Genomic DNA, 49,026 nt, shown 5'->3' with positions numbered 1-49,026 from the left:
TAATCATAGTTTTTTGTACGTGATTTCTGGACACAAAACAACAAAAAATTGCAGGTTTTCGTACGAAGGGGCTAGGCCTCCAACAAACGACCGTTTGTTGATGGTTTAGTCCGCGGGTTTAGAAAGATTGATTTGGGTGTGGGCAAAGTCCTGGCCATGTCGAGGTTTCTGCTGCAATGAGCACTCTATGAAGGGAGGTTTTCGGTGCCCGAGTAGGGTTAGAGGAGGGCAGTGCAAAGGTCAGAATGTTAGGAGCTGATCCTGTCGCCGTAAATTTTAGGGCACTGTTAGGGCACCGTTTGGGCACAGACCAAAAAAAAGGACTGGCGTTCTCACGCAAGTCCTTGATATTTATGGCGCGCCCGAGAGGATTCGAACCTCTGACCTCTGCCTCCGGAGGGCAGCGCTCTATCCAGCTGAGCTACGGGCGCTTGAAATCGCTGCTGTTGCGTCAATTTCGAGTGCGCAATCTTACGTGCGCAGCGGGTGTCTGTCCAGCCCCGTCACAGGTTGTTTTCAGGCCGGGTGCAGCGGTTCCGGCGTGATGCTGACCAGTGAGTCCTCGTTACCGATGCTGACCTCGCCGTCCTGGATGGAACATTGCAGGCTCATGGTACGTTCGACCATGGCAGCCAGGGCTTCGATCGGTGCGGTGGGCAGGTTGATGATGGTGAGATTGTTGAATCGCGTCAGCTTGTTATGGTGTTTTTCCCACCACAGCGGTACCGCGCGTCCTCCGTAGGTGTACAGGATAACCTGGCGTGAGCGGTTGCAGGCTTTGCGCAGGCGGCTTTCGTCCGGCAGCCCCAGTTCGATCCAGAGTTCAATCTCATCGCTTAGGGATTTCCGCCATAACTCGGGTTCATCGTCCGTGCTCAGCCCCTTGGTAAACTCAAGATCCTCACTGGCATTGAGCACGAACGCCAGCAGCCGGCTCATCATGCGTTCGTCGTTCTCGGAGGGGTGGCGCGCCAGGGTGATGTGGTGGTCCGCATAGTAGTGACGGTCCATGTCGGCAATGTTCAACGTGGCTTTGAAGATGGTGGCCTTGAGCGCCATAAGGCTTCCTTGCGTTGGTCGATGGATCTGAATGATGACCGCCAGTGTAATGCAATCTCGCGTAGTTTTTAATCAAAGGGCTTGCAATTCTGCATGCAAATAACAATAATTATCACTATCTTTCATTGGGCAGTGAGTGATTCGTATGTATGTATGCCTTTGCCATGGCGTAACCGACCGTGAAATCCGTGAAGCCGCCGATAACGGCATCAGTTCCATGCGCCAGTTGGGCAAGGAGCTCGGTGTGGGCACCCAGTGCGGCCGCTGCGCCTGTACCGCGCGGGAAATTCTGCGTGAAAGCCGCACCCCGGACTATCTGGCCATGGCAAACATGCTTGCTCAGCCCGCCTGACATCGCGCTTACTGCGAGCTTTTCCCAATTGTGATTTTTTCTCCCTGAACAAAGGTCTATCCTTGTTGGAATTGCTCATTCATCCAGGAGACCCGTCATGAAAGGCGACAAGAAAGTCATCCAGTTTCTGAACAAGGTGCTCGCCAACGAGCTCACCGCCATCAACCAGTACTTCCTGCATTCGCGCATGTACAAGGACTGGGGCATCACCAAACTGGCCGCCAAGGAATACGAAGAGTCCATTGATGAAATGAAGCACGCCGATCAGTTGATCGAGCGCATTCTGTTTCTGGAAGGGCTGCCCAACCTGCAGGATCTCAACAAGCTGCTGATTGGCGAGAACGTGGAAGAGATGATCTCCTGCGACCTCAAACTGGAGCACCTGGCCCACACTGACCTGAAAGAGGCCATTCTCCACTGCGAAACGGTACAGGACTTCACCAGCCGTGAACTGTTCCGCAGCATTCTGGACAGCGAAGAAGAGCACATCGACTGGCTCGAAACCCAGCTGGAAATGATTTCCCAGATGGGCATCCAGAATTACATCCAACTGCAATCAGAAGCCGCGGAGTAACACCCGACAATGGACCTGTCCTGTTTCAAGGCCTATGACCTGCGGGGTCGTGTTCCGGACCAGCTGAACCCGATCCTGGCCGAGCGTATTGGCCGTGCGTATGTGGAAGTCACCGGCGCGAAACGCGTCATCGTAGGCTATGATATTCGCCTGTCCAGCCCGGAAATCAGCGAAGCCCTGAGCTCTGGTCTCATGGCCGCGGGGGCTGATGTTTTCGACATCGGCTTGTGCGGCACCGAGCAGGTGTATTTCGCCACCAGCCACTACAAGATGGACGGTGGCATCATGGTAACGGCCAGCCATAATCCCCGGGATCACAATGGCATGAAAATGGTCGGGCCGGATTCACGCCCGATCAGCTCGGACAATGGCCTGAACGACATTCGCGACCGAGTGCCGGAACCGTTCGGCGATGCCCCCCGACAGGGCCGCTACGAGGCGCTGGAAGTGATGTCCGCGTACGTGGATCACCTTCTGGGTTACGTTGACGCTGCTGCGCTCAAGCCGCTGAAGATCGTGGTCAATGCCGGGAACGGTGGCGCGGGTCTGGTGATCGACCAACTGGAACAGCACCTTCCGTTCGAGTTCGTCAAAGTGCACCACCAGCCTGACGGCCATTTCCCCAACGGCGTGCCCAACCCCATCCTTGAGGAAAATCGCGCGGCCACCGCCGATGCCGTCATAGCCAGCGGCGCCGCCATGGGCATTGCCTGGGACGGAGATTACGACCGCTGCTTCTTCTTCGACGAAAACGGACGCTTTATCGAGGGCTACTACATCGTCGGCCTGCTAGCGGACCAGTTCCTGCGCAAGACCGGCGGCGGCAAAGTCATCCACGACCCGCGCCTGACCTGGAACACCCTGGATCTGGTCAAAGCGGCCGGCGGCGAAGCCATCGAAAGCAAAACCGGCCACGCTTTCATCAAACAGCGCATGCGGGACGAAGACGCGGTCTACGGCGGCGAGATGAGTGCCCACCATTACTTCCGTGACTTCGCCTACTGCGACAGCGGCATGATTCCCTGGCTGTTGATCGCCGAACGCCTGTGCCAGACCGGCCAGCCGTTCTCCTCCCTGATCGACGCCCGCATCGAAGCCTACCCGGCCAGCGGCGAAATCAACCGCACAATCGCCGAACCGCCAAGAGTCATCGCTGCCATTGAAGCGGCCTACAGCGTTGGCGCCAAAAACGTCAGCCATGTAGACGGCCTCAGCGTGGAATACGACAACTGGCGTTTCAACCTGCGGATGTCCAACACCGAACCGGTGGTGCGGTTGAACGTGGAGTCGCGCGGGGATATCCCGTTGATGGAAGCCAAAACCGCCGAATTGCTGGCGGAAATGGACAGGTTGAATACCTGAGGCTTGTATAAGAGCTCGGGGCCGAGCGGAACGGCACCTTTTCCTGAAACTGTGCGGAGCCATGGATGGCGGAGCCCAAGCGCCACATGGATGTGCTTGAGCGTGTTTCAGGAAAAGGTGTCGTTTCGCTTGGTCTTGAACAAGGTCTACAGCCAGTCGTTTAGCATAATGCCAACCCCGACCCGCTGAATCCGCTCGTTGTAGTCGATCAGACTCTCCCCGTAGCCGTTGTAGTACTGGAAAAACCCTCTGATCGTATCCCCCATGGGAAAACTGTACCCGAATTCCACCGAAGTCTTGTTGTCCTCCGAGCGCAAATTGTTGCGCAGCTTCAGGGAGAGGGTGCGATCCTCTGTCAGCTTATAAACCGCGAGATAATCCGCATGCCCCAGAAAACGCTCGATATCCGGGTTGTCATCCTTGCTGTCGCTCTCCGGCAATCGGTACCAGGGCTTTAACAGGAACAGCCAGCGGTTGTAGCTGTAGCCCACCGACCCGACGATTCGGTTCCAGCTGCGTGAGCGGGGCTCTGACTGACCGTTGGACTGATGGTTAAAGCCCACCGTGAGGCCGCTCAGTGTGCCGGGGCCAAGGTCGTAGTCTGCCTGATAACGCAGAAAAATCTCCGGCTCGTAATTGGTCTCCCGGAAGGGGGCGGAATCGTCGGTATTGTAGACCTGCCAGAACGATTGCTGGGTATAGCCGAACCATAGGGTTGTGCGGTCATCAAGCCAGCCGGTCAGCAATGGCACCTTGAAGCTGATCTGGTATTTGGCTTCCTCGTTGTCGAGCGAGTGGTCATACGCCGTCTCGCCGAGTCTCGGGCTGACGGGTCTCTCGTTGGGTGTGTCCACCCAGGTGATCGGCAGGATGTAGGTTGGCCGATGCCCGACAAAGCTGCCGGAGAACGAGAACACGGCCTTCTCCGCGGCGGTGTAACGTTGCACCAGTGCCGCCATCACGCCGTCGTCCTCGTCCTCCGAATCGCGGGCTATCTCCTCCACCAGAACCTCATCGTCCGAAGCCTCAGCGAGCGCGTCGTAGGCAAAGGTGTCGGTGGCCTCCTCGGCCTGGCGGACGTCTTTCTGTTCAGCCTGCCCACGGGCTTCCACGGGGTCATTCAGGCTGTCGTAGCAGGCCAGCCGCTGGATGCCGTCGTCAATCAGGGCGCAGTCCTGCAGTGTCAGGTCTTTTGGCAATGACGTATCTGCAGGGCTGCCATCGGTCTGACCGAGGCCGAGGGCGGGTAACAGGCAGAACGCCAGGAGAGGCATTGTCGGGGAGCAGGCGTGCCGCAAGCTGCTGAATGAGAAGTTCATGCGCGAAAGTCCTTGTTAGGCTGAAAGGCTGACCCAGGTGTTGAAGATGCCATAGGACCATACGCCGAGCAGGGTAAGGGCCAACAGTGAGAAAACGAATTTGTGCCGGGTTTTCTCGCGGGTTTCGGCAAGCGCGACCCACCGCAGATACATCAGGCCGATGAAACTGCAGAAGACCGCCAGGCTCGCCATCGCCGGAATCAGGAGCCAGCCCGGATTGAGAGCACTTGCAGACTCGGCTTTGTGGGAGAAATAACCCATGGAGATCAGCAGGATGGCAAGTGATCCGAATTCCAGCGCCAGTAAAGGCTTGCGAAGCGGGTGGGGCGTTTTTTCAGTAGGTTGCATAAATCCTGGTCCCGGGAAAGGTCGTATGCCATGGTAACCGCAATAGCGATTGAACGTTTGAATGCTTACGAAACGGCAATAAAAACGGTTGAAATCGAGTGGCGATTTCGAGCTTTGGTTTTTTTGCCTTGCCGCAATCGCTATAATGCAATGTCTGACTATTATAACGCTCTGATGCGAGGTGCATTGTGAAGATGAAGAGAGTCCTGGCTGCTGTATTGCTTGGCTTTGGCCTGACAGCGGGTGCCGTAACGGCAAGTGTTGAAGACGAAATTCGTGCGCGCATCGCCCCGGTGGGCGAGGTGTGTGTTCAGGGTGAGGATTGCGGTTCTGCGGCCGCGCCGGTTGCCAGCGCCAGTGCTGGTCCCCGCAGTGGTAATGAAGTTTACGATGCGGCCTGCATGGCCTGTCACAATACCGGTGCTGCGGGCGCGCCGAAACTGGGTGATGCCGGGGCGTGGAGTGGTCGTGTCGAGAAAGGTTTAGACACTTTGGTTAGCCATGCCATCAATGGTTTTAACGCTATGCCGGCCAAAGGCGGCTGTGGCAGCTGTTCCGATGCAGACATTGAAGCGGCTGTCGAATATATGGTGTCAGAAGTAAATTGAAAGTGAAGAAAAAGTATTAATAAAAAAACCCGCCGGCTGGCGGGTTTTTTTATTAATGCCCATCATCCGTGGACTGGGCTACGATTGGCCGCCAGGTGAGCCGGCCTGTAATGGCTGAGACCTCCTGTTCGCCCAGTTGAACGGGAATGCGCCATTGGGCGGTTTCATCGGACTGGTCGACCTCTGGTTTAGACAAACGTGAGTCTATCCACACGAAAGTGCCCGAGCCAGAGACCTCCACCCAATGTGTATCCTCTGCGACCGCATATCCTTCGCTCTGAAGGAGATTTGGCCAGTCTACGCTGTGGACGTGCGCCTGTACGCTGCTATCTGTGAAGCGTAAGAAAGGCTCGTTCTCAGAATCGTAGACCGTCAGCACTTGCTCACCGTCGTAACGAATCATCAGAGCTGGCTGCGGCGCGTCCACCACCATGGCACTCATTCCACCAACATCGCCCTCGTGGGCGATGGTCGCGATGGTTACTCCCTCGGGTACATTTTCTGCACCCGGGGGTTCGTGGGCCATCCCTGGCCCGGCCATGGTCAAAAGCGCAGCAGTCAAAAGGCCGGAAGCTATCCCGTGAATGCCTGACTTTTGATCACTTTGGTTCATGACGCCTCCTAGCGCTGCCCGGTCAGGGTGCCAAGAAGATTAGAGAGCGGCCCGTCACGCAGCTCTTCGTCAGTATCGCCACCCTCATCAACCATCTGCATACCGCCGCTGCATTGCAGAGACCCAGTGGTTTGCACCATGATTGGCGCAGAGACCGACGGTACCCGGCCTTCCTCGGTGTTCTTGCTGGCGAACAGCATATAAGCACCGGCTGGCGTCACGCTGGCACTCTCGGGCATTTTCAGCCGAATGTTATTACCATTGCGGCTTTGCACCGGCAGCTCGATGGCGCGCTGATCGCTGTCAACGGCATGTGTCATCACTGTTCGACGGATCAGCAGTACCTTGTCGATCTCTGCTGCCTGGTCTACCTGAATGCTGAACTCATCACCCGGCATCAGGGTTTCCGGTGCGGAAAGGATCTCTGGGCGGTCGTTTCGCATAGCGTACGGCGGGGTGTAGATCTCAAAGCTCGGATCCCGGCCGTCATACGGTGCCAGTCCGAACTCTTGCAGGTCGACAAACCGCAGGTACGCGGTATTGATCGGAGAGTGACCTGCCACCATGACGCGGCCATCCGGAAGCAGCACAGCGGTATTGTGGTAGGTCCGCGCACGGATACCAGACGCCATTTCTGTCCAGGTGCTGGTCTCGGGGTCGAAGCGCTCCGCGGTTTTGATCGGACCTTCCAGGCCGGGCACGACCACACCGTCACGATCGCCACCACTGAAGACCATGACGGAGCCATCGGGCATCAGCACGTTGGTGCCATACCAGCGCGGCCGATTGAGTGGTCCGGTCAAACGTGATTCGTAGTCGACTTCATCGCCGTCGGTGCGAATCGTATCGATCCGGCTCTGGGCGATGGGGAAATATCCGCCCGGGCTGGTCAGCAGAGCATAGCTCGGTACGCCACCTGCAGTCAGGAATTCGGCATCGGTGTATTCGCCGTTTTCATTGGGCTTGAGGGGGAGCATTGTGGACGAGGTCGAGCCGCGCATCCCGCCACCAATGGCACTTTTCAAAGTGTCGGGATCAATGTCGAGTTCACTTGCGAGCGTCAGCAGGTTGCCGGCTGAGCCGACCAGGTCGCCGACCAGAGATGCACCCTGTTCCAGTGACAGGTTAGTCACGTTCAACGTGCTGGCCAGTTGACCCAGGCCAATTTCATCCAACTCCAGCGGCAGACCGGCGTAAGCAAGGTCTGTCCAGCGCTGTTCGGCCGGGTTGTAGGTGGCAGCGATATTCCACAGCGCTTGATCGTAGGCCTGTCCGAAGGGATTGAAGGCCTGTCCACCGGCGTTATAGTAAACGTGGCCGTTGGGGAGCAAATGCAAGCGGGGATAGAGTGGCAGCGAGCGGTCCGCAGTGGACGGATTGACGCTCCAGGTGCCGGTGCACGGATCGAAGACTTCTGTCTGCGCAATGTTGCGACCACTGTTCAGCGGGTCACTGGGATAGACTGGCTTGAGGAGCTTCTCAACACCACTGGCGACTAGTACTTTGCTGTCCGGCAGAGTAACCAGGGAGGGGTACCAGCGACCGTACTTCATGTCGCCGCTTTGAGTCTAGGTGTTGGTCTCGGCGTGGAAGATACGGGAATTTTTGATGCCTTCCAGCTCGGCAACGCCCAGAGGCAGGCCGTCAATACCGGGTTCGGAATAATAATCGGTGCCGCCAACCGCAAAGACACTGCCATCAGCCAGACCGATAACGTCTGAGCAGAACAGGGCGCCGTCGTTCTTGTCGGTGTTGTCTGCGGTGTCAAGCAAGCCGTCCAATACCGCCAGCGGCGTGTTATTGAACAGAGTTTCACTGTCCGCACCGTCCGGGTTAGCGCCAGCGCGAAGCACATCAGGCTTGAGCCAGGTGGGCTCATCATTTTCGCCCAGAGACAGCACCCGGCTCTGATCGTTCACAGAGACTTCGCCGAACTCGGCAACGATGGACAGCTCCACGTTTTCAGTGCCTTCCAGGGCGTTCAGGTAAAGCAGACGACCGTCTTTCAGGAGTGCCATGGTACCTGCGGCGGGCTTGCACTCGGCCAGGCCGTCAGCCGTTTCCACGCACTTCTCATCGGTTTCCACGACTTCGCCGTCCACAATGATGGTGGGTTCGGCGAAAGGCTCGCTGAACGCGCCCATCGGCGAGTAGTTTTCTTTGAATGTCGGTTTCGGTTCAGCGGTGGCCGTCACCTGATCTCCCGCGACCGCCGATTCCTGGTTCTGGGATGTGGTTGAGGTGCTGTCATCGCTTCCGGAAGAGCCCCCGCCGCATGCGGACAGGGCCACAGTGCTCAGGGCAAGGGCGATATGCCGGTACAGTAGGTTCTTGTTCCAGTGCATGTTTTGTTCCTCGACGTTTGTTTTTGTATTGAAATTTACTTCAACAGGGTTAGGCGAAATTCACCTACGCGTTAACCCTTACGCTCGAGGGTAACAAAAAGTTTCACGTGTATGGCAGTTTTTTGAAATATTGTCCGACAAAGAGTGTCGTTTAAATACCCAGGTCCCCCAGCAATGCGCTCAGGGTGGCCTTGCCTTTTTTCTGGTTGGCCTCCACATCAAGGTCGCCCAGCCCTTCCCATTTCAGGTCGTCTTCCGGCAGTTCATCGAGGAAGCGGCTGGGGATGGTCTCGATTTTCTCGCCGTACTGTTTGCGCTGGGCGGCGTAGGTGAGGGTCAGGGTTTCCCGGGCGCGGGTGATGCCGACGTACATCAGCCGGCGCTCCTCTTCTATGTTGCCCTCCTCAATGCTGGCGCGGTGGGGCAGGATTTCCTCTTCCAGCCCCATGATGAACACGTGGGGGAACTCCAGCCCCTTGGACGCGTGCAGGGTGAGCAGCTGAACCTTGTCGCTATCGTCGTCTTCTTCCCGTTGTTCCATCATGTCCCGCAGGATGAGCTTGCTGATGGCGTCCTCGATACCCAGCTCATCGGCGGTGCCCTTGCCGTCGTCCAGCATGCGCTGGATGGATTCCACCAGGTACCAGATGTTTTCCATGCGGCGCTCGGCCTGTTTTGGGGTGCCGGAATGCTGGTGCAGCCATTCCTCGTATTCGATGTCGGTAAACAGTTGCTTGATCACCGGTACCGGATCTTCCCGGTGCACCCGTTCGCAGATGTAATCCACCCAATGGGCGAAGCGTCGTAACCGGTCAAGGCCCTTCTCGGTGACGTGGGTTTCCGCACCCATGTCCCCCAGGGCCTTGAACAGGCTGACGTTGCGGGAGCGGGCGTAGTGACTCAACTGCTCCAGGGTGCGGGGGCCAATCTCGCGGCGCGGCACGTTGACCACCCGCAGGAAAGCGGCATCGTCGTCCGGGTTGATCAGCAGTCGCAGGTAGGACATTGCGTCCTTGATCTCGTTTTTTGAAAAGAACGACTGCCCCCCGGAGATGCGATAGGGAATCTGGTAAGCCTGAAGTTTCATTTCCAGCAGCCGGGCCTGGTGGTTGCCGCGATAAAGCACCGCGAAGTCCCGGAACGCGAGCCCCTTTTTCAGCTTCTGGTCGAGGATTTCAGTGGCCACCCGGTCGGACTCGGCGTCCTCGCTGCGACAGCGCACGATGCGGATCTCCTCGCCGATGGTGTGATCACTCCACAGCGCTTTCTCGAACACGTGGGGGTTGTTGGCGATCACGGTGTTGGCGCTGCGCAGAATACGGCCGGTGGAACGGTAGTTCTGCTCCAGTTTGACGATTTTCAGGCTGGGGAAGTCTTCTTTCAGTTGCGCCAGGTTCTCCGGGCGTGCGCCGCGCCAGGCATAGATAGACTGGTCGTCGTCACCGACCACGGTAAAGGCCGCCCGTTCCGCGACCAGCAGTTTGACCAGTTCGTACTGACACACGTTGGTGTCCTGATACTCGTCCACCAGCATGTAGCGGATCTTGCGTCGCCATTTGGCCAGCACGTCCGGGTGAGTGCGGAACAGTTGCACCGGCAGCAGAATCAGATCGTCGAAGTCTACCGCGTTATAGGCTTTCAGGTACTCGTTGTAACGCTTGTAGATCAGCGCGATGCGCTGTTCGCGCTCATCGGCCGCCTTACTCCACGCTTCTTCCGGTCCGCGCATGGCGTTTTTCCAGGCGGAGATGGTCATCTGCACGTCGGACAGTTCATCGCCGGCGTCAGCGCTGTCTTCCCGCAGCATCAGGTCCTGTAACAGCGCCTTGGCATCCTCGGCGTCAAAGATCGAAAAGCCGGGATGGTAGCCCAGATGCGGGTGTTCCTCCCGGATCATGTTGAGGCCAAGATTATGAAAGGTCGAAACAATCAGTCCGCGGGTCTGTTTGCGATCAACAATGCGGCCCACCCGCTCTTTCATCTCGCGGGCGGCCTTGTTGGTGAAGGTGACCGCAGCAATGTGGCGCCCGGGAATGCCGAGGTGTTCGATCAGGTAGGCAATCTTGCGGGTGATGACACTGGTTTTGCCACTGCCGGCACCGGCCAGAACCAGCAGGGGACCGTCGGCATAACGCACTGCTTCGTTCTGTCTGGGGTTGAGTTTGTTCATCCGCGCATTCTACACCAGCAACAGACCCTGTACCTTGACGATCTATCAGCTATCCTTGGGGAACTGACAGCTGTTTTTGATGAATTATCAGGCGCTTTTGATGACACTTCCAATGGAAACAATGAGTTCCAGCCAGGTGCGATTGCTGGTGTTGACGCCGGAATACACCGACTTCCTGTGGATGCAGACCCTGCTGCGCACTGACAGCGAACTTGTCCCGGACATGGTGTGGTGTCCGGATCTGATCGATTGTGATGACCTGATCCGCAACACCCATTTTGATGTGATCCTCTGGGACTGTGTGTTCCATGGTGATTCCGAGGCGGCCTTCCTGGATTACCTGCACGTGGCCAGCAACGACAAGCCGGTGCTGGCCCTGAGTGCCGAACCCTGTGCCGAGCGTGCCCCGGACCTGCTGGCCAACGGCGCCACCGATTACCTCTGTCGTCAGACCCTGGATGGCTGGGGCCTCGCTCGCTCGGTCAAGTGCCTGTGGTATCGGGAACAGTTGGCAGGAACCGCGCTCGGCCACCTTGGCCGCGATGTGGCCAGTGGTTTCATCAACCGTGACCTGTTCTTCGACCGCCTGCAGCAGGCTTTGCTGAGGGCCGAACGTGGCGCTCACCGGTTGGCCCTGCTGCACCTGAATCTGGATGATTTCCGCAGTTTTAACGAATCGTTTGGTTACCAGAAAAGCGATCAGCTGGTGTTGAAGCTCGCGGAACGGCTACGCCACTGCCTGCGCCGGGTCGATTCGCTGATGCGGATTGGCGGGGATGAGCTCGCCATCATTGTGGAAAAGGTGGAAGACTCCCTCGATATTACCCAGATCATCCGCAAGCTGGTGAGCGCCCTGAATGATCCGGTCACCGTCGACGGCCAGAGCGTGGTGGTCAGCGCCAGCCTGGGGGTGGCGACCTATCCGGAAGCCGGCGACAGCCCGGAGAACCTGATGCGCCGGGCCAATCGTGCCATGTTCGAAGCCAAACGCGATCCCGGCACCAGTTACCGGTTTTATGACCGCCAGTTGCACATCACCGCCGGCTACCAGCTGCGCCTGGAAGCGGACTTGCGGAACGCCCTGCGGGGCCGCGAACTCGAGCTGTATTACCAGCCGCGTATCGATCTGGCCACGGAGGAGGTGCGTGGTGTCGAGTGCCTGCTGCGCTGGAATCATCCAGAGCGGGGGCTGGTGGGGCCGGACGAGTTTATCCCGGTGGCCGAGCGTAGCGGTCTGATCGTGCCCATCGGGTACTGGGTGATCGAGCAGGCCTGCAAACGGCTGCAGGAATCCGCCGAACTCGGCTTTCCCGGGCTGGTGTTCGCCGTCAACCTGTCATTCCGCCAGTTCCACGATCGCAAGATGACCGAAACCATTTTCCGCATCATCTTCAACGCCAATGTGGACACCAGCCTGCTGGAACTGGAGCTGACCGAAAGTGCCATGATGCACGATCCGGAATACGCCCAGCGTTGTCTGCGGGAACTCAACCAGCTGGGCATCAGCTTTGCCCTTGATGATTTCGGTACCGGCTTCTCCTCCCTCAGCAATCTGCAACATCTGCCAATTTCGCTGGTCAAAATCGACAAGTCCTTTGTCCAGGAGCTGGGGCATTCCGCCGATGCGGAACACATCATCCGCGCCATCATCAGCCTCGCCCACAGCCTGCAGATCAGCGTGGTGGCGGAAGGGGTGGAAACCGAGGGTCAGCTGGAGTTCCTGCGCCAGCAACATTGCGACGAGATTCAGGGGTACCACTACGCCCGGCCCATGCCTTGGCAGGATCTTGTGCAGTTCCTGAGCAACCGCGGCCAGGCTGCTTGCCTGCAGCAGTAAGCCGCTGTACCTTTGCGCTTTGATCCAGAACGCATCACAGAGGTTGCATGAACAGTATCTCCAGGCGTATCGCCGACGAGCTCGGCGTACGCGAGCAACAGGTCAATGCCACCGTCGCCCTGCTGGATGAGGGCGCCACCGTTCCATTTATCGCCCGTTACCGCAAAGAAGTGACCGGTTCGCTGGACGACAGCCAGCTGCGGAACCTTGAGGAGCGTCTGCGCTACCTGCGGGAGTTGGAAGACCGCCGGTCTACCATCCTCAACAGCATTGAGGAACAGGGCAAGCTGACCGAAGAGCTGCGCACCAGCATCACCGACGCCGACACCAAGAACCGCCTGGAAGATCTGTATCTACCTTATAAACCCAAGCGCCGTACCAAGGCCCAGATTGCCAGGGAAGCCGGCCTTGAGCCGCTGGCCGATGCTCTCTATAACGACCCCACCCGGGAGCCGGAGGCCACCGCGGCCGACTACGTCAATGCCGAAGCCGGCGTGGCGGACACCAAGGCCGCCCTCGACGGCGCCCGTTACATCCTGATGGAGCGTTTTGCCGAGGATGCCGAACTGCTCGGCAGCCTGCGGGAGTTCATCTGGCACAACGGCCAGCTCAAGGTCACGGTGATTGAAGGCAAGGAGAACGAAGGCGCCAAGTTCCGCGACTACTTTGATCACATTGAGCCGCTGAAGAAGGTGCCCTCGCACCGGGCCCTGGCGATTCTGCGTGGCCGCAACGAGGGCATCCTGGGTTACGCCATCGTGGTGGGAGACGCCGAGGATGATCGCCGCCAGCCCCATCCGGCCGAACAGCGCATTGCCGCCCGCTGGAACGTGCGTGACAACGGCCGCGCGGCCGACAAGTGGTTGTCGGATGTGGTGCGCTGGACCTGGCGGGTGAAGCTCTCCACGCAGATTGAAACCGACCTGATGGCGCAGGTGCGCGAAGCCGCCGAAACCGAAGCCATCAACGTGTTTGCCAACAATCTTAAGGACCTGTTGCTGCTGGCGCCTGCGGGGCCGCGCCCCACGCTTGGCCTGGATCCCGGTCTGCGTACCGGCGTTAAGGTAGCCATTATTGACGGCACCGGCCAGGTGGTTGGGCACGGTGGTATTTTCCCCCATGCGCCGCGCAATCAGTGGGAGCCGTCCATTGCTCAGCTGGCCGCCTGGTGCCGCGAATACAAGATTGAGCTGATTGCCATCGGCAACGGCACCGCTTCGCGGGAAACCGAGAAACTGGTGGGGGATCTGTGCAAGAAGTACCCCGAGCTGAAGCTGGCCCGTATTGTGGTGAGTGAGTCCGGGGCGTCGATTTACTCCGCGTCGGAGTTTGCCTCCAAAGAGCTGCCAGACCTGGACGTGACCATTCGCGGTGCGGTTTCCATCGCCCGCCGTCTGCAGGACCCATTGTCGGAACTGGTGAAGATCGAGCCTAAATCCATCGGCGTGGGGCAGTACCAACACGATGTGTCTCAGGTGCAGCTGGCCCGCAGCCTGAACGCGGTGGTGGAAGACTGCGTGAACGGTGTCGGCGTGGATCTGAACACGGCGTCTGTGCCGTTGCTGTCACGGGTGTCGGGGCTGAACCAGAGCATTGCCCAGAACATTGTGGATTTCCGCAACCAGAATGGGGTCTTCAGGAATCGCAAACAGCTGTTGAAAGTGTCCCGTCTCGGAGACCGCACCTTCGAGCAGGCCGCCGGTTTCCTGCGGATTGCCGGCGGGGAGAATCCGCTCGACCGCTCATCGGTACACCCGGAGGCCTATGGGGTGGTGGAAGCCATTGCTGCGAAGAACAATCGCAAGGTGGAAAACCTGATGGGCGATGCCGCTTTCCTGCGCACGTTGAATCCCCAGGACTACGTCACCGAGCAGTTCGGCCTGCCCACGATCCGGGATATTATTGCCGAGCTGGAAAAGCCCGGCCGTGATCCGCGCCCGGAATTCCGCTTCGCCAGCTTCGAGGAAGGCGTGGAAACCCTCAGCGACCTGAAACCGGGTATGGTGCTGGAAGGCTCGGTCACCAACGTCACTAATTTTGGCGCGTTTGTGGATATCGGAGTGCATCAGGACGGCCTGGTGCACATCTCGGCGCTGTCGAATACCTTTGTGAAGGACCCCCGGGAAGTGGTCAAGGCTGGCGACATCGTCAAGGTCAAGGTCATGGATGTGGACATTCCCCGCAAACGGATTGCCCTCTCCATGCGTATGGGTGACCAGCCCGGTGAAACGTCCGGCTCCAAGTCCGAGGGGGCCGCTTCGCGGGGTCGGGGTGACAACCGGTCCGCCGGCCGCAAGCGAGAGCAGGGTGGGCAGCAGCCCCGGCAGCAGGGTGCCATGGCCGGTGCATTGGCCGAGGCGCTGGCGTCGGCTCGCAAAGACAGTCGTTAACCGACGGCATCGTTATTCATTCCACAGGGGGTTCTGCCCACAAGACAAGGCGGAACCCACCGTAGCAGGAGTCATCCATGGCAGAATCCCGCCATCAGATTTTTCATCAGCTCGCTGCCAGCGATTGGGGCGGTTTTCTCAAGGGTGTGGAAAAAGAGGGGCTGCGGGTTGACCGCAACGGCTTCATCGCTCAGACCCCGCACCCGCGCGCCCTTGGCTCCGCGCTGACGCACCCTGCCATAACCACCGACTACTCCGAAGCGCTGATGGAGCTGATTACCCCGGTGTTCTCCTCCACCCGGGGCATGTTGGATTCGCTGCGGGATATCCACCGGTTCGTGCAGCGTCACCTCGGCGACGAGGTGTTCTGGGCGGCCAGCATGCCCTGCGAACTGGACGGCGATGCCAGCATTCCCATAGCCGAGTACGGTACGTCGAACATCGGTCGCCTGAAACACGTGTATCGCCAGGGTCTGGCTGTGCGTTATGGCCGGATGATGCAGAGTATTGCCGGGGCTCACTACAACGTATCGCTGCCCGATCGCTTCTGGTCGCTGTGGCAGGAAGCGCTGGGTGACGGTCAGAGCCTGAAGGATTTCAAGTCGGACCAGTACTTCTGGCTGATTCGCAATTTCCGCCGCCGTAGCTGGTTGCTGATGCTGCTGTTTGGCGCCTCGCCGGCGCTGGACAACAGCTTCGTGGCGAACGTGAAGCACGATCTGTCGCGCTTCAATAACACCACCTGGCACGGCTCGGATGCCACCTCACTGCGCATGGGGGATCTGGGGTATCACAACAATGCCCAGTCCTCGTTGAACATCTGTTTCAACGAGCTCAGCACCTACACCCGCACGCTGGACCGTGCCATTCACACCCAGTGGCCGGCCTATGAAGCCATTGGTACACGCCGCGGTGACGAATTCATCCAGATCAACACCAGCGTGCTGCAGATTGAAAACGAGTATTACAGTGCGGTGCGCCCCAAGCGCACCACCGAACGGGAGGAAAAACCGATCCAGGCGCTCGAGGCCCGTGGCGTGGAATACATCGAGGTGCGCTGCCTTGATCTGGACCCGTTCTCTGCTGTGGGTGTTTCCGAAAGCCAGATCGACTTTCTGGATCTGTTCCTGCTCGACTGTCTGCTGTCTGACAGCCCGCGCATCGGCGACGCGGAATGCGAGCGTCTGGACGACAACTACAAAGACGTTGTGGCCCATGGCCGGGACCTGTCCATGGCGCTGTGCCAGGGCGGTCATCGCTCCGCGGTCGGAGACGCTGCCGCTGAGCTGCTTTCCGGTCTTGAGCCACTGGCTGAGCGTCTGGATGGCTGGGCCGGTGGCGACAGCTATCGCCGCGCGCTTCAGGCCCAGCGTGCCAAGCTGGAGGCACCGGAGCAGATTCCGTCGGCGCGGGTAACCCGTGCCATGGCCGAGGCCGGGTTGGGGCACCGGGAGTGGGTTCAGTTCATGTCTCTGCAGCACCAGCGCAGCCTTCGTGAGGAGGCGTTTGCCACGACGTCCGAGGCGGAGTTCGAACGCATGTCCGAGCGCTCCCACGGCGAACAGGCGGATATGGAAGCCGCTGACACGCTGCCGTTCGGCGACTTCCTCGAGCAGTACCTGGCTTCCTGAGAACCGGGATCAGGGCCGGGGGTCACAGCCCGGCCGGACCTGCCGCACAGAATCTGCACAAACATTTGTCAGCTTCTGACCCTGCTGTTACGTTCTTTAGCAACAGTGTCACTGTGTGTTTCCGTGACCATCAGGCATCAGGGAGAGCCGGCATGGCCAGAGATATCAAGCTGGGTTGGGATGTGGAATCACTGAACAAAGCCTACCGCCAGGGTTATATGGCCGCGTCCATGGGCATGGAACGCAGCCGCTGCCCGTATCGCGGCGAGGTGGTGATTGCCGCCTGGGAGGCGGGCTGGGAAGATGCCGGGCAGGTCGCCCGCGAGCAGCTTCCCGCCAGCGATGACCTGTTTTCCCGCATTGCCTGACCGGGCGCCGGTTATCCGCCCTATCGCTGTACCACAAACTCGGTAAACAGCACCCCGGTGATCGCCTCTCCGGTCTGTTGTTCTTCCAGGGCAGCATTGATCCGACGTGTCGCTTCTTCCCCGAGTGCAGACTGCCCACCCCCTGTTGCCAGGCGGTCGGTATCGGTCTGCTCCCCGAACAGCATCACCAGCTCGTGCCGCAGGCGCGGCATGTGAGCTTCGACCGCCGGCCGTGTGGTTTCTTTCGACGCCCGCAGGGTCACCGACGCTTTCAGGTAGGTCAGTTTGTTCCCGGCTTCGCCCACATGGGTGACAAACGGCGGATCCATCTCGATGTAATCGGTGATCTTCGCTTCCTGGTTCTCCTCCTGACTCTCCTCCTGACTTTCTGGGTCGGATGCCTCGTTCTGAGCCAGGGCGGTGGCCACGGGCGCGGCCGGAATCAGGCACATCAGGATCAGGAAAAAGCGCTTTAGCTGAGGTGTCATAGGCTTGAAGTTCACTATGGTTTAGGGTTTAGTGGCAGACCAATGGCGATAACCGCCCGGTTCTCGCAGAATAGCAGGCCCCGGGGCTGCTTGCAGCACCCTGTGAACGCCCGCCGATCTCTGGCGGCTCGGCGGGCCCGAATGTCTTTCCCGAGGTGAACTCTTGACGTCCAGACTGGTTTTTTCCGGAATCTTTGTGGTGTGTGCCGCCCTGCTGGGTGTGGCGTTTTACATGGAGCATGTGATGGGGCTGGAGCCCTGCCCGCTTTGCTGGCTGCAACGTTTCGGATTTATGGGCGCTGCGCTGGTGAGCCTGCTGGCGGTGCTGCATAACCCCCGCGGTTTTGGCGTGCGGGTATACGGCTTCCTGCTGGCGCTGGCCGCGGGCGCCGGTCTTGCGGTTGCCGGCCGCCAGCTGTGGTTGCAGAGCCTGCCTGCGGATCAGGTGCCTGCCTGCGGTCCCTCGGTGGATTACATGCTGGATGTACTGCCGATCATGGAAGTGCTGACCACCGCCCTGCAAGGTACCGGTGACTGCGCCAAAGTGGTCTGGACCTTCCTCGGTCTCAGCATTCCCGGCTGGACCGCGGTGTTTTTCTCACTGCTGGTGGTGACCGGCCTGACGCTGATGTTTCGTCCCGCCAAAGGGTCGGAGTGGGTTGGTACCTGAAACGGTTGCGGCCCACTGTAAGCATGGGGTACCTTGAGTCTCGACACTATAAAAATGAACTTGAAACCGGACAGGTCAGGTAACTGGAGAGAGGCGTCATGTTGGAAAATTGCCGTAATGCGAGGGAGCGTTGGGGTGGCGTCAGCGAACTGATTGATCGTTGGCTGAAGGAGCGCCAGGAGCTGCTGGTACATTATTGTGAGTTGTCCGGGGAGACCGACTACTCCCAGACAGAGGCCCTGCGGGAAAAGTTCGTCAGATTGTGTGAAGTTCTGGTGGATTACGTGTCAGCGGGCCATTTCGAGATCTATGAACAGCTGATTCAGGAAGCCCGGGAGTTCAATGACGGTGGCCTGGAACTGGCAGCCAAGCTGTATCCGCGCATATCGCAGACGACGGAAACCGCGCTGAATTTCAATGATCGACTGAATGGCCAGTCGTTGACCGAGGCACAGGTTCGGGAGCTGTTTGCGCAGCTGTCTGAGCTGGGAGAAATTCTGGAGAGCCGGTTCGAAATGGAAGATTACCTGATCGAACATCTGCACAACGCCCACGCTGACAAGGTGATGTCCTCAGCCTGATGGTTGGCGCGGTATTCGCACTGCCGTGTCTGGAAGACCAGGCCGGCAGACTCCTCACCAACGGCGGAGGCTGCCGGCTCTGATAACCGGTTGTTACTCCGGGTTTACCTCGATCAATTCCACGTCAAACACCAGTGTCTCATTGGGTCCGATGCTGTGGTTGCCACCCGGGCCGTAGGCCAGGTCAGACGGAATGTACAGTTTTGCCCGGCTGCCTTCGTTCATCAGTTGAAGTCCCTCGGTCCAGCCGGGAATCACCTGGTTGAGTCCAAAGGTTACCGGCTCGCCGCGCTCACGGGAGCTGTCAAAAACGTCGCCGGAAAGCAGTTCGCCGGTGTAGTGGACCTTCACCCGATCCGTTTCGCCGGGTTTGTCGCCGTCACCTTCTTCCAGAATTTCGTACTGCAGGCCTGACTCGGTGGTTTCCACGCCGTCACGCGCCGCGTTCTCGGCGAGGAAAGCCTCTCCGGCTTCTCTGTTCTTCTCGGCCAGATCTTCCATCTGCGAGGTTTCCTGCTCCTGCAGCTGTTGCTGATAGGCCATCAGCGCTTCCTGGACTTCCTCGCGGCTCATCCGGCTGACCTCTTCATCGCCGGCATGCCCATGTTTGATGCCCTGCAGGAACTGATCCATTTGCAGGTCTGGCAGATCGTTCTTCATCCGCTCACCAAGAACCAGTCCCATGCCGTAGCTGACTTTCTGGTCGGTCGAGTCCAGGCTGGGGTCTTTGGCGGAATCGGATTGAGTGGAGCAGCCGGCAACAATGCCGGTCACTGCCAGAGCGAGCAGTGCTTTCTTCATTTCATTGTCCTGTGTTGTCGGGAGGGGTCTGAATCAGCCCCCCTGTTGTGTTGACTTGAAATAGGGAAAGGTAGCGGGTTCTGTGACGAGATGCCACTGAACATGTGTTAAGAAACCGGTCAGGTGCCGGGCTCAACTGCCGTTGTTCGCAGGTGGCGTCGGAGCCAGCGAAAACGGCGCGCTGTAAGGCGACTGCCAATCGGTCTCCAGATTGGGTTCGGCAAGACGCGGCAGGCCACCGCTGTTCTGGCGCTCAATAGCGAGGGTGTTCCAGGAGCCGTTTTCCGGAGGCTTGTCGGCGTAGTGCCAGCTGCCATCGCTGTCCTGCCACTTGAACACGATATCCGGGCCTTCCACCGGCACCGGTGAAGGCACCAGACCTTCAAAGGCAGGAATCTGCTCCTTGGTGTCTGTTTCTGTCGTGCTGGTGACCGCCTGGGGTTCGGGCTCGTTAATGCCGAAGAAAATCAGGAACAGCAGGACGCCGAGGGCAGGGAATGCGAGCCGGATAAGCCACTTCATGATCATGCTCCCTGTTTTCCGGTCGAGAAAGCCACCACGTGACGCGCGAGGGCGTCCAGTAAGCGCCCGGTGTCCGGGTCCAACGCGGCCTTCGGGGCGGCCCCATTCAGGTTGGTGCGGGCCAGTTGTTCCAGTCCATGCATGCCGGCGTTCTCTTGTTGGGTTTCTGCGAGGCTCTGATAGGTCAAAGCCAGCTCAATCCGCTCCGCTTCCAGCTCACTGCGGGCAATTGTCTCCCGTAGGCTCTTGGTGCCCGGTTGGTTTCGCGGGATAAATGTTCTGGCCGAGCGCAGCGACTCGGTTACATGTGTGCGCCACTCTGTTACCGTATCGGCTTCATTACCGATGTATTTCTGGCCTGAAATGGCAAGCCAGCATGCGCTTAAAATCCGGGTAACACTCCAGCCTTTGCGTTGTAAATCCAGGCAGGCGGTTTCGGTGCCGGGACTTGCCCAGAACGCGATAGCAAAACGCCAGAGCGGGTTGTCGGGTTCCAGTTCTGTCACTTTCCGCTCCAGGACGCGCTGCATAATGGCCTTATGTACGTTCTGTGAAAAATATCCTGATAAAATGACAACATGTTAACGATAACCGATCTCAGTTTACAACGGGGCGGCGTCTGGTTACTAGACGCCGTCAGCGTCACTATTCAACCGGGCCAGCGGGTGGCGATTGTCGGTGCCAATGGCGCGGGCAAATCCAGTCTGTTCCAGCTGTTGCTGGGCCAGCTGGCGCCGGAGCAGGGTACGGTATCGCTCCCCGGCGGTTGCCGCATCGCTCACATGGCTCAGGAAGTGGCGGCGTCTGCTCGCACCGCGCTGGATTTTGTGCTGGATGGCGATCACGATCTGCGGCGGATGGAGCGGGAACTGGCCGACGCCGAACAGCGCGGCGACGATCACGCCCAGGCCCGAATCCATGGTGAGCTTGATGTGCACGAAGCCTGGTCGGCGCCGCGTCGGGCGGAGTCGCTGTTGCGGGGGCTGGGCTTTGCCGATGCCGACGCGCTGCGACCGGTTTCTGCATTCTCCGGGGGCTGGCGTATCCGCCTGAACCTGGCTCAGGCACTGATGCGGCCCTCGGATCTGTTGCTGCTGGATGAGCCCACCAACCATCTGGATCTTGACGCCTGCCTCTGGCTCGAAAACTGGCTGCGTCGCTATGCCGGCACCCTGCTGTTCATCTCCCACGATCGCGATTTCATGGATCGGGTCGCCACCCATGTGGTGCACTTTGACCAGCGCAAACTGGAGGTGTACACCGGCAACTACTCGGCGTTCGAAGGTCAACGCAGTGAACGGCTGGCCCAGCAACAGGCGGGCTTCGAGCGCCAGCAGGCGCGAATTGCGGAAATCCAGCGGTTTATTGACCGGTTCAAGGCCAAGGCGACCAAGGCGCGGCAGGCTCAAAGCCGGGTCAAGGCGCTGGAGCGCATGGAGAAAATTGCCCCCGCGCACGTGGATTCGCCGTTCAGCTTCGAATTTCCGGTTGCCGACAAAGTGTCGAACCCGCTGCTGTCCATTCGCAACGGTGTGGCCGGTTACGGCGAGACCACCATTCTTGCGGGCATCAATCTGAGTTTGTTGCCGGGTAGCCGGGTGGGCCTGCTTGGCCCCAACGGTGCCGGCAAGTCTACGTTGATGGACGCGTTACGGGGTGAGTCCACGCTGCTGGCCGGCGAGCGCACCACCGGAGAGCACCTGGCCATCGGCTATTTCGCCCAGCATCAACTGGAATCCCTCGATCTGGATGCCAGCCCTTTTCTCCACTTGCAAAGGCTGTCGCCCCGGGCCTCGGAGCAGAGCATTCGCAACTTTCTGGGGGGCTTTGATTTTCACGGTGATGAGGCGCTCAGTGCCATCCGTTCGTTCTCCGGTGGCGAGAAAGCTCGCGTAGCGCTGGCGGTGATTGCCTGGCAGAAGCCGAACCTGCTGTTGCTGGATGAGCCCACCAACCACCTGGATCTGGAAATGCGCCAGGCGCTCACCATGGCGCTGCAGAATTTTGACGGCGCCATTGTGGTGGTGTCCCACGACCGGCACCTGCTGCGGAATACCGTCGACGAGTTCTGGCTGGTTCACGACGGCCGTGTCAGCGATTACGACGGCGATCTGGAGGATTATGAGCGCTGGCTGGCGGATCGTCGCAAGGATGAGACAGAGGCGCCGAAGCGTACACCCCAGGGTGGCGCGCCTTCGGCGGGAGCCTCAGGCGCCTCCGCAGGCGAGGCTGTCGGGGAAAGCGCGGAGGATCGCAAGGCCCGTAAGCGGGCCGAGGCGGCTCTGCGTCAGAAGCTGAGCCCGTATCGTAAGAAGCAGGCGACACTGGAGCAATCCATGGAGCAATTGCAGCAGGAACTCGCGTTGCTGGAGGAATCGCTGTCGGCGCCGGAGCTCTACCAGGAAAGCGGCAAGGCGCTGCTCAAGGAGCGGCTCGGCGAGCAGGCGCAACTGAAAAGCCGGCTGGAGGAGGTCGAGGCTGAGTGGCTGGAAATCAGTGAAACGGTGGAAAATCTCGAGGCGGAACTGGTGGCCTAGGGGTTTACGTCCAGGGTGAACCCCTGTTTGGCCAGGTATTCTGCCTCGTTTTCCAGATCCGCCAGAGTCAGCGGACGCTCATCGAGCCAGCCATCGGGGAACTCGACGGCGAGGCGATCGTCTCCGGCGTGGAGGCGAAATGCCGGCGGCGCCTCCATGTTCCGCGGGTGCTGAAGCAACACGCCGAGGCGCACCAGCACGCACAGATATTTCAGGCGCGGAATTTCCTCAGGATCAAGACCCTCGAAGATCGCGGAGGCAAACTTCCGGCGATGGCCCCGTACCAGGGTGGCCAGGTCGCGCTGGAATTGCTGGCTGAAGCCGGGCAGGTCGGAGTAGCGCAACAGGTAGGCGCCGTGTTTGTGGTACTGGCTGTGGGAGATGGTCAGGCCGATCTCGTGCAGGCGACACGCCCAGCGCAAGACCTCCTCATCCGGTGCGGTGCGCAGCGCCCAGGTGTCGGCGACCTGGTCCCAGGCGGCGATGGTGGTGTCTTCCACGGCGCGACCGTGGGCCTGATCCACGTGATAGCGCTCCTGCAGCGCGGTGATGGTTCGCTCCCGCACGTCTTCATGCCAGATTCTTCCGACGATATCGTAGAGCAGGCCCTCCCTCAGCGCGCCCTCGGCAAACGACATGTCCTCGATCTGCAGCGATTGGAAAGCCCCCATCAGAATGGCGAAGCCGGCGGGAAAAATGCTCTGGCGGTCGGCCCGTACGCCAAGGTCGCCGAGCTTCTCCACCTTGCCCATGCTGACCAGACGCTGACGCAATTCGGTCATCGCCTCCAGCGTGATCGTACCGTCGGTGATTTTCAGCGTTTCCAGAACGCTGGCAATCGCCTTGATCGACCCGGAAGAACCGACCGCGCTCTGCCAGCCTACGCTGCGGAAATGCCGGCGAATGTTCAGCAGCTCCTGCTGGGCGTGGGTCACGGCTTTGTCCATTTGTCGGCGGGAAATCTTGCCGTCGGCGAAGTAACGATTGCGGAAAGACACGCAGCCCATGTGCAGGCTTTCCAGCTCCTGGGGCTCAAAACGTTCGCCGATGATGAACTCGGTGCTGCCGCCGCCAATGTCGATCACCAGGCGGCGACCACTGTCGTCAGAGAGGGTGTGGGACACTCCGAGATAGATCAGCCGAGCCTCCTCGCGCCCGGCGATGATCTCGACCGGATACCCCAGAACCTGCTCCGCCCGTGACATGAATTCCTGGGCATTGCGCGCCACCCGCAGCGCATTGGTGCCGACAATCTGCACCGTTTCCGGGTGCATACCCTGCAGGCGCTGTGCGAATCGGCTGAGGCAGGCCAGCGCCCGTTGCTGGGCGTCTTCGGTCAGGCGATTGTAGGTGTCCAGGCCCGCGCCAAGCTGAACCTTCTCCCCCATTTTCTCGAGGGTTCGTATTTCACCGTGAACAAGGCGGGCAACCACCATGTGGAAGCTGTTGGAGCCCATGTCGATGGCGGCAAGCAGCTCAGGCGTGGTGGTGTCTGATTCGGCAGAGGGGGTGGCCGTCACGTGTGAAGATTTCCTCTTGGCGTTACCGGTGCCGGTACTATAAGCGAATTCCGGCGGGTCTGTCAGTAAAGGCTGCCAGCGGATTTGACCCTCCTCAGTATAGCGGGAAACCGAGAGGTGGGCGGAACCGCTTCACAGACGGCGGACCAATCGCGTAAAGTATGCGCTACTGAGATGAGGATGAATGGCCGCCGGACACACCCAGGGCAGCCTTCAGCAACGTTCAACAGCACCGACGCTTCGGCATGGGCCGTAAGCTTTCCAAGGTGCCGGAATCGGGAAAAGGTAATGAGCGGAAATATCGTAAACGTAACCGACGCATCCTTCGAACAGGACGTACTGCAGTCTGACGTGCCTGTGTTGGTGGACTACTGGGCCGAGTGGTGTGGCCCGTGCAAGATGATCGCGCCGGTGCTGGAAGAAATCGCCGATGAATACGACGGCAAGCTGAAAATCTGCAAGCTCAACATCGACGAAAACGAGCAGACTCCGCCCAAGTTCAACATCCGCGGCATTCCCACCCTGATGCTGTTCAAGAATGGCAACGTGGACGCCACCAAAGTGGGCGCACTGTCCAAGTCCCAGCTCGCGGCCTTCCTCGACAGCAATCTCTGATTGCTGGCCGCAAGCCGGAAGCCGCCCCTGAGTCTGAGCTCACGGGCGGTTTTTTTATGGCTTCAGCACACCGGGGTGCCGTGCCAGATCCGAGGCTTTCTGCTCGACCCAATGCTCCGATGATCCGGACAGCTCCTTTTTCCAGAACGGCGCGGATGTTTTCAGCGCATCCATGATGAACGCGCAGGCGGCGAAGGCATCCCCGCGATGGGCACTGCAGACGCCGACGAACACGATCTGATCGCACAGCGCCAGTTCGCCCACCCGGTGCACCACCCGCGCCTTGCGGACATCCCAGCGTCCGGCAGCTTCGGCAATCAGGCTCTCGATCACCTGCTCCGTCATCCCCGGGTAGTGCTCCAGGAACAAACCGTTGACCCCCTGCAAATCACCGCTGTCGCGGACCAGCCCGGTGAACGTCGCGATCGCGCCGGTGCCTGGGCCACTGTCACGCATTGCCTGATACTCGGCGGCGGTGTCGAAATCGTCCTGCTGGACGGAGATGGAATAGTTCATGTCAGCCTCCGGTTACCGGCGGAAAAAACGCCACCTCATCCCCGGGCCCGATCGGCGTGTCCGGTTTGGCCATGGTCTGGTTAACGGCGATCATCACCGGTTGAGCGCCGGTCAGCTGTGCCCACGCACCCCCTCGCCGAGCCAGTTCAGTCAGCAACTGGCCGGCGGTGGTATCGGGTTGTATCGGCAGTGTCAGGCTTTCGGTGTTCAGTTCTTCCCGCAGGCGGGCAAAGAAACGGACAGTCAGCGTGTGGTCTTCGCTCATGGTTACCCCAGCAGCTCTGCGAACGAATAATATGTGATCATATCACCGGGGCTGACCGTCGTGTGTTCCGGCACCACCGCCAGCCCGTCCGCCCAGCAGGCGGAGCTGAGCATGCCGGAACTCTGGTTCGGATAGGCCGCCACGGTCACCTGCTGGTCATTCCATTCCTTACGTGCACGGACAAACTCCCGTCGGGCAGACGTCGGCGTCACCGCAAAACCGGCGGGCAGTTGCTCGCCCCGGACCCGGACATCAGCCACACCCTGGCGCTTGCGGAGGTAGGGTAGGCCAACCATCAGAAATGTCACCAGCACAGAGGCCGGGTTGCCGGGCAGGCCCAGTACGGGCGTGCCGTCCATCTCGCCAAAGGCCAGGGGCTTGCCCGGCTTGATGGCCAGCCGCCACAGGGACAGCTCACCGGATTCCTCCAGCACGGCCCGCACGTGATCTTCCTCACCTACCGAGACACCCCCACTGGTGATGATCAGATCGGCCTCTGCGGCCGCTCGCACCAGCGTCGCGCGGGTGGCCTCGCGGGTATCCTGCAGGGTTTCGCACAGCACCACGTCACAGCCGGCCTGGGCCAGCAAGCCCAGCAGGGTGAAGCGATTAGAGTTGTAGATCTGCCCGGGTTTCAGGGCGGTTCCCGGGTCCACCAGTTCGTCCCCGGTGTTCAGGATCGCTACTCTGAGGCGGCGCCACACCGGTACCTGCGGCGCCCCGAGGGACGCCAGAACGCCCATTTCCTGGGGGCGGATGCGGCTTCCGCGTGCCAGCGCAACGTCACCTGCACGCAGATCCTGGCCGCGGCGCCGGATGTTCTGGCCGGCGTTCGCTTCGGTCTGGATGACGATGCCTGCGTCGGTCACCTCGACGTGTTCCTGCATCACCACCGCGTCGGCACCGTCGGGGATTTCCGAACCGGTGAAGAGGCGAACGGCAGTTCCCGGTTCAATGGCTGAGGGTGCCTGGCCGGCGGCTATCCGTGCCGAGACCGCAAGGGCGTGGCCGGCCGTCAGGTCCCCGGCGCGAACGGCGTAGCCGTCTACCCCGCTGTTGTCCGCCGGCGGGACATCCGCCGGCACATGTTGATCCTCCGCCAGAATGCGTCCGAGGCTCTCGGCCAGGGGTACGATTTCCTGAGCGGTGACAGGCCTGGCCTGATCCAGCAGCAGCGCGACGGCCTCCTCCAGCGGGGTTAACAGTTGGCCGGTCATGATTACTTCTGCCCCCGGCCGCCAATTTTCTCGTGCACGCGGTTATGGGGGCTGGCGGGTTTGCCCAGCACCAGCGCCGAGAAGTTGCAGGGGGTGTGGCGGCTGTCCAGTTGAGAGCTCAGAATGCCGTTCCAGCCGGTGCGGCAGGCGCCGGTGGAACCGGGCAGGCAGAAAATCACGGTGTGGTTGGCCAGTCCTCCGAACGCCCGGGACTGAACGGTAGAGCTGCCAATCTCCGTCGCCGACAGCCGGCGGAATTCTTCGCCGAACCCTTCAATGGCCTTATCCAGCAACGGCGCCACCGCCTCCGGTGTGCTGTCGCGCTCATGAAAGCCGGTGCCGCCGGTAATGATAACCGCGTGAACATCGGGATCGGCAATCCACAGTGACATCAGTGCGCGCACCAGGTACACGTCGTCGGGGAGAATGCGCCGGGCGATCAGTTGGTGACCGGCCTCAATAACGCTGTCTTCCAGGAACTGACCGGACGTGTCTTCGTCGACACCGCGAGTGTCAGATACGGTCAGGATGGCAATGTTCAGGGGCTTGAGCTTGCTGCTGCTCTCACTACTCATGGTGTCGCTCCGCAGATTGACTGGCTGTTTGTGGTTAGTATCCCCATAGCCCGGGAGGAATGGAAGGGGAGGACCATCCATGGCGGGGTGGCGGATGGTGGTTTATTTTTAGCCAGCATTACTTGACATTCACAGGTCAGGTGGCCGATTATCCTTGTTGCCCGACGAATGGTTGTTCTTCCCGTCTCTGGCTTCAGTACTTTTCCGGCTTTCTTCATTATACCGGTTGCTCCATCTGGCCAGCACCAAGATCAGCTAATACCCGATCAATCCGTTCAAGGGCATTCCTGTCATTCCAATATTCGCTTACTTCCATTCCTGACTATCTAACAACCTATGAACCTTACTGAACTCAAGCAGAACTCCATGCCCGAATTGCTCGACATCGCGCAAGAGATGGGCCTCGATAACCTGGCCCGTTCGCGCAAGCAGGATGTCATTTTTACGATCCTGAAGAAGCATGCCAAGGGCGGTGAAGACATCTACGGTGATGGCGTACTGGAAATTCTGCAGGACGGTTTCGGCTTCCTCCGTTCCGCCGATGCTTCCTACCTGGCTGGCCCCGACGATATCTACGTGTCCCCCAGCCAGATTCGTCGTTTCAACCTGCGGACCGGTGATACCGTCGCTGGCAAGATCCGCCCGCCGAAAGACGGCGAGCGCTATTTTGCCCTGCTGAAAGTTAACGAGATTAACTTCGACAAGCCGGACAATGCCCGTAACAAGATTCTGTTCGAAAACCTCACGCCGCTGTTCCCGGACGAGCGCCTGATGCTCGAAGCCGGTAATGGCAGCACCGAGGATCTTTCGTCACGGGTTCTGGATCTGGTAGCGCCCATCGGCAAGGGCCAGCGTGGCCTCATCGTCTCCCCGCCCAAGGCCGGTAAGACGTTGCTGATGCAGAGCATCGCCCAGTCCATCACCCGCAACAACCCGGAATGCCATGTCATGGTATTGCTCATCGACGAGCGTCCGGAAGAAGTGACCGAAATGCAGCGCACCGTGCGCGGTGAAGTCATCGCCTCCACCTTCGACGAGCCGCCGGCCCGTCACGTGCAGGTGGCGGAAATGGTGATCGAGAAGGCCAAGCGCCTGGTGGAGCACAAGAAAGACGTGGTCATCCTGCTGGACTCCATCACCCGTCTGGCGCGTGCCTACAACACCGTGATTCCGTCCTCCGGCAAGGTCCTGACCGGCGGTGTGGACGCCCACGCCCTTGAGAAGCCCAAGCGGTTCTTTGGTGCGGCCCGTAACGTGGAAGAGGGCGGCAGTCTGACCATCCTTGCCACTGCGCTGGTCAACACCGGTTCCAAGATGGACGAGGTGATCTACGAGGAGTTCAAAGGTACCGGCAATATGGAGATCCACCTGGATCGCAAGATTGCCGAGAAGCGTACCTATCCGGCCATCAACATTCGCAGCTCCGGCACCCGTCGCGAGGACCTGCTGATGTCCGAAGCGGATATCCAGCGCGTCTGGATCCTGCGCAAGCTGCTGCACTCCATGGACGACGACACCGCCGCCATCGAGTTCCTGCTGGACAAGCTGAAAGAAACCAAGACCAACGCCGAGTTCTTCGACTCCATGAAGCGTCGTTGATAGTCGGTCGAGGATGCCGGCCGGCTTGTGGCGCCGTCATCTGAAGCCCGCTGAATGAGGTGTGGGGCAGGGGTTCCAAAACAGTCAGGGAAACCAGTTTCCCGTTTTGGAACCCCTGCCCCACATCTCGTTCTACCCTCTGACAGCGGTCCGGAAAGGATCGACCTCCGTAGTATCTCGTGACACAAAACGGAGCACCTGATGAAGTACAACGACCTGAGAGACTTTATCGACCAGCTGGAAAAACTGGGCGAGTTAAAGCGTATTTCCGTCGAAGTGGATCCGCACCTGGAGATGACCGAGATCTGCGACCGCACGCTACGGGCCGGCGGCCCTGCGCTGTTGTTCGAGAACCCGAAAGGCTATGACATGCCGGTGCTGGCTAACCTGTTTGGCACGCCGAAGCGGGTGGCCATGGGCATGGGGCAGGACGACGTCACCGCGCTGCGGGATATCGGCAAGTTGTTGGCGTTTCTCAAGGAGCCGGACCCCCCCAAGGGTTTCCGCGATGCCATCGAGAAATTGCCGCTGTTTCGTCAGGTGATGCGCATGAGCCCCAAGGTGCTGCGCTCCGCACCCTGTCAGGATGTGGTGATCGAGAAGGATCAGGTCGACCTGTATCAGATTCCGGTGCAGCACTGCTGGCCCGGCGATGCCGGCCCGCTGGTGACCTGGCCGCTGGTGATTACCCGCGGTCCCCACAAGGAGCGGCAGAACCTGGGTATTTACCGGCAGCAGGTAATCGGCCGTAACAGACTGATCATGCGCTGGCTCAGCCATCGTGGCGGTGCACTGGATTTCCGGGAGTTCCAGAAAGCCAATCCGGGTCAGCCCTACCCGGTGGCGGTCGCGCTGGGAGCCGATCCGGCCACCATCCTTGGCGCGGTGACGCCGGTGCCCGATACCTTGTCCGAATACGCCTTTGCGGGCCTGTTGCGTGGTGGTCGCACCGAACTGGTGAAGTGCGGTCTCAGTGACCTGCAGGTGCCGGCCAGCGCGGAGATTGTGCTGGAGGGCTTCATTTATCCGGACGATATGGCGCCGGAAGGACCGTTCGGCGATCACACCGGGTACTACAACGAGGTGGACCAGTTTCCGGTGTTCACGGTGGAGCGGATGACCCACCGTAAGAACCCGATCTACCACAGCACCTACACCGGCCGCCCGCCGGATGAGCCTGCGATTCTTGGGGTGGCGCTGAACGAGGTGTTTATCCCGATCCTGCAGAAGCAGTTTCCGGAGATCGTGGATTTCTATCTGCCCCCGGAAGGTTGTTCCTACCGCCTTGCGGTGGTGACCATGAAGAAACAGTACCCGGGCCATGCCAAACGGGTGATGATGGGCGTATGGTCATTCTTGCGGCAGTTCATGTACACCAAGTTCGTGATCGTCACCGATGACGACGTCAACGCCCGGGACTGGCAGGACGTGATCTGGGCCATGACTACCCGCATGGATCCGGTCCGGGACACCACCATGGTGGAAAGTACGCCGATTGACTATCTGGATTTTGCCTCGCCGGTGTCCGGTTTGGGATCCAAAATGGGGATGGACGCGACCAACAAATGGCCGGGTGAAACCGATCGGGAGTGGGGCACGCCGATTACCATGACCGAGGACGTCAAGCAGCGGGTCGACGAGCTCTGGGACAGCCTGGGGATTGAAAAATCGCCGGCTCGCCCCGACTAACGAGGCATTCGGGTGCATCGGGTTGTCCTGACACCGTCCGGGCTGGCGTTCAGTGTTGCCCCGGATGAGGATCTTCTCGCGGCGGCCGCCCGGGCAGGCATTGCCGTACCGGCAGCCTGCCGCAACGGAGTCTGTGAAATCTGCGAAGCCCGCCTGCTGGCCGGGCGCGTACTGAACACCCGAAACCAACAAACGATGACGGTCAACGAGCGGCTGATGATGTGCCGAAGCCTCGCCCTCGACGACCTGACACTGGAGATTAACGCCGTTATGGCAGCAGGAACCAATCAGCCACGTACGTATCAGGCCAAGGTGGTGGACGTTCGTTCCATCAGCCACGACGTTTACCGGGTGGAGCTGCAACTGCCGCGCCGTCGTGAGCTGTCGTTCCATGCCGGCCAGTACCTGTCGGTCAATCTGCCGGACGCCGAGCCCTGCTACTTCTCCATCGCCAGTAGCCCGGCTGAGGCCAGCATCGAACTGCACATCCAGGCCTCGCCGGACTGGGTGTCGGCGCAGAAAGTGATCGAAGCTCTGATGTCGGGCAACGATGTCACGGTTGAGTTGCCCCATGGCAAAGCCTGCCTGGCTTCCGCACCGCAAAAGCCGCTATTGCTGGTGGCGGCAGGCACCGGCTTCGCCCAGATGAAGAGTCTGGTGGACTACCTGCGAACCACCGGTTACCAGCACCCCGTCAAGCTCTTCTGGGGGGTGCGGCGCCACGAGGATATGTACCTGCGGTCGCTGGCGGAGGAGTGGCACAAGGACTGGTCGCCCTTGACGTTTCTGCCGGTGGTCGGCGATGACGAGGACAACGACTGGGCCGGTCACCACGACCAGCTGGTGCGGGCCGTGCTGGCGTCTGGCATGGACTGGAAGCACGTGGAAGTGCATGCCAGCGGGTCACCGACCATGGTGTATACGCTAATGGATGCCCTGATTGAAGCTGGCTTGCCAGAGGCGGCGTTTTTCTCCGATGTACTGGAATACGCGCCCAGGAGCTGATGCTCAGGCTTTCGGCATCGGCAGATCCGGCAGTTCGCTGTCACTCATCAGGCCCTGCATCAGCAGTTTCACGCTGGTGCCGCTTTCGCCCATGTGAGCGTTCAGCCGGCTCAGTTCAGCCAGGGTTTCACGACTGCGGCGCAGGCGCAGGCTGGTCTCGAAGTACTCCCTGGCCTTGCCCCAAAGCTCGTTTCTCAGGCTCAGCCGACCCAGTGCCAAGAGTAGCTCGGCGTTGTTGGGTCGGTCCTTCAGCCACTGTTCCGCCATCAATAGTTGCTCATCCGGTTTGTGTCCCTCAATGCGCCCATACAGGTTGATCAACTCATCACTCCAGTGATTACGCAGCACTTTGCGCAACAACGTTTCGGATTGGGCTTCGTCGCCCAGGGCCGCAAGCAGGCGGGCGTATTCGCGAATGGTGCGCTCATCCCGGCGTAACACGCCTGGCAGCTCATCCCACAGGCGCGTCAGCGGCTCAAGCGAAGCGGAACCGCTGCCGGTTTGCCGACGGCAATCCTCGGCGGCTCGTTGCAGCAGGTTCTGCCAAACGGTGCGCTCCAGATTCTCCAGTTCATCCGCGGTCAGCAGGTTGCGCTTGCGCATTTCCGGCAGCAGTTTCGACAGCTCACGCCAGTCTTCCAGCCGCAGGTAGGTGTTTTTCAGCAACTTCAGCACAAAAGGATGGTGTGGAGCCTGTTTGCGCAGGCGCACCAGCGTGGCCAGCGCCTGTTCCAGCCGGTTGCCGGCCAGTTGCAACTGGGCCTGGGTAATGCCGACTGCCATGTCGGAGCCCGGCGTGCTCTCGAAGGCCAGGCGCAACAGCCGGTCCACCGCGTCGTGATCACCCGACTCGAACGCCGCTTGTGCCGCCGCCAGGTAATTGATCAGCGGAGTGTCGGCATGGCTTGCCGATGAGGTCAGCAGCTTGCGTGCGCGGGGCCAGTTGCCCTCTGCCAGGGCAAGCAGACCCTGGGTGGTGCGGCGACGGGCGCGGCGCTCGTTGCCGCGGCGAACCCAGGTGGTGACCAGGCCAGTGCCATGGCGCATGCGCCGCAGCAGGTTGACGCTCACCACTGACACCACCACCACGGCCAGCAGCAGGGCAAGGCCGACCCAGAAGTTGGTCTCAATCAGGTAATGGCCAAGGCTGATGCGAATGTAGCCAAGGTCGTACTCGAGGCCGAGTGACAGGCCGACACCGATCAGCAGGGCGACGAGAATGATCAGCAGCAGGCGGATCATGAATCAGTCTCCCCGCCGTTGGCTGCGCTGTTGCCGGTGTCAGCGGGGTTGGCCGCCTCCTGACGACCTTCGAGGCGCGCCTTCAGCAATTCCAGTGAGCGACTGATGTCGGGCAGGTTCGGGTCAATGTTGCGGTCCTGAAGTTCATCCAGGGTCTGGGTCAGTGCTGCAACCTGGGGGTTGGTGTTGTCGTACCAGTCGTCGATGGCGTTGCCGGCTTTCGTCAGCGCACGCTGAAATAATTCCTGATGGGCGCGAAGTACCGCCATTTCCGCTTCCTCCAGCATCAGCTGCAGGTTGAGGCGGGCGTAAGCGCTCTGGTCCGGTGACAGCAGCGGTTTGACCGGTTCATCAAGCCGGCGCACCACAATAACGTTCGCCAACGTGCTCTTTACCTGTGACCAGCCCTGGCTCAGCACGCCGGGCTCCCCGTCGGCTTCGTCGCCGAGGGCCTCGTCGGCACGGGTAACGAATCCGGGTGCCCGCTCATGCACCAGGGCGTCGTCAGTCAGCCGGTTCACGCTGTCGATGGCGGCTTCGAGGGTCAGGTAGAGGCCGGTGCGGTCCACATCAGCGATGCCCTTCAGTGCCAGAATCTCTTTGGCCAGCTGCTGGCGTACCGGGAACACGCCAATGTCGTCCGATTCATTGAGTACGTCATCGCCGGCTTCCAGGGCCGCCAGGGCGCCGCGGATGTCTTTCTCGATCAACAGCCGCTGATTGGCCACTCGCAGCAGGTATTCCGCTTCAGCGAGAAGCCAGTCGGTGCGGCTGCGATTGCCGGCTTCCAGCAGTTGGCGGGCGTTGTGATCGATCTGGCGTTGCTGGGTGGCAATCAGTTCACGCTGGTCTGCCAGCTTATTCTCCAGTGCCCGGATGCGCTCGCTTTGCTCGTTGCCACTGTCGCCGTACAACCGGTCAAGCCGGGACACGTCGCCGCGGGTATCGCCGAGGGTCTGCTGCAGGGCTTGCTGATTGTTCCACTGTTGCCAGTTCCACAGCGCCAGTGCCATAACCAGGGCTATGGCAATCAGGCTGATGACCCACACTGGCCAGAGCTTCTGGCGACCAGGCTGGTCTTTGGCGATGGTGGCGGGCAGTTGCGTGTTTGATTCAGTCACGGGCATCCTTACTTGGTGGTGCCGGCGCTACCGGTCCGGCGGTCGAGCTCCCGGGCGACAGTCTGCACAATATCGGCGTCGGCAAGGCTCTCTGGAATACAGGTATGTGTCAGCCCTGCCTGATGGGCCTGTTCAGCAACCCGGTTGGCAGGGACCACAAGTAACGTTTTATCAGGATTATGGCCACTATTCTTACTCAGTGCGATGAAATTGTTCAATGTTTCCCCCGAAAGGGTGACGACGACCTCCGGCAGAAAGCATAGCAGAGCCTCGTCTATCACGGTTTTGTCGTGGTGGGGCTGGTGGCGCCGGTAAAGCGGCAGCAACGTGACATCGGCGCCCCGCTCCGTCAGCGTCTGGAGGATCAGTTCGCGGCCTTCCTCGCCGCGGACCAACAGCACTTTTTCATGGCGGAAGTGTTGCAGAGAGGGCATGGCCAGCAGGGCTTCGCTGGTCCAGCCACTGGTGGGTTTGCGAGGGCGCAGGCCATGGCGGGCAAGAGCGGCGGCGGTTCCGCTGCCGACGCCGTACCACTGAATGCCGCTGGGCCATTGCGGCCACCAGTTGTCTGCAAGGGCCAAAAACAGGGAGGCCGCGTAAGGGCTCACCGCGATGACGTGGGAATACAGATCGAGGTTCTGGATCAGCGTGCGGATTTCCGGAGTTTCCGGCAGAGGTTCCCGGGCGATCAACGGAAGCACCCGCACCTCGGCCCCGGCGTCACGAAAGCCGTTCGCCAGGCGCGAGGCCTCGGGTTCCGGCCGGCATATGAGAATGCGACGGCCGGCCAGGTTGCGGCAATCAGGTCGGGGTGTGGCCATAGATCTCTGCCAGCACCTTGTCGGCTCCCATGGCCAGCAGGTCTTCTGCCAACTCGCGGCCCAGACGTTCACCTTCCGCTCTTGGCGCCCGCCCCTCCACCCGGAAGATCTGGGTGCCATCCACCGCGCCCACAAGGCCTCTCAGCCAGACGGTGTTGCTGTCTTCCAGCAGCGCGTAGGCGGCAATCGGTACCTGGCAGCCGCCCTGCAGGCGGCGGTTGAGTGCGCGCTCGGCCTTGACCCGGTCGGAGGTGTCCGGGTGGTTCAGCGGCGCCAGCATGGCCTGCAGTTCACCGTCGTCGAGACGGCATTCAATACCCAGGGCACCCTGGCCAACGGCCGGCAGCGACAGCGAATCCGGCAGGCAGTAGCGGATGCGGTCGTGGAAGCCGAGGCGTTTCAGGCCGGAGCTGGCCAGCACGATGGCGTCGTAGTCGCCGGCGTCCAGCTTTGCCAGACGGGTGTTGACGTTGCCGCGCAGCACACGAATCTGCAGATCCGGGCGATAGGCCCGCAGCTGGGATTCGCGGCGCAGGCTGGCGGTGCCCACCACCGCGCCCTGGGGCAGGGCGTCAACCGTGTCGTGGTTGTTGCTGACAAACGCATCCGTCGGGTCTTCCCGTTCGCAGATGGCGACCAGCCCGAGACCTTCGGGGAATTCCATCGGCACGTCTTTCATGGAGTGCACCGCCAGATCCGCGCGCCCATCAATCATGGCTTCTTCCAGCTCTTTGACAAACAGGCCCTTGCCACCGATTTTGGCGAGGGGAACGTCGAGGATCTTATCGCCCTGGGTTTTGATTTTCACCAGTTCCACGATGACGTTGTCGTGAAGCCGTTCCAGCTCGGATTTGATGAATTCCGCCTGCCACAGTGCCAGGGCACTGCTGCGGGTTGCGATACGAAGGGTGCGTTTTGACATGGGGTGCCTTGCCAGTGAGAAAAAGTGTTCGCCAAGGTTACCTTGGCGAGGCGAAAAAGTCCCGTGAGCACCGTTGCAGGCTGTCCGCAAGGAGGTTGTGGTGATCAGCCCGGCTGGTGTTCCTGCAGCCATTGCTTGACGGCGCCGGTGTGGCGGCGGCTGACTGGCAGCTCGCCGCGGCCGTCGCGCAGTATGACGGCGCTATGACCGTTGGCGTCTCGGGACAGCGCCCGGATGAACGCCACCCCGACCAGGGTATGGCGATGGATGCGCAGCAGCGCCTCGGGGTGACTGCTCTCCAGTTCTTTCAGGGTGTAGTCCGACACGGTCTCACCACGGGTGTGGTGAATGGTGACGTACTTCTGGTCAGCTTCGCAGTAGAGGATTGCCCCGATGTCGATCAGCTCGGTGCCGCGGTGGGATTTGATCGCCAATTGCCCGCCGGCGTCGGCGCCGCGGCTGCTCAGTGCCTGTTGCTGCACCCGGTTGACCTGACCGGTGCGCTCGAGAGCCTCGGCCAGCGCCTCCCGGCGTACGGGCTTGAGCAGATACGCCGCCGCGCGAACCTCGAAGGCCTTGATGGCGTAGTGGTCGTAGGCGGTGCAGAAGATCACGGCGGGTGGATTGTCGAGCTCGCTGATCGCAGCGGCGACGTCCATGCCATCCATACCGGGCATGCGGATGTCCAGCAGAACGATGTCAGGGCCCAGCTCCGCCACCTGTCTCAGAGCGCTGCCGCCGTCCGCGGCCTCGCCACACATGCGGTAGCCGGGAATGTCGTCGATCAGCCGGCGGATGCGATCCCGCGCCAGGGGCTCGTCATCGGCAATCAGTACATTTTTTGGTGGCAGGTTTGCGTGTGTCATGGGTGTCAGTCACTGGTGTTCGGGCGGTGCTCTGCACGCGGGGCCGCGTTCTGATCGGCGGTCCGGCGTGGCAGCCTGAGGGTAACAGTGTACACGTCGTTCTGGTGGCTGTGCTTCAGCACCGCCTGCTCACCAAACAGCGCCAGCAGCCGCGACTGGATGTTGGCCAGCGCCATGCGGTTGCCGTCGTGATGGCTGTTGCCGGCGTCCGGGCGAGGGTTCTGCACCATCACGTACACAAACTGGCCACGGCGGGACGCGTCGAGTTTTACCGTGCCACCTTCGGGCCGGGGCTGGATGCCATGATAGATGGCGTTCTCCAGCAAGGGTTGCAGGGTCAGTGGCGGAATTGCCTGCTTGTCGAGATCCGGCGCAATGTGCCACTCCAGAGTGAGCCGCTCGCCGAGACGCAGAGCTTCAATGTCCAGGTAGCGCCGGCACAGGTCCAGCTCGTCTTTCAGGGGAATCAGGCGGTCGCCGCTGCGCAGACTGGCGCGGAACAGCTCCGACAGATCCAGTACCGCATCCTCGGCCCGCTCGGGATTGACCGCGATCAGGCTGGCGATGGTGTTCATGCTGTTGAACAGGAAGTGGGGGTGGATGCGTGCCTGCAAGGCGGTCAGCCGCGCCTGCATTTCTGCCTCCCGCTGTTGTTGCCACTGGTGCTGGAGATAGAAATAGCGCAGCACCATCAGCGCAATCAGCAGCGCCAGCAACAGTTTCTTGGCAATGGCCTGCCAGTCGATCATCCCTGGCTGGGAGTGCAGCACATTGTCGGCAAACAGGCTGAAGGCCAGCACGTCGAGCAATACGATGGTGAGCATGGCGAGGGTGGCACGGGTAGTGGTCAGCCGCGCCAGCCGGCTGCGCAGCAGGCAGATCAGAGCGGCACTGGTGAGCACTGTCCACTGCACGAACAGCGACAGCAGGCCGAAATAGTTCCAGTCGATCCAGCCGCCTTCCGCCTGCACAATGGACAGCACCAGCACCATCAGTTCGCTGGTAATCAGCAGCAGAAATACCGAACGCACCCGGCACAGATCCGGAACGTAGAAATCGCTGGTTTTCGGTGCTGCTGCCATTACATCCTGATCCTGAACCGGGAGCACAACAGGACGCGCGGCAATGCTATAATCCCGCGATCATCCATTTACTCACTCCCGCAAAATAATGCCGGGCTGTCAGCAGGAAAGATAGACCATGACGGATCAGAAAAAGCCTGACCAGAGCACAACCCCTGAAAAACCCTCGGAGAAACCCTGGGGTGGTCGCTTCAGCGAGCCGACCGATGCCTTTGTGGAACGCTTCACCGCGTCCGTTGGTTTCGACCAGCGCCTTTACCACCACGACATCACCGGCTCCATCGCCCACGCCACCATGCTGGCGGAAGTGGGTGTACTGACGCCCGACGAGCGAGACAGCATCCTCGAAGGTCTGAAGGCGGTCAAGGCTGACATCGAAGCGGGTACCTTCGAATGGTCCGTCAGCCTGGAAGATGTGCACATGAACATCGAGGCGCGGCTGACCGACCGCATCGGCATTACTGGCAAGAAACTCCACACCGGCCGCAGCCGTAATGATCAGGTGGCCACCGATATCCGTCTCTACTTGCGGGACGAAATTGACGTCATTGCCGAAGAGCTCACACGGCTGCAAGCCGGCCTGCTGAATCTGGCCGAGCGCGAAGCCGACACCATCATGCCGGGCTTCACCCACCTGCAAACAGCGCAGCCGGTCACTTTTGGCCACCACTTGCTGGCCTGGTACGAGATGCTGGTGCGCGACGCCGAGCGCCTGCAGGATTGCCGCAAGCGGGTCAATGTGATGCCGCTGGGCGCCGCGGCACTGGCGGGCACCACCTACCCCATTGACCGCGCCATGACCGCCCGATTGCTGGGCTTTGACCGGCCCACCGAGAATTCGCTGGATTCGGTCAGTGACCGGGACTTTGCCATCGAATTCTGCAGCTTTGCTGCGCTGCTGATGACGCACCTGTCCCGCTTCAGCGAGGAGCTGGTGTTGTGGACATCGGCCCAGTTCGACTTTATCGATTTGCCGGACCGTTTCTGCACCGGCTCATCCATCATGCCCCAGAAGAAGAATCCGGATGTACCGGAACTGGTGCGCGGCAAGACCGGTCGGGTCAATGGCCACCTGATCTGCCTGTTGACCCTGATGAAGAGCCAGCCACTGGCCTACAACAAGGACAACCAGGAAGACAAGGAACCGTTGTTCGACACTGTGGACACCATCAAGGGCTGCCTCAAGGCCTACGCTGACATGATTCCGGCGATTCGCGCCAAGGCCGACAACATGCGGGTGGCGGCCAAGCGCGGCTTCTCCACAGCGACCGACCTGGCGGACTATCTGGTCAAGAAGGGTGTGGCCTTCCGCGACGCCCATGAGATTGTCGGCAAGGCCGTCGCATTCGGGGTGGCAGAGCACCGCGATCTGTCTGACATGACTCTGGAAGAGCTGTCGCGTTTCTCAGACGTCATTGGCGGGGATGTGTTCGACGTGCTGACCCTGGAAGGTTCCGTGCAGGCGCGGGATCATCTTGGCGGTACCGCACCGAATCAGGTCCGTGCCGCCGTGGCAAGGGCTCGCCAGCAGCTCTGATCCGGGGTTGCAAGGAATCGGCGGCCTAGCCGCCGATTCGCCCGGTGCTCAGATCCACCGCCGCCGGCTTCAGCTCGTTCAGCGGGCGCGGCCGGTACAGGCGGAATCCCTGTCCGTAGTGAATCCCCAAGGTGCGCACTTTGCGCAAGGTGTCGTCGGTTTCGATAAACGTGGCTACCGTGGTCTTGCCGGAGGCTTCGGCAATCTTGTGCAGCGCTTCCACCATTACCTGCTGCACCGGGTCGTCATGGAGATGCTGCATCATTTTCCGGTCCAGTTTGATGATGTCCACCGGCAGCTTCGCCGCGAGGCTGTAACTTTCCACGGACGCACCGGCGCCGTCCAGCGCGACCCGGCAGCCGATCCGGTGCAGGGCGTCGCACAGCACCGCGACGTCGTCCGGGTACTGGGTGGCGTGGGACTCCCGAATCTCCAGGCAGAAACATTCCGGAGCGAAGGGTGAATCGGCCAGCGCGGACTCCATGAAATCCGCGAAGGTGTCATCCAGCACGCTGGCCAGCGACAGGTTGAAACCACAGTACTTCAGCCGGGGTTCCAGCAGGCGCTGGCTGTTCAGCCACTGCAGCGTCTGGCGGATGACCTGGCGATCCAGCAATTTGGCCAGATCAAAACGCTCGGCAACGGGTAGAAACTCGCCGGGCTGCAGGCAAGGCTGCTCCGGGGTCTCGCCGGGAATCCGTGACAGAATCTCGATGTGGTCGCCCCAGGTGACACTGGCGACCGGGCGCAGCGCCTGGTATTCCAGAATCAGCCGGTCGTTGTCCAGCGCATCACGGATCTGCTCGGCGAGTTTCCCGGCACCTCCGTCCCCGGCCCGGTGAGACAGGGCGTGCGCGGCGTGAATGCGGTTGCGCCCCGATGTCTTGGCGGTATGGCACAGGTCCGCGGCCTGCCCGAGCAGTTGCTCCGGATCGTCGGGAAGGTCATCGGTCAGCATCAGCAGGCCGCCGCTGGCGGTGGTTTGCAGCTGCTTGCCCTGCCAGTCAAAGACGAAACCGCTGATCAGCTCCAGGATGTTGTCGGCAATTTTGCGGGCCTTGACCTCGGGGCAGTTTTCGATGAGCAGCGCGAAGGTATCACCGGACAATCGTGCCAGGGCATCGCGCTGGCGCACGCGAACCCCGAGGTTGCTGGCCAGTTCGCGAAGGTAACGATCGCAGGGGCCACTGCCGGCGTGTTCGTTGATGCTGTTGAAGTCATCCAGGTCGAGATACAGCAGGCTGTCGGTGCTGTCTTTACGACGGGCCTGCTCCATCAGCCGCCCGAGCCGGTGAATGAAGGCCTTGCGGTTCATCAGCCCGGTCACTGGATCATGGCGTATCCGATACTCGTTGTTGGCGGCGGTGTTGACCCGGGCACTGATGTCCCTGCCCACGTAGACTGCGCCGGTGACCTCCCCCTGAGGGTTGGTGAGGCGTTGATAGTGGAACTCGTACACCGGCAGCTCTCGGTTTTGCTGGGCCAGCGGCATTTCCACCACAAAGCTGTCGCGCTCGAACGCCCGGTTCCACAGCCGCTCGATCAGCCGGCGCTCGTTGGGGAAATCCTGCAGCATGTCGATCAGGTTGGCGGTGGCGCGGGGGAGCAGACCGAAGGTGTGGGTAAACTGGCGGGCAAAGGCCTGGTTAAAATGCAGCAGGTTGAGCTGTCGGTCCACCGCCACCACCAGATCGTTGGTGGCATTCGTGGTCGCACTGAGGAGCGTCCGCGCCTGCCGCTGGCCTTCTTCCCGCGTCATCTCGGCTGTGTGATCCACCAGAGTGCCGCCCAGTCTGCAGACACGGCCGTTTTCTTTCAGGGCGCGACCGTTGAGGCGGACCCGCCTCCGCTCCTGCTTCGCGGTCTGCAGGTCGAGCATGACCGAAAAGGGCTGGCCGGTGTGGATGCAACGGCGGAACAGTGCCCGTACCCGGTTCTGGCCGGTCTGACAGTAGAACAGCGCCTGTTCGGGTGTGATCTCCGTGCCCACCCGCAGTTCCAGCAGGGCGTAGAGACCATCGGTCCAGCTCAGCTGGTTGGTTCGGACGTCAAGTTCCCAGAGTCCGAAGCCGGCGGAGGATTCCGCCAGGCGGACCAACTGGTGGTCAATGGGGGAGTGGTCCCGCAGTGTAATGTAGGCATTGGCGGCCTGATCGGAATCCCGCATCGTCATGCGCAGGCTGAGACAGGCTGTGAAAAAGAAGCCTTCCTTATGTCGGAAGGTGATCATCACCGGTTCGCCGCTTTCGATGCGATGGCGATTGGCGGGCGCAAAGGGGTCGTCCTGGCGCGCGGCAATAATGTTGTGAACCGGCCGGCCTTCAAGCTCGCTGGCGTCAAAGCCCAGCACCGCATCGGCGTGGATGTCCGCGAAGGTGATGATGCCCTCGTCATTGATGCGGATCAGCGTGCGGCGATCCGCGGGTCCGGAAGTATCGGACCGATAGCGACGGATAAAGAATTCTTTCACGACGGGGAAGCCTCAGCCAGTGTCTCGCCGGGAGTGTAAAGCAGTCCCGCTTTTATTTTTTTGCCGGTTTTGCCACGATGCGTCCATCATACTGATAATACCATCGGAAAGAACCTCTCCCGCGGAGCTACCTTGACCAGTCACAGTCTGCCTATTGCCCTGGATTTCGACGAGGGTATTGATCGAAAGACGCTGCGCCGGTTGCGGGATCGATTTCTGATGGTCAACGAACAACGCTGGCAGCGAACCCATTCCGCCCTGACGTATCGGCAGCAGGTGGTTCTGGAGGTTCTGCCGCTGGTTTTCCATCTCAATCATCCCTCATTGCCGGGCTACCTTGATCGGGATTGTCCCTACGGCCTGACCCGCTACCAGCCGTCCGAGCCGACGCTGAACGCGGCCAAGCGGCTGGCCCGTACCTTTTCGGTCAAGGACGAGGGGCGTCGCCGGCCGGATATCGACGCTCTGTTTCTGATGGGCAGTCCGGGCACTCTGGGGCACTCCGTCGCCAGCGATCTGGACGTCTGGCTCTGTCACCGGGCGGACCTCTCCGGGCGGGGCGTGCGCTGCCTTGAGCGCAAAGCCGAACGGCTGGCGGCCTGGGCGGCCAGTCTTGGTGTCGAGTTGCATGTGTTCGTGTTTTCCGCCGCAGACTGGCGAGAGGGGCGGCAGCGGGCCGAGGTTACCGGGGAAAACTGCGGCAGCGCCCAGCACTATCTGCTGCTGGACGAGTTCTACCGCACCAGCATCCATCTCGGTGGCCGCGTGCCCCTGTGGTGGCTGATACCGGCCAGCAAGGAAGCGCAGTACGATGAATGTGCACGGCAGCTGATTGAATGCCGCTTCATCAAGGGGGATGAGTACATTGATTTTGGCGCGGTGCCGTCGATTCCCCAGGCAGAGTTTCTTGGCGCGGGTGTGTGGCAGCTTTACAAGGGCATCGATGCGCCCTGGAAATCGATTCTCAAGCTGCTGCTGATCGAGTGTTACGCCCGCGATACGGATCAGCCGCTGCTGTCCAGTGTCTTCAAGGCCTCAATCTATGGTGGCGAGACCTGCGCCGACCGGCTCGACCCCTACGTGCTGCTGTACGACCGCCTCGAGCGCTGGCTGCTGGCGCAGAATGCCCCGGAGCGGCTCGAGCTGGTGCGGCGCAGCCTGTATCTGAAGTCGGGTCTGCCCTTATCCCGGAAGGAATCGGTGGTCGGCAGCTGGCGGGCCGGGTTGCTTCAGCAGCTGGTGGTCTCCTGGGACTGGCAAGCGACGGAGTTGCGCAATCTGGACAACCGCCAGCAGTGGCGGGCGGAAGGAGTGATGACGCTGCGCCGCACCATCGTCGCAGAACTGACCCACAGCTACCGTTTGTTGTCGCGACTGGCGCGGGAACATGGCGGCGAGGCCGCCATCAGCGCCACCGACATGCATCTGCTGGGGCGCAAGCTTTACGCCGCCTTCCAGCGTAAGGCCGGCAAAATCGAACAGATCAACCCCGGACTGGCGCCGTCACTGGCGGAGGAGAACCTGGCGTTTCATCACCAGTCCGAGCAGGGTGGTTCACCGGGCCAGAATGGCTGGCTGTTGTACCGCGACCTTGAGGATCCGTCGGATGCGTTCTGGCAGCCGGTGATCCGCCGCAGTGGCAACCTCAGTGAGTTGATGGTGTGGTGTTACTGCAACGGCTTGTTGAACCGCGCCACCCGTCTGAACGTTCGGGCCGGCACCAGCACGGCCTCGGTGTCTGAATTGCGTGAGATGCTGGATGCGCTGTGCCAGTTTGTGCCGTTTCCGGTCGCGCCGGCCAGTCGCGAGGCGTTGTCCCTTGGGGTGAAGCCCTTGCGCAACCTGCTGTTCGTCAATGTCGGTGTCGACCCTCAGGCGCACCTCACTGACCGCGGCCTGCACAAACTCAGCGCCCGCCACGATTCTCTGGGCTTCAGTGGTGGCCGTGACAACCTGGTATCGACCATTGATCAGGTCACTCTCAACAGCTGGCATGAGGTGAGCCTGCAACATTACGCCGCCGGGGATACCCTGATCCAGTGCATCAAGAACATCCTGGCAGCGGTGGTAGCGGCGCCGGCCAGCCTGCCGGAAATTCTGGTTCACAGTCATAACAAGGGGCACGGCACCGCGATCGCGCGGCGGGTGCAGGAGCTGTTTGCGGATGTCCTGCGGCACTACTTCGCCGGCGGCCTCGGCCCCCACCCTCTGCGTTACGTGATCGAAATGGACCGGCGTTATTTCGTGCTCCAGTTTCACGGCAACGAGCCCGGTTTCGTTGCGCTGGACAGCGCCGGAGCCCTGATGGAGCAACTGGCGCGTCCGCAGGAACAGTATGTTCCCGTGGTGTTCGATCGCGGCGCATTACTGGACAATCTGCTGCTGCGCACCGTCTGCCATGCCAGTGAGCCGGCCAACGTGCAGGTGTTCTATCGGGTGGCCGGGGAGGTTGCCACGGTGTGGGTGGTGGACGAACTCGGAGCGGTGGTCAGCTGGGAGCAGCCATTCACCAATCGTCGTTACCTGCTGGTGCCGTTGTTGCGTTTCCTTGACAATCTGGTGGAGCGGCGCCAGTTGCGACAGCTGCACAGCGTGGCCGGGATGGCCGGCATCCAGTGTTATGAGCTGGTGCGTCGTGATGGCGACTGGAAAGCCGAGCGTCGTTTTGATGAAGACACCAGCGTTACCCTGCCGGGGCTGGAAGTGCAGGCTGTTGGTGTGCAGGAGGGGGATAGCCACCTGCGCTTTGATATCTTCTGCGGTGATCAGGAGTTCACCGTGCAGGAATACGGCGATCAGCTGATCCCGGCGGTGGCGCACTATATCCGCTCCGCGCGTCAGCCCGGAGAACATTACCCGGTGTACCTGACCGACGTGCATCTGCCCCATGACCTGGATCCGCAGGTCTACCAGCAGGATATCCAGACCACACAGTACCTCTACTACCGCGCTGCCCTGGAAGAATCGCTCAATCGTCAGTTATTGGGGTGAGGTGTGCCCTCCCAGCCTCGCCCGCCGGCCGTCGAGTCAGGTATACTGCGGCCATATCAGAAACAGGGGCAGAGGCCATGCAGGCGTGGAAAACAGTAGGGGTCGGGCTGGTGCTGGCGGGCGTTCTGGCCGGCTGTGGGCAGAAAGGCCCGCTGTACCGGGAAGCGCCCGACAACATCGCCCGTGATGCTGTTCAGGAGAGTCGCAGCGACGACACCAACCGCGAACAGGACGCCGACGCGTCAACACGCTGAGCCATCGCCCGGCTAACGGAATCAGGATTTTCATGGATCATTTCAATTATCGTAACGGCCAGCTGTACGCGGAAGACGTGCCGGTGGCTGACATTGCCGCGGAGTTCGGAACCCCCGCGTATGTCTATTCCCGTGCGACGCTGGAGCGTCATTACCGCGCCTATGATGAGGCGCTCAAAGATCATGCTCATCTGGTGTGCTACGCAGTCAAGGCGAACAGCAACCTGGCGGTGTTGAACGTGCTGGCCCGCCTGGGTGCCGGCTTCGATATCGTCTCTGCCGGCGAGCTGGAACGGGTTCTTCGAGCCGGCGGCGATCCGGCGAGGGTGGTGTTCTCCGGCGTTGGCAAGCAGCCCTGGGAAATGAAGCGCGCGCTGGAAGCAGGCGTCCGCTGTTTCAACGTGGAATCGGATACCGAGCTGGATCGTCTCAACGCGGTTGCCGGTGAGCTTGGCACCCGCGCACCGGTGTCGCTGCGGGTGAATCCGGACGTGGACGCCGGAACCCATCCCTATATCTCCACAGGCCTGAAAGAAAACAAGTTTGGCATCGATATCACCGAAGCGCCGGCTGTGTATGCGCGTGCGGCGGCCATGCCCAACCTGGAAGTGATCGGCGTGGATTGCCACATCGGTTCACAGCTGACCACCCTGGCACCGTTCCTCGATGCGCTGGACCGGGTGTTGGCTCTGATTGACGCGCTGGCAGCGCAGGGCATCAGCATTCGTCACCTCGATATGGGCGGCGGCCTGGGCGTCACTTACGATCATGAGCAGCCTCCTCAGCCCTCGGATTACGTTCAGGCCCTGGCCGAACGTCTGGGCGGCCGGAATCTGGAGCTGGTGCTTGAGCCCGGTCGGTCCATCGCCGCCAACGCCGGCATCCTGCTGACCCGGGTTGAGTTCCTCAAGTGCACCGAGCACCGTAATTTTGCCATCATTGATGCGGCCATGAATGACCTGATCCGGCCGGCACTGTACAGCGCCTGGCAGGCCATCATTCCGGTGCAGCCGCGCCAGGACGGTGAAGAAAAAGCCTGGGATCTGGTGGGACCGGTGTGTGAGACCGGTGACTTCCTCGGCAAGGATCGAAACCTGCGCCTGCAAGCGGGTGACCTGCTCGCGGTGCGCTCTGCCGGTGCCTACGGCTTTGTCATGAGTTCCAACTACAACAGCCGTAATCGCCCGCCGGAATTGATGGTCGACGGTGACCGGGTGCACGTGGTGCGCCGCCGCGAAACTCTGGACGACCAGCTCGGTCCAGAAAGCTGCTTGCCGGAATGAGTTCGGACATGGGCAGGAACGATGACACCAGGCCACAACGGCCGCAGGGCCCGGCCATGCGGTTTACCAAGATGCATGGCCTGGGCAACGATTTCATGGTGGTGGATGCCATCAGCCAGCCCTTCCGGCTGCGCCCTGACATGATCCGAGAGCTGGCGGACCGCAACTTTGGTATCGGTTTTGACCAGTTGCTGGTGGTGGAGCCACCGGGGTTGCCGGATGTGGATTTCCGCTATCGCATCTTCAATAGTGACGGCTCGGAAGTCGAGCAGTGTGGCAACGGTGCCCGCTGCTTTGCCCGTTTCGTGCGTGACCAGCGTCTGACCAACAAGCGCGTGATCCGCGTGCAAACCGCCAAAGGCGTGATTGAATTGCGGGTCGGCCGTGATGGCCTGGTGATGGTGAACATGGGGGTGCCCGAGCTCAACCCGCCGGCGATTCCGTTTGCGGCGGATCAGCGCAAGAACGTGTACACCGTTGAGGTAGATGGCCAGACCGTCGAGCTCAGCGCCGTGTCCATGGGCAATCCTCACGGTGTGCTGCTGGTCGACGATGTCGACAGCGCGCCGGTGGAAACGCTGGGCCCGAGTCTGGAAAACCATCCCCGCTTTCCCGCGCGGGCCAACATCGGCTTTCTGCAGGTGATCGACCGTGGCCATGCCCGCCTGCGGGTGTTCGAGCGTGGCTCCGGAGAAACTCTGGCCTGCGGCAGTGGCGCCTGTGCCGCGGTGGTGGCCGGACGCCTGCGGGGGCTGCTGGATGCGCGGGTGGAAATCGAACTGCGTGGTGGGCGGCTGATCATCGAATGGCAGGGTGAGGGTACCCCTGTTATGATGGAAGGGCCTGCGGCGACGGTGTTTGAAGGCCAGATTCGCTTGCCCGGAGACAACCCGGGGCGGCGTCGCAAAGGCAGCCGACCGCCAAAAACAAGGTCCTGAACAGCAGGAGAGCAACATGACAGAACAAACGGCCCAGCAGAAGGCCGGAGGGCTCACCCGGGAAGAGATTGCAGATTACCTGCGTAGCCACCCGGATTTTTTTGTGGATCAGGATGAACTCCTGCGCAGCCTGACCCTGCCGCATGACAGCGGTCGAGCCATTTCGCTGGTTGAGCGCCAGGTACATCTGTTCCGTGAGCAGCGCGACACACTGAGGCGTGAGCTGGTGGAACTGGTGTCCATTGCCCGCCATAACGACCGCCTGTTCGAGAAAAGCAAGCGCCTGCTGCTGCAGGTGATCGAGGCCCGCAACCTGAACGACATGGCCTCCGCCATCGATGACAGCATCCGCGGTGACTTTGGGCTCGATGCCGCCTCAGTCTTGTTGTTTACCGATGCCGATTTGCCGCAGACCTCCCAGGGTGCCCTGCACGTGGTGTCGCCGGAGCAGGCCGAGGAGCGCCTTGGCAACCTGCTGGATGGCGCCCGCGCTGTGTGCGGCCAGTTCCGTGAGTCCGAGCGCGCCTTCCTGTTTCCTGACCGGGAAGAGCCCATCGCGTCGGTCGCGCTGGTGCCTCTGCGCGGTGAGACCGGTTTGCTGGGAGTGTTTGCGGTGGGCAGCTGCGAGCCGGGGTATTTTGATCAGAGCATGGGCTCCCTGTTTCTCACCTACATCAGCGATACCCTCAGCCGTCTGTTGCCGCCGATGGTGCAACGCCATACCGGCACCGCGTCCGTGGCTGGTGTCATCGCCGAGTCCCGCTGAGCGTGGGGACGTCCGGAGACGCCGAGGAGCTGACAGACGCCCTGTCGGCTCCGCTCTCTGCTTTCCTGGTTCACCTCGCCTCTGAAAAACGCCATTCGCCTCGTACCTGTGACAGCTACCAGCGCGATCTGCAGCGTTTTGGTGACTGGTTACAGGGCGGTCAGGCGTCTGCCTGGCACGACGTCAGCGGCCACGATGTCCGTCGCTACGTCGCTTCGCTCAGCCGCGAGGGTCTGGGTGGCCGCAGTATTGCCCGGCACCTGTCCGCCATTCGCCGCTTCTATCAATATCTGCTGCGAGAAAAGCAGGTGCGGGACAATCCGGCGCTGGATATTCGTGCCCCGAAGTCAGGGCGGCGCCTGCCCAGGGTGGCAGATGTGGACCAGCTCAACCACCTGCTGGATGCCCGCCCCGATGACCCGCTGGAAGTACGCGACCTGTGCATGTTCGAACTGATGTATTCCTGCGGGCTGCGTCTGTCCGAGTTGTCTGGGCTGGATCTGGATGCGGTGGATGCCCGCGGCGGTGAAGTCCGTGTTCTGGGTAAAGGCAGTAAGGAGCGCGTGTTGCCGGTTGGTCGCAAGGCCCTGCAGGCTCTGTCTGCCTGGCTGGCGGTGCGCCCGGGGCTGGCCACCGAATCCGAGCGGGCCCTGTTTGTCAGCCAGCGCGGCGGGCGACTCAGCAACCGCAGCATTCAGGCCCGGTTGGGCCGCTGGGGCGTTGCGAAAGGCGCTGAACAGCGACTCCATCCACACATGCTTCGCCATTCCTTCGCCAGCCATCTGCTGGAATCCAGCGGCGACCTCCGTGCCGTTCAGGAGTTGCTGGGCCATGCGGACATCGCCACCACCCAGGTCTATACTCATCTTGATTTCCAGCATCTGGCCCGCGTGTATGACCAGAGCCATCCACGCGCGCGCCGACGGGGTGGATCGGATGACAGGCAACAAACACATGAAACACAAGAAACACCCTGAACGACCTGTTCGTTCACCGCCGGGAGAGCCCAATGACATCGGATCAGTCCTGGAAGGAAAAGTACCTTCAGGAACTTGAGTCAGCAGAACAACGGCAAAAACAATGATTCCCGCTTGCCAAACTGATACATGCTGTTAGGGTATCTAGATGGACCTTTTCTTCAGCACTAGCAAGTTCAA

The 49,026-nt window shown here is 60.8% G+C and carries 45 protein-coding genes and 1 tRNA gene; 22 read left to right on the top strand and 24 right to left on the bottom strand.

Annotated features, from left to right (window positions below; all coding sequences use genetic code 11):
- Positions 1-354: 354 nt before the first annotated feature.
- Positions 355-431, bottom strand: a tRNA-Arg gene (locus MLC70_RS15330).
- Between the two features lie 85 nt (positions 432-516).
- Positions 517-1,059: a YaeQ family protein gene (locus MLC70_RS15325; RefSeq protein ID WP_248185257.1), complete on the bottom strand. Its 543-nt coding sequence runs from the start codon at positions 1,057-1,059 to the stop codon at positions 517-519.
- A gap of 145 nt (positions 1,060-1,204) precedes the next feature.
- On the opposite strand from MLC70_RS15325, the gene MLC70_RS15320 reads away from it, so the two are divergent.
- The 3 genes from MLC70_RS15320 (at position 1,205) to MLC70_RS15310 (ending at position 3,347) form a co-directional block, all read left to right on the top strand.
- Positions 1,205-1,411: a bacterioferritin-associated ferredoxin gene (locus MLC70_RS15320; RefSeq protein WP_248185256.1), complete on the top strand. Its 207-nt coding sequence runs from the start codon at positions 1,205-1,207 to the stop codon at positions 1,409-1,411.
- Positions 1,412-1,508: 97 nt separating this feature from the next.
- Positions 1,509-1,985, top strand: a complete 477-nt coding sequence (gene bfr / locus MLC70_RS15315; RefSeq protein ID WP_248185255.1) for a bacterioferritin — start codon at positions 1,509-1,511, stop codon at positions 1,983-1,985.
- Positions 1,986-1,994: 9 nt separating this feature from the next.
- On the top strand, positions 1,995-3,347 hold the full coding sequence (locus MLC70_RS15310) for a phosphohexomutase domain-containing protein (RefSeq protein WP_248185254.1): 1,353 nt from the start codon (positions 1,995-1,997) through the stop codon (positions 3,345-3,347).
- Between the two features lie 146 nt (positions 3,348-3,493).
- Here the strand turns inward: MLC70_RS15310 and MLC70_RS15305 are convergent, their stop codons facing one another.
- The gene (locus MLC70_RS15305) at positions 3,494-4,666 is read right to left on the bottom strand and encodes a phospholipase A (RefSeq protein ID WP_248185253.1); all 1,173 of its coding nucleotides are present in this window, start codon (positions 4,664-4,666) and stop codon (positions 3,494-3,496) included.
- A gap of 15 nt (positions 4,667-4,681) precedes the next feature.
- A complete protein-coding gene (locus MLC70_RS15300) occupies positions 4,682-5,014 on the bottom strand; it encodes a hypothetical protein (RefSeq protein WP_248185252.1) in 333 nt (110 codons plus the stop codon).
- Positions 5,015-5,208: 194 nt separating this feature from the next.
- Here MLC70_RS15300 and MLC70_RS15295 point away from each other — a divergent pair, with 194 nt between their 5' ends.
- Complete coding sequence (locus tag MLC70_RS15295; protein WP_248185251.1) at positions 5,209-5,622, top strand: c-type cytochrome; 414 nt, start codon at positions 5,209-5,211, stop codon at positions 5,620-5,622.
- 52 nt (positions 5,623-5,674) lie between these two features.
- Here MLC70_RS15295 and MLC70_RS15290 read toward each other — a convergent pair whose 3' ends face one another.
- The 4 genes from MLC70_RS15290 to rep form a co-directional block, all read right to left on the bottom strand.
- The gene (locus MLC70_RS15290; protein ID WP_248185250.1) at positions 5,675-6,235 is read right to left on the bottom strand and encodes a hypothetical protein; all 561 of its coding nucleotides are present in this window, start codon (positions 6,233-6,235) and stop codon (positions 5,675-5,677) included.
- An 8-nt stretch (positions 6,236-6,243) separates the two neighbouring features.
- Positions 6,244-7,788, bottom strand: a complete 1,545-nt coding sequence (locus MLC70_RS15285) for a galactose oxidase early set domain-containing protein (RefSeq protein ID WP_248185249.1) — start codon at positions 7,786-7,788, stop codon at positions 6,244-6,246.
- Between the two features lie 15 nt (positions 7,789-7,803).
- A complete protein-coding gene (locus MLC70_RS15280; protein WP_248185248.1) occupies positions 7,804-8,580 on the bottom strand; it encodes a hypothetical protein in 777 nt (258 codons plus the stop codon).
- Between the two features lie 151 nt (positions 8,581-8,731).
- The gene (rep, locus tag MLC70_RS15275; RefSeq protein WP_248185247.1) at positions 8,732-10,750 is read right to left on the bottom strand and encodes a DNA helicase Rep; all 2,019 of its coding nucleotides are present in this window, start codon (positions 10,748-10,750) and stop codon (positions 8,732-8,734) included.
- A gap of 100 nt (positions 10,751-10,850) precedes the next feature.
- Here rep and MLC70_RS15270 point away from each other — a divergent pair, with 100 nt between their 5' ends.
- The 4 genes from MLC70_RS15270 (at position 10,851) to rmf (ending at position 16,976) form a co-directional block, all read left to right on the top strand.
- On the top strand, positions 10,851-12,587 hold the full coding sequence (locus tag MLC70_RS15270) for a putative bifunctional diguanylate cyclase/phosphodiesterase (protein ID WP_345799559.1): 1,737 nt from the start codon (positions 10,851-10,853) through the stop codon (positions 12,585-12,587).
- 47 nt (positions 12,588-12,634) lie between these two features.
- A complete protein-coding gene (locus tag MLC70_RS15265) occupies positions 12,635-14,977 on the top strand; it encodes a Tex family protein (RefSeq protein ID WP_248185244.1) in 2,343 nt (780 codons plus the stop codon).
- 77 nt (positions 14,978-15,054) lie between these two features.
- On the top strand, positions 15,055-16,608 hold the full coding sequence (gene gshA, locus MLC70_RS15260) for a glutamate--cysteine ligase (protein WP_248185243.1): 1,554 nt from the start codon (positions 15,055-15,057) through the stop codon (positions 16,606-16,608).
- A gap of 152 nt (positions 16,609-16,760) precedes the next feature.
- Positions 16,761-16,976: a ribosome modulation factor gene (rmf, locus tag MLC70_RS15255; RefSeq protein WP_248185241.1), complete on the top strand. Its 216-nt coding sequence runs from the start codon at positions 16,761-16,763 to the stop codon at positions 16,974-16,976.
- Positions 16,977-16,996: 20 nt separating this feature from the next.
- Here the strand turns inward: rmf and MLC70_RS15250 are convergent, their stop codons facing one another.
- On the bottom strand, positions 16,997-17,464 hold the full coding sequence (locus MLC70_RS15250) for a flagellar basal body-associated FliL family protein (protein ID WP_248185239.1): 468 nt from the start codon (positions 17,462-17,464) through the stop codon (positions 16,997-16,999).
- Between the two features lie 163 nt (positions 17,465-17,627).
- Here MLC70_RS15250 and MLC70_RS15245 point away from each other — a divergent pair, with 163 nt between their 5' ends.
- Complete coding sequence (locus tag MLC70_RS15245) at positions 17,628-18,134, top strand: disulfide bond formation protein B (protein ID WP_248185238.1); 507 nt, start codon at positions 17,628-17,630, stop codon at positions 18,132-18,134.
- Between the two features lie 98 nt (positions 18,135-18,232).
- Positions 18,233-18,715, top strand: coding sequence for a sigma D regulator (rsd, locus tag MLC70_RS15240; protein WP_248185236.1), 483 nt, complete (start codon positions 18,233-18,235; stop codon positions 18,713-18,715).
- Between the two features lie 93 nt (positions 18,716-18,808).
- Here the strand turns inward: rsd and bamJ are convergent, their stop codons facing one another.
- From bamJ to MLC70_RS15225, 3 genes are all read right to left on the bottom strand, one after another.
- Positions 18,809-19,516 carry a BamJ family beta-barrel-assembly machinery protein gene (gene bamJ, locus MLC70_RS15235; protein ID WP_248185235.1) on the bottom strand — a complete coding sequence of 236 codons (708 nt, stop codon included), beginning with the start codon at positions 19,514-19,516 and terminating at the stop codon, positions 18,809-18,811.
- 132 nt (positions 19,517-19,648) lie between these two features.
- Entirely contained in the window at positions 19,649-20,044 is a 396-nt protein-coding gene (locus MLC70_RS15230) for a DUF4124 domain-containing protein (protein ID WP_248185233.1), read from the bottom strand.
- Complete coding sequence (locus MLC70_RS15225) at positions 20,041-20,544, bottom strand: DUF2390 domain-containing protein (RefSeq protein ID WP_248185231.1); 504 nt, start codon at positions 20,542-20,544, stop codon at positions 20,041-20,043. The genes MLC70_RS15230 and MLC70_RS15225 overlap by 4 nt, the downstream gene beginning before the upstream one ends.
- Before the next feature lie 72 nt (positions 20,545-20,616).
- On the opposite strand from MLC70_RS15225, the gene abc-f reads away from it, so the two are divergent.
- Entirely contained in the window at positions 20,617-22,575 is a 1,959-nt protein-coding gene (gene abc-f, locus MLC70_RS15220) for a ribosomal protection-like ABC-F family protein (protein ID WP_248185230.1), read from the top strand.
- Here the strand turns inward: abc-f and ppx are convergent.
- Positions 22,572-24,095, bottom strand: coding sequence for an exopolyphosphatase (gene ppx / locus MLC70_RS15215; RefSeq protein ID WP_248185228.1), 1,524 nt, complete (start codon positions 24,093-24,095; stop codon positions 22,572-22,574). The genes abc-f and ppx overlap by 4 nt on opposite strands.
- A gap of 288 nt (positions 24,096-24,383) precedes the next feature.
- Here ppx and trxA point away from each other — a divergent pair, with 288 nt between their 5' ends.
- Positions 24,384-24,710 (top strand): thioredoxin TrxA, encoded by a 327-nt coding sequence (trxA, locus tag MLC70_RS15210; RefSeq protein WP_012139190.1) that lies wholly within the window; start codon positions 24,384-24,386, stop codon positions 24,708-24,710.
- Between the two features lie 54 nt (positions 24,711-24,764).
- Here the strand turns inward: trxA and MLC70_RS15205 are convergent, their stop codons facing one another.
- Genes MLC70_RS15205 through moaB form a run of 4 tightly spaced genes read right to left on the bottom strand, consistent with a single transcriptional unit; the run spans position 24,765 to position 27,283 of the window.
- A complete protein-coding gene (locus tag MLC70_RS15205) occupies positions 24,765-25,226 on the bottom strand; it encodes a molybdenum cofactor biosynthesis protein MoaE (protein ID WP_248185226.1) in 462 nt (153 codons plus the stop codon).
- Between the two features lies 1 nt (position 25,227).
- Positions 25,228-25,491 carry a molybdopterin converting factor subunit 1 gene (moaD, locus tag MLC70_RS15200; protein WP_248185224.1) on the bottom strand — a complete coding sequence of 88 codons (264 nt, stop codon included), beginning with the start codon at positions 25,489-25,491 and terminating at the stop codon, positions 25,228-25,230.
- 2 nt (positions 25,492-25,493) lie between these two features.
- Positions 25,494-26,708: a molybdopterin molybdotransferase MoeA gene (locus MLC70_RS15195; protein ID WP_248185222.1), complete on the bottom strand. Its 1,215-nt coding sequence runs from the start codon at positions 26,706-26,708 to the stop codon at positions 25,494-25,496.
- A gap of 2 nt (positions 26,709-26,710) precedes the next feature.
- Positions 26,711-27,283 carry a molybdenum cofactor biosynthesis protein B gene (moaB, locus tag MLC70_RS15190; protein WP_248185220.1) on the bottom strand — a complete coding sequence of 191 codons (573 nt, stop codon included), beginning with the start codon at positions 27,281-27,283 and terminating at the stop codon, positions 26,711-26,713.
- Between the two features lie 336 nt (positions 27,284-27,619).
- Between moaB and rho the strand changes: the two genes are divergently transcribed.
- The 3 genes from rho (at position 27,620) to MLC70_RS15175 (ending at position 31,576) form a co-directional block, all read left to right on the top strand.
- Positions 27,620-28,882, top strand: coding sequence for a transcription termination factor Rho (gene rho / locus MLC70_RS15185; protein ID WP_248185219.1), 1,263 nt, complete (start codon positions 27,620-27,622; stop codon positions 28,880-28,882).
- Positions 28,883-29,083: 201 nt separating this feature from the next.
- On the top strand, positions 29,084-30,571 hold the full coding sequence (gene ubiD / locus MLC70_RS15180) for a 4-hydroxy-3-polyprenylbenzoate decarboxylase (RefSeq protein ID WP_248185217.1): 1,488 nt from the start codon (positions 29,084-29,086) through the stop codon (positions 30,569-30,571).
- 12 nt (positions 30,572-30,583) lie between these two features.
- On the top strand, positions 30,584-31,576 hold the full coding sequence (locus MLC70_RS15175) for a 2Fe-2S iron-sulfur cluster-binding protein (protein WP_248185214.1): 993 nt from the start codon (positions 30,584-30,586) through the stop codon (positions 31,574-31,576).
- A 3-nt stretch (positions 31,577-31,579) separates the two neighbouring features.
- On the opposite strand, the gene MLC70_RS15170 is transcribed toward MLC70_RS15175, so the two are convergent.
- The 6 genes from MLC70_RS15170 to MLC70_RS15145 all read right to left on the bottom strand — a co-directional run bounded on the left by MLC70_RS15170 (position 31,580) and on the right by MLC70_RS15145 (position 37,630).
- Positions 31,580-32,818 carry a heme biosynthesis protein HemY gene (locus MLC70_RS15170; protein ID WP_248185211.1) on the bottom strand — a complete coding sequence of 413 codons (1,239 nt, stop codon included), beginning with the start codon at positions 32,816-32,818 and terminating at the stop codon, positions 31,580-31,582.
- Positions 32,815-33,945: a uroporphyrinogen-III C-methyltransferase gene (locus MLC70_RS15165; protein WP_248185210.1), complete on the bottom strand. Its 1,131-nt coding sequence runs from the start codon at positions 33,943-33,945 to the stop codon at positions 32,815-32,817. Before MLC70_RS15165 ends, MLC70_RS15170 begins: the two co-directional genes overlap by 4 nt.
- A 2-nt stretch (positions 33,946-33,947) precedes the next feature.
- Positions 33,948-34,760: a uroporphyrinogen-III synthase gene (locus tag MLC70_RS15160; RefSeq protein WP_248185208.1), complete on the bottom strand. Its 813-nt coding sequence runs from the start codon at positions 34,758-34,760 to the stop codon at positions 33,948-33,950.
- Positions 34,741-35,682: a hydroxymethylbilane synthase gene (gene hemC / locus MLC70_RS15155; RefSeq protein WP_248185206.1), complete on the bottom strand. Its 942-nt coding sequence runs from the start codon at positions 35,680-35,682 to the stop codon at positions 34,741-34,743. Before hemC ends, MLC70_RS15160 begins: the two co-directional genes overlap by 20 nt.
- 104 nt (positions 35,683-35,786) lie before the next feature.
- Positions 35,787-36,548, bottom strand: a complete 762-nt coding sequence (locus MLC70_RS15150) for a LytR/AlgR family response regulator transcription factor (protein WP_248185204.1) — start codon at positions 36,546-36,548, stop codon at positions 35,787-35,789.
- 5 nt (positions 36,549-36,553) lie between these two features.
- Entirely contained in the window at positions 36,554-37,630 is a 1,077-nt protein-coding gene (locus MLC70_RS15145) for a sensor histidine kinase (protein ID WP_248185202.1), read from the bottom strand.
- Between the two features lie 118 nt (positions 37,631-37,748).
- Here MLC70_RS15145 and argH point away from each other — a divergent pair, with 118 nt between their 5' ends.
- Complete coding sequence (gene argH / locus MLC70_RS15140) at positions 37,749-39,167, top strand: argininosuccinate lyase (protein WP_248185199.1); 1,419 nt, start codon at positions 37,749-37,751, stop codon at positions 39,165-39,167.
- Positions 39,168-39,192: 25 nt separating this feature from the next.
- On the opposite strand, the gene MLC70_RS15135 is transcribed toward argH, so the two are convergent.
- A complete protein-coding gene (locus MLC70_RS15135; protein WP_248185198.1) occupies positions 39,193-41,637 on the bottom strand; it encodes an EAL domain-containing protein in 2,445 nt (814 codons plus the stop codon).
- 132 nt (positions 41,638-41,769) lie between these two features.
- On the opposite strand from MLC70_RS15135, the gene MLC70_RS15130 reads away from it, so the two are divergent.
- From MLC70_RS15130 to xerC, 6 genes are all read left to right on the top strand, one after another.
- Positions 41,770-44,628 carry a class I adenylate cyclase gene (locus MLC70_RS15130; protein ID WP_248185196.1) on the top strand — a complete coding sequence of 953 codons (2,859 nt, stop codon included), beginning with the start codon at positions 41,770-41,772 and terminating at the stop codon, positions 44,626-44,628.
- Positions 44,629-44,705: 77 nt separating this feature from the next.
- Positions 44,706-44,882 carry an LPS translocon maturation chaperone LptM gene (gene lptM, locus MLC70_RS15125; RefSeq protein ID WP_248185194.1) on the top strand — a complete coding sequence of 59 codons (177 nt, stop codon included), beginning with the start codon at positions 44,706-44,708 and terminating at the stop codon, positions 44,880-44,882.
- A gap of 32 nt (positions 44,883-44,914) precedes the next feature.
- Positions 44,915-46,165 carry a diaminopimelate decarboxylase gene (lysA, locus tag MLC70_RS15120; RefSeq protein WP_248185192.1) on the top strand — a complete coding sequence of 417 codons (1,251 nt, stop codon included), beginning with the start codon at positions 44,915-44,917 and terminating at the stop codon, positions 46,163-46,165.
- An 8-nt stretch (positions 46,166-46,173) separates the two neighbouring features.
- The gene (gene dapF, locus MLC70_RS15115; RefSeq protein WP_248185190.1) at positions 46,174-47,103 is read left to right on the top strand and encodes a diaminopimelate epimerase; all 930 of its coding nucleotides are present in this window, start codon (positions 46,174-46,176) and stop codon (positions 47,101-47,103) included.
- A 16-nt stretch (positions 47,104-47,119) separates the two neighbouring features.
- Positions 47,120-47,869 carry a DUF484 family protein gene (locus tag MLC70_RS15110; RefSeq protein ID WP_248185188.1) on the top strand — a complete coding sequence of 250 codons (750 nt, stop codon included), beginning with the start codon at positions 47,120-47,122 and terminating at the stop codon, positions 47,867-47,869.
- Positions 47,870-47,910: 41 nt separating this feature from the next.
- The gene (xerC, locus tag MLC70_RS15105) at positions 47,911-48,846 is read left to right on the top strand and encodes a tyrosine recombinase XerC (RefSeq protein ID WP_282448488.1); all 936 of its coding nucleotides are present in this window, start codon (positions 47,911-47,913) and stop codon (positions 48,844-48,846) included.
- The last annotated feature ends 180 nt before the right edge of the window (positions 48,847-49,026 follow it).

This window comes from Marinobacter goseongensis (assembly GCF_023156235.1).
In the GTDB taxonomy this organism is placed as follows: Bacteria; Pseudomonadota; Gammaproteobacteria; order Pseudomonadales; family Oleiphilaceae; genus Marinobacter; species Marinobacter goseongensis.
This window is presented reverse-complemented; position numbering and strand designations above follow the sequence as displayed.

Excerpts from the sequence above, each read along its gene's own strand:
- MLC70_RS15325 (WP_248185257.1), bottom strand. The coding sequence starts at position 1,059 with ATGGCGCTCAAGGCCACCATCTTCAAAGCCACGTTGAACATTGCCGAC.
- MLC70_RS15320 (WP_248185256.1), top strand. The coding sequence starts at position 1,205 with ATGTATGTATGCCTTTGCCATGGCGTAACCGACCGTGAAATCCGTGAA.
- bfr (WP_248185255.1), top strand. The coding sequence starts at position 1,509 with ATGAAAGGCGACAAGAAAGTCATCCAGTTTCTGAACAAGGTGCTCGCC.
- MLC70_RS15310 (WP_248185254.1), top strand. The coding sequence starts at position 1,995 with ATGGACCTGTCCTGTTTCAAGGCCTATGACCTGCGGGGTCGTGTTCCG.
- MLC70_RS15305 (WP_248185253.1), bottom strand. The coding sequence starts at position 4,666 with ATGAACTTCTCATTCAGCAGCTTGCGGCACGCCTGCTCCCCGACAATG.
- MLC70_RS15300 (WP_248185252.1), bottom strand. The coding sequence starts at position 5,014 with ATGCAACCTACTGAAAAAACGCCCCACCCGCTTCGCAAGCCTTTACTG.
- MLC70_RS15295 (WP_248185251.1), top strand. The coding sequence starts at position 5,209 with ATGAAGAGAGTCCTGGCTGCTGTATTGCTTGGCTTTGGCCTGACAGCG.
- MLC70_RS15290 (WP_248185250.1), bottom strand. The coding sequence starts at position 6,235 with ATGAACCAAAGTGATCAAAAGTCAGGCATTCACGGGATAGCTTCCGGC.
- MLC70_RS15285 (WP_248185249.1), bottom strand. The coding sequence starts at position 7,788 with ATGAAGTACGGTCGCTGGTACCCCTCCCTGGTTACTCTGCCGGACAGC.
- MLC70_RS15280 (WP_248185248.1), bottom strand. The coding sequence starts at position 8,580 with ATGCACTGGAACAAGAACCTACTGTACCGGCATATCGCCCTTGCCCTG.
- rep (WP_248185247.1), bottom strand. The coding sequence starts at position 10,750 with ATGAACAAACTCAACCCCAGACAGAACGAAGCAGTGCGTTATGCCGAC.
- MLC70_RS15270 (WP_345799559.1), top strand. The coding sequence starts at position 10,851 with ATGACACTTCCAATGGAAACAATGAGTTCCAGCCAGGTGCGATTGCTG.
- MLC70_RS15265 (WP_248185244.1), top strand. The coding sequence starts at position 12,635 with ATGAACAGTATCTCCAGGCGTATCGCCGACGAGCTCGGCGTACGCGAG.
- gshA (WP_248185243.1), top strand. The coding sequence starts at position 15,055 with ATGGCAGAATCCCGCCATCAGATTTTTCATCAGCTCGCTGCCAGCGAT.
- rmf (WP_248185241.1), top strand. The coding sequence starts at position 16,761 with ATGGCCAGAGATATCAAGCTGGGTTGGGATGTGGAATCACTGAACAAA.
- MLC70_RS15250 (WP_248185239.1), bottom strand. The coding sequence starts at position 17,464 with ATGACACCTCAGCTAAAGCGCTTTTTCCTGATCCTGATGTGCCTGATT.
- rsd (WP_248185236.1), top strand. The coding sequence starts at position 18,233 with ATGTTGGAAAATTGCCGTAATGCGAGGGAGCGTTGGGGTGGCGTCAGC.
- bamJ (WP_248185235.1), bottom strand. The coding sequence starts at position 19,516 with ATGAAGAAAGCACTGCTCGCTCTGGCAGTGACCGGCATTGTTGCCGGC.
- MLC70_RS15230 (WP_248185233.1), bottom strand. The coding sequence starts at position 20,044 with ATGATCATGAAGTGGCTTATCCGGCTCGCATTCCCTGCCCTCGGCGTC.
- abc-f (WP_248185230.1), top strand. The coding sequence starts at position 20,617 with ATGTTAACGATAACCGATCTCAGTTTACAACGGGGCGGCGTCTGGTTA.
- trxA (WP_012139190.1), top strand. The coding sequence starts at position 24,384 with ATGAGCGGAAATATCGTAAACGTAACCGACGCATCCTTCGAACAGGAC.
- MLC70_RS15205 (WP_248185226.1), bottom strand. The coding sequence starts at position 25,226 with ATGAACTATTCCATCTCCGTCCAGCAGGACGATTTCGACACCGCCGCC.
- moaD (WP_248185224.1), bottom strand. The coding sequence starts at position 25,491 with ATGAGCGAAGACCACACGCTGACTGTCCGTTTCTTTGCCCGCCTGCGG.
- MLC70_RS15195 (WP_248185222.1), bottom strand. The coding sequence starts at position 26,708 with ATGACCGGCCAACTGTTAACCCCGCTGGAGGAGGCCGTCGCGCTGCTG.
- moaB (WP_248185220.1), bottom strand. The coding sequence starts at position 27,283 with ATGAGTAGTGAGAGCAGCAGCAAGCTCAAGCCCCTGAACATTGCCATC.
- rho (WP_248185219.1), top strand. The coding sequence starts at position 27,620 with ATGAACCTTACTGAACTCAAGCAGAACTCCATGCCCGAATTGCTCGAC.
- ubiD (WP_248185217.1), top strand. The coding sequence starts at position 29,084 with ATGAAGTACAACGACCTGAGAGACTTTATCGACCAGCTGGAAAAACTG.
- MLC70_RS15170 (WP_248185211.1), bottom strand. The coding sequence starts at position 32,818 with ATGATCCGCCTGCTGCTGATCATTCTCGTCGCCCTGCTGATCGGTGTC.
- MLC70_RS15165 (WP_248185210.1), bottom strand. The coding sequence starts at position 33,945 with ATGCCCGTGACTGAATCAAACACGCAACTGCCCGCCACCATCGCCAAA.
- MLC70_RS15160 (WP_248185208.1), bottom strand. The coding sequence starts at position 34,760 with ATGGCCACACCCCGACCTGATTGCCGCAACCTGGCCGGCCGTCGCATT.
- hemC (WP_248185206.1), bottom strand. The coding sequence starts at position 35,682 with ATGTCAAAACGCACCCTTCGTATCGCAACCCGCAGCAGTGCCCTGGCA.
- MLC70_RS15150 (WP_248185204.1), bottom strand. The coding sequence starts at position 36,548 with ATGACACACGCAAACCTGCCACCAAAAAATGTACTGATTGCCGATGAC.
- MLC70_RS15145 (WP_248185202.1), bottom strand. The coding sequence starts at position 37,630 with ATGGCAGCAGCACCGAAAACCAGCGATTTCTACGTTCCGGATCTGTGC.
- argH (WP_248185199.1), top strand. The coding sequence starts at position 37,749 with ATGACGGATCAGAAAAAGCCTGACCAGAGCACAACCCCTGAAAAACCC.
- lptM (WP_248185194.1), top strand. The coding sequence starts at position 44,706 with ATGCAGGCGTGGAAAACAGTAGGGGTCGGGCTGGTGCTGGCGGGCGTT.
- lysA (WP_248185192.1), top strand. The coding sequence starts at position 44,915 with ATGGATCATTTCAATTATCGTAACGGCCAGCTGTACGCGGAAGACGTG.
- dapF (WP_248185190.1), top strand. The coding sequence starts at position 46,174 with ATGGGCAGGAACGATGACACCAGGCCACAACGGCCGCAGGGCCCGGCC.
- MLC70_RS15110 (WP_248185188.1), top strand. The coding sequence starts at position 47,120 with ATGACAGAACAAACGGCCCAGCAGAAGGCCGGAGGGCTCACCCGGGAA.